The sequence below is a fragment of the Alishewanella jeotgali KCTC 22429 genome (genome assembly GCF_000245735.1).
GTDB classification, from domain to species: domain Bacteria; phylum Pseudomonadota; class Gammaproteobacteria; order Enterobacterales; family Alteromonadaceae; genus Alishewanella; species Alishewanella jeotgali.
The window spans coordinates 1-57,671 of sequence record NZ_AHTH01000022.1 but is presented as its reverse complement, the minus strand read 5'-3'; the positions used below and the strand labels follow the sequence as shown (position 1 = coordinate 57,671).

Below are 57,671 nucleotides of genomic sequence, written 5' to 3'. Positions count from 1 at the left end.
ATCGAGGGGACGGTGTCAGGTAAGGTCCTGCTGACCCGTTTTATCCATAACAATTTCCAGGCTTTTGGCGACAGCACCTGTTCACAACTTATCTCGTCTGGTTGTTCGCGCGCAAACTTCAGCTGCACTATTCTTACAGCAATAAAGGCGCTGATGGTCACAAGCCGCTCAATGTTATCTTTACTTTGTAAGCGGGCATTCTCAATATCTGTACCATCCGTTTTCCAGGCTTTGTGATATTCTTCTACTAACCAGCGATGCTCGTAATAACGGATGATGTTCAGTGCATCTGCTTTGCTCTGGACTGGTTCGGTAGTCAGCAAATGCCAATTTAACGCGTTTTTGTCATCGGCTCGCTCTTCGCACCCGACATAATAAAGCGATAGTGATTCGCCACGCTTATTTGCCGGCACTTGCAACGTGACTGGCGCAAAGACAATGTCTACTGTTGCTGTACGTGCTTTACGTCCACCTTTTTGCGCTATATGGATTTGCTTTTGTCCGGCGCTTTCAAGACCTGCAGCATAGTCGTAGAGCTTCTGTTCAGACTGCTCAATATGGCGACTCTGCATGGAACGAACCACGAAGCGATGTTGCTTTGAGAGCTTATACTGCAAGTACTCATAGATATCAGCTTCGCGGTCGCAGACGGATATCACATCGGCCATTTTAGCGCCTAATCGTGCCGATAGATTGACCGAAGCAGACTGCCACTTGAAGCTTTCTTTCTCTTCATAAGGTGTTTGTGTTCGCACATGTTTCTTTCCGCGCGTGCTGATATCCCGTGTCCAGCGGGATTGTTCAATTAATCCAACAAGCTCTTGTTGCTCAGGAGCGAATAACAAAACGCTGTGCGCAAGTATGCCCCGATAGTTATTTCCTTGATTGACATGACCAAGCTCATCTCGCACGGAACGATGGCTGTAAGTGATGGCAGTGGTATCCTCTAAAGCCAGGTAATAAATTATGTTTGGCGGCTTGCGCTGCTGTGACCAGATAGCCTGCTTTTGCTATCGCGTCAGCATTGACGTGCTCATTACGGATAAAACGATAAGCGCCTTCCATATCGGCGGGGGATTGTGTAATAGACACGAATGGCTTTCCTGGATCGTTTGCTAAGGTTTCCGCTAACTTTACCAGACGTGTGGTTCGGCGGGGATCCCCTAAGTCGGCCTGACCAAAAGTACTTTTTGCCCATTGTGCATTGTTCATCAGTATTCACCTTTAGATTAAGTGAAAGATCTGATCGGAAAGCGTGCGGAGAGTTCAAAAAATCCCCCAGTAAAAACCGGGGGATTTGTGTATAAGAGACAGGGTCAACTGCCGGGGTTTGCGTTGTTACGTGACCTTACCAGATCTTCACCCGCACATCTTCGCTGCGGTACATGCCATCACCCTCTTTAACATCAAAGGCTTCATAAAACTCTGGCATATTCGACAACACCCCCAGTACCCGGTACATGCCCGGTGAGTGCGGCCCGGTAATCACTTGCTGACGCAGAGCTTCATCACGGAACTTAATACGCCAAACCTGAGCCCAGCCGATAAAGAAACGCTGCTCCGGGGTAAAGCCGGCGATAGTCTGCCGCGGTTGATCTTTAATCGCGTTCTGATAGGCACGGAACGCCACTGTTAAACCACCCAGATCGGCAATATTTTCACCCAGACCCAAAGCGCCCTGCAGATGCAGGTTATCGATCGGATTAAAGGCATTGTATTGATCGATCATACGCTGTGCGCGCTCGCGGAACTGCCGCTCATCTTCCGGCGTCCACCAGTCGCGCAGGTTACCATCACCGTCAGAGCGCCGGCCCTGATCATCAAAGCCATGGGTAAATTCATGGCCAATGACGCCACCGATAGCGCCGTAGTTCACCGCATCATCGGCATCGACGTTAAAGAACGGCGGCTGCAGGATCGCGGCCGGGAACACAATTTCGTTCATCGTCGAGCTGTAGTAGGCATTCACCGTCTGCGGTGTCATCCCCCATTCATCACGGTTTACCGGCTGACCTAAACGGTTAACCATCCGCTGATACTCGCACTCGCTGCTGCGGCGCAGGTTACCGATTAAATCGTTGGCATCAATGGTTAAACAGTCGTAGTCACGCCAGACATCCGGGTAGCCGATTTTGGTATTAAACTTCGCCAGCTTGGCCTGAGCTTCGACCTTGGTCGCCTCGCTCATCCATTCCAGTTCGTTAATGGCTTCTTTAAAGGCGACACGCAGATTTTCAATCATTTCATCCATCCGTGCCTTGGCTTCGGGTTTGAAATGCCGGGCGACATATTCTTTGCCGACCATAAAACCGAGGTTGCTATCGACCAGACTGACGGCGCGTTTTTCCCGGCTGCGCTGCTCCTGCAAGCCGCTTAAGGTTTTGCCGTAGAAATCAAAACTGGCCTGGACAAAGGGCTCGCTCAGATTAGCGGCATTGGCACGCAGCAGGTGAAATTTCAGATACGTTTGCCACTGGCTTACCGGTAACTGCGCCTGCAGCTTGGCAAAATCCGTAAAGTATGATGGCTGACGGATCACCAGTTCCTGCACCTGACCGAGCTCGGCAGCTTGTAAAAACGCCGGCCAGTCAAAACCCGGCGCCAGTTTACCCAGCTCAGCAACACTGAGCTTGTTGTAGGTGGCGTTACGATCCCGGTTCTGGATCCGGCTCCACTGCACCTTGGCCAGTTGGGTTTCCAGCGCAATCACCTGTTCAGCCGCTTGCTCCGGCTGCTCCCAGCCGGCCAGTTGCCATAATTTGGCGATAAAGTCACGGTATTGACCAAGTAACTGCAGCGAACGTTCGTCATCTTTCAGGTAATAATCGCGATCCGGTAAACCCAAGCCGCCCTGGCTGGCTCCGGTAATATATTGGTCTGACTGCCGCTGATCCTGACCGACAAACACAGCAATCGGGGTGCCATAGCGGTAGCGCTGTAATTCGCCCCATAGCACAGCCAGCTGTTGATGGTTGCGAACCTGTTCGATGCGGGCGATATCGCCACGCAGTGGATTCAGGCCCAGTGTATTAATCAGCGGCTCGTTTAAAAATGACTTGTAGAGATCGGCCATTTTCTGGGCGTCAGAGTTTTTCGGATGCTCAGTGGCTGCCAGCTCCTGAATAATTTCCAGCACTTGCTTTTCGGCGTTTTCACGCAGCTCGTCAAAACTGCCCCAGCGCGCCTTATCAGCCGGGATCTCAGTGTTACCCAGCCAGTTACCGTTTACAAATCGAAAAAAGTCTTGCTGCGGCGCAACACTCTTATCAAAGTTGTTCAGCTCAAAGCCAGCACGCTGGCTGTCAGCCTGAGTGAGCTGAGTTTGTTCTGAGGCCGGCTGACTGCTGCAACCTGCAATGCCCAGAGCCAAAGCCACCCCAAGTGCTAACGCGGAAAGTTTTGTCATACAAAGTTCCTTATTATGTTTTATCGTGGCGAGTGTAGAAAATCTGCTCTGCTACCGCTGCCGAAACAGGATATGAGCCCCGCCAGATGCGATAAATGCCGGTCGTAACCTGTGCTGCCGCCAGTAGGTACGGTTTTTCTTGTAATTGGCAGCAATTTTTCGCAGGATCAACACAGTTCTTATTGCAGGAGTTTTATCATGCTTGATACCGCTTTAACTTCACTGGCGGGCTTACCGTCTTTTCTGGCTTACTTTGCCCTGGCTGTGGTGTCAGTGCTGGTCTTTGTCCGGCTGTACAGCTGGGTAACACCCCATGACGAATTTGGCCTGATCCGCGACAATAATCCGGCTGCAGCCGTCGCCTTTGCCGGAGCCCTGATTGGCTTTGCGCTGCCGTTGTCCAGTGCCATTACCCATTCCATGTCGTTACTCGATTGCGCTATCTGGGGTCTGGTTGCCCTGCTGGTGCAAGTGCTGACCTTTTTTGTCAGCCAATTGGCCCTGAGAAACCTGTCACAACGTATCACTCAGGGTGATATCGCCGCCGGTATTTTCTCCGCTGGCTGCTCAATCAGTGTTGGTATGCTCAATGCAGCCTGTATGACCTACTAACGCATTATTTAAGGAGCCTGAGATGCAGAAAAAAGTTTTTAAGCGCAGCCGCAAAGCGGCGCTGATCTTTATGGTGCCGGCCGCAACCCTGGTGTTGCAGGGCTGTGGCAGCGAACAAGCGGTCGAAGCCCAGGTATTTAATACCCCGGATGAATGTGCGGCCTTCTATAATCCGCCGGCTCAGTGCCAGGCAGCCTTTGCCGAAGCCCAGGCATTACACCCACAGGTAGCACCTAAGTATGCCAATAAGCAGGAATGTGAAGCGGACTTTGGCGTAGGTCGCTGTGAAACCGCGCCCGAGCAGCATGCCCAGGGCAGCTTTTTTATGCCGATGATGATGGGCTTTTTAGCCGGACAGATGCTAAACCGTGGCGGTATGGCACCACAGCAGCAACAAAGTGCAGCCGCAGCCGGTGGCCGTAATACGGTACCAAACCAACCTCTGTACAAAGCCCGGGATGATCAAAGTACTTTCCGCACTGCCGGCAATACACCGGTGGCCAGTCAGCCAGGCCCAACTCAGGTCAGGCCTTCGGCAGTACAACCCAAACCTGCCACCCTGGCCCGTCGTGGTGGCTTTGGTGCTCAGGCACAGCAACGCGCAGCAGCTGCGCCGCGGCAAACCACCTATGGCGGCTAAACAATGAAAAAGGTTCCGATCGCACCCCGCCCGGGCTGGCAGGCTTTTGCTGAAAGTGTTGGCTTTCAGTTTCATACCATTGATAACGAGCCTTACTGGGATGAGTCGGCTTATTATCAGTTTAGTCTGGCGCAGATTGAAGATGATCTGGAAGCGCCGACTGAACAGCTGCATCAGATGGCCTTGGATCTGATCCCGGATATCCTACGCAGTGAACAGCAGCTTAGCCAACTCGGGATCCCGGAGCAGTTCTGGGACGCGGTGAAAGAGAGCTGGCAGCGTGCCGAGCCGCACCTGTATGGCCGGATGGATTTTGCCTATGACGGCAAGGGCCCGGCGAAATTGCTGGAGCTGAACTACGATACGCCAACCTCATTATACGAAACCGGTTTTTTTCAGTGGGTATGGCTGGAAGATCAGCAAATGCGTGGTGTGTTGCCTGAGGGCGCCGATCAGTTTAACTCGCTGCAGGATAAGCTGGAGCAGGCCTTTGCCGAGCTGCCTTTGCCGCGTCCTTTCTATTTCAGTAGCGTCACCGAAAGTCAGGAAGACAAGGGCACTGTTGATTATCTGATGGATATTGCGCTGCAAAGTGGCCTGGACAGCCGCTATATCCAGCTGGAGCAGATTGGTGATATCGACGGCCAGTTGGTCGATCTGGAAGGCTATCCGATCCTGGGTCTGTTTAAACTCTATCCGTGGGAGTTTATGCTGCAGGAAGAATTCGCCAGCACCATTTTAAGCTCCGACACCCGCTTTTTAGAGCCGTTATGGAAGTTACTGCTCTCCAATAAAGGGATTCTGCCGTTATTGTGGCAAAAGTATCAGGGCCATCCGAATCTGCTACCCGCCTTTTTTGATGATGGCAAAACACCACTGAGTCCGGGCTGGGTTCGCAAACCCCTGTTCTCGCGGGAGGGCGCCAATGTTGAGTTGGTTACCCCACAAGGAGAACGGTTACAGCAGGGCGGCCCTTATACCGACAGCGGCTATATTCGGCAAGCCTTTGCGCCGCTGCCACGCTTTGGTGACAGCTATACACTGATTGGCAGCTGGGTGGTCGGTGATCTGGCGGCAGGTATCGGCATTCGCGAAGATAACAGCCTGATCACCAAAGACAGTTCACGTTTCTTACCGCATATTATTCTGGATTAAACAGGAATATTTATGCAGCAATATTGGATATAAAACCACTTTATTGCTAAAATTGCGCAACTTTTTGTGCTGGTCTGGCAGTTTTCCCGGAATGCTGCCAGACTTATCTTATCTGTATACCGTGCAAGGAAAATATTCGCCCGTGCGTACAACTGAACTCGTCAGCGGTTTCCGCCAGTCAGCCCCCTATGTCAACGCCCACCGTGGCAAAACCTTTGTGGTGATGCTGGGTGGCGAAGCCATTATGCAACCCGGCATTCGCAGCATTATTAACGATGTTGCCCTGCTAAATAGCTTGGGGATTAAAGTCGTGCTGGTATATGGCGCCCGGCCGCAAATCAACCAGGCGCTGCTTAACGCCGGGTTGGAGCCTCAATACCATAACCGGATCCGGGTCACTGACGATGACTCCTTCCGCTTGATTAAACAGGTTGCCGGTGCGTTACAGCTGGATATTACCGCCCGCTTATCGATGAGTTTAAGCAATACCCCGATGCAGGGCGCACAAATTAACGTAGTCAGCGGTAACTTTGTTATCGCCCAGCCGCTCGGTGTTGATGAAGGTATCGATTATTATCACAGCGGTAAGGTGCGCCGTATCGATACCGCCGGTATCCGCCGACAGCTTGATAATAACGGCATAGTGCTGATGGGGCCGATCGCTGCCTCCGTCACCGGTGAGAGTTTTAATTTAACCGCCGAAGAAATTGCCACCCAGGTCGCGATCCGGCTGAAAGCCGATAAGATGATTGGCTTTAACGAAGTGGGCGGCATCGTCGGCGAAAATGGGGATATCACCGCAGAATTAATGCCAAATATGGCAGAAACCATTCTGTATGAAATGGAGCAACAGGACGATCACTGTATTGGTACAGCGGCCTTCTTACGGGCTGCAGTAACGGCTTGTCGTTCCGGCGTGCCACGTTGTCACCTGGTGAGTTACAGTGAAGATGGCTCGCTGTTACAGGAGTTGTTCTCACGCGACGGTATCGGTACCCAAATTGTGACCGAGGCGGCAGAAAAATTGCGCCGTGCGGTGATCAGCGATATCGGCGGTATTTTGGATCTGATCCGGCCGCTGGAGCAGCAAGGCTTGTTGGTACGCCGCTCGCGCGAACAACTGGAAATGGAAATCGACTACTTTACGCTGATTGAACGCGATGGTCTGGTGATAGGTTGTGCCGCGCTCTATCCGTTTCCGGAAGAGAATGTTGGCGAATTTGCCTGTTTGGCGGTACACCCGGATTACCGCGATGCCGATCGTGGTACTACCCTGCTAAAAAGTGTGATCCAGCAGGCCCGGCAACGCAAATACAGCCGGCTGTTCGCCCTGACCACCCGCAGTATTCACTGGTTTCTGGAGCAAGGCTTTGAACTGGTGACCGTCGATGATCTGCCGGCTCAGAAAAAGCAGCTGTATAACTATCAGCGCCGCTCGAAAATCCTGGCGTTGGAGCTTTAAAAGTCGATGCCGGGCTCCGTGCCCGGCTGTAACTTCAGTTCTAGTTAAACAATAAAACGGGCACTCAGCTGATGTAAACTAGCCGATAACTGTTGTAGCGCATTGCTGAAACTGGCTAAATCGGAAGCGGCTACGGCACTCTGATCGATCAGCTGGTTGCTATCATGGACGCTCTGACTAATCTCTTGTACTACCGCAGCCTGTTCATCCGTTGCTCTGGCGACGTCCTGATTTAACTGATCAAGATGACGAATACCCTCCACCACTTGCTGCAACATCTGACTGGCCGTCGCCATGGCGGCTGCACTCTGGCGGGCTCGCTGTTGACCATCAGCAGAAGCCTGAACCGCCTGACGTGACCGACTAGCTAGTTGCTCGTTCATCTTCTGGATCTGATCCGTCGACATTGCAGCGCGCTGTGCTAATTGCCTGACTTCATCAGCAACTACAGCAAATCCTCTGCCTTGTTCACCTGCTCGCGCCGCCTCTATCGCAGCATTTAACGCCAATAAATTAGTTTGCTCAGAAATCGCCCGGATTACAGTTAACACCTCAGCGATCTGGTCACTATTTTGTGCCAGGGTACTTACTACTTGCGCAATATGCTCGACTTCCGCATTCAATTGGCTAACAGTTTGGTTAGTTTCAGTTAATACCTGTAATCCCTGATCGGCTTGTTTACGCGAGGTTTTCGCAGTATCAGCTGCCAGAGCTGCATGCTGTGCAACTTCACCGATGGTAGCGCCAAGCTGCTCAATAGCCGCCGCGATCCGGCTCAGTCGCTGTCGTTGTTCTGCTGCCAGTTCCTGATTGCTCTCAGCTGTCGTTGCGATAGTGCCAGCCGATTGTAATAAGGATTGATTTTGCTGCTGTAGTTCCGCAATCAGTTGACTAATCTTTGCGACAAAGCTGTTAAAACCATGGCTAATTTGCTGTAACTCACTGGCACCAGTAGTCGGTAACCGTTGCCGTAAATCACCTTCGCCCTGGCCAATATCCTGCAACGATTGCCCAACTTGCTGGAGCTGGCGGGTTAAACGTTTCGCCACCAACCAAGCGACAAAGGCAGCAAACAAAGTGAGAGCCAACCCGGTAGCTAGCACCTGATTGCGAATACTTACTACAGGCTGTAACACTTCGGTAATCGGCACCTGCGCCACCACCCGCCAGCCTGCGCTGCTGACCGGCGTGCTCACCAGCAACACCTCGTCAGTAACCACACTATTCGAGCCGGCAGCAAGTAGCTGAGCGCTAAGTTTCGGTGTTAATAATTGACTTAACGGTTGCTGTTGTTTGATCGACTCTGGATGCAAAATAATCTGTCCTGCCTGATCAATCAGGAACACCAGACCGGACTCCGCAATCCGCACAGCATTTAGATACTCCACCAACTGTTGTAGCGAGACGGCAATGCCCGATAATCCACGGCCCTGCGTTTGCTGAAAATTAACAAACATTCGTACCCGGCCGTCCGGCTCAGTATATAAACTCACATTAGTCGCCTGCCCGCTGTTGCGAAACGCAAAAAACCAGCCATCTTGTTCTGGGTTAAGTTGCCGCAGAAAACCGTCCTGATTCCAGTAACGCCCACTTTGCCGGTCAGCCCAGGACGCCGCATCTAACTGTAGTTGCTGCCGTACAGCCCGAATTTGCGCCAGCACCATAGTTTCACCTTCGGCCGGAAAACCTTCCGCTGCCCATGCCAAAAGATAGGGGTTTTCTGCCAGTTGCTGAGTCGCAGTGGTCATTTCCCGGATTTGCGCATCCAGCCGCTGTCCAACTTGTTCAACCAGCGCCGGCATTTCGTGGTGTAGCATCCTTGAAACCACCACCTGCCGTGCCTGTTGATAAGAGAGCGTGCCCATGATGGCCGTTGCCAGCAAGGTTGCCAGCACCAGACTTAAAATAAGCTGCTGTTTAACCGATAAGTTTCTTAGGAACTGCAAAATAGACTCCGGTAGGGTTTAACGATTAGATACACACTAAAATCATTTTAGCACTAGCGATCTGACAAGCCTATGACAGCTAATTTTACGCTGTCATCGTCTCCGATCATTTATGTCGGGTTCAGCGAACGACCGCTTTGCTCACCTGGCGTCCTAAGGCTCTGGCTGTGGTCCATTTGCCGCCACTGACGGTCAAAATCTTCCCCTGCCAGCTAAACTGATACTCCCGACTGGCGCGGCTGGCGTCTTCACTGCCGGTCAGCAAAGGCCTGACGCCGGCAAAACTCCCCAACAGCTGCTCTGGCGTGGCCGCTGGCGTAAAGTAATGTGCGTAAACATCGAGTAAATAGTCGCGTTCTGCCGGCGAGCACTGCACCGGCTCATCCAGTTGCTGCCTGACTTCGGTCGTACCCAGCAGACACTGCTGTTGATAAGGTAAAGCAAAGACGATACGCCGCTCGCCCGGTACTTCCAGCATATGACCATAACGGCTAATCGCAGGCAGTAACAAATGGCTGCCACGCACCAGATCCAGGGGTGCCGCAGGCAGGCCGGATTGTTGTAACAAGGTACTGCTCCAGGGGCCAGCGACATTAATAATGCTGGCGAATTTCAATTTGCCAGTGGCGAGCTGTAATTCACCATCTGGCTGAATTTTTAATACCGGGCTGTGCTCTACAATATTGACGCCGGCCTTGCGGCACTGCTCTGCCATCCAGAGGCCGAGTTTTTGATCATCCATCTGACCATCAAAAAACAGATAGGCACCCAATAAACCGTCGGCTTTTAGCTGCGGCGAGCAGCGTAACGTCTGCGCTGCTGTTAACCAGCGATGCCGGCCAATGCCTTTTTTACCGGCAAAGCTATCGTATAGCCAGAGTCCGATTTTCAGCTGCCAGCGGGCACGCTGTGAATCCAGATAGAGTGGATAAAGGATGGGTAAGCGGCGGGTCAACTGCGGCGCTTTCTTTAGCCACCAGCGTCGCTCCTGCAAGGCTTCGCGCACCAGTCGGAACTCACCTTGCTCCAGATAGCGTAAGCCGCCATGTAACAGTTTAGATGAGGCAGCACTGGTGGCCTGCATTAACTGATCGCGTTCAAACAAAGTAACCTGATGGCCAGCCAGCGCCAGCTGCCAGGCACTGCATAAACCATTAATCCCTCCACCCACTACCGCAATCTGCATCTTGTCTCCCTGAGTACTTTTTGCCTGTTTTTTACACTAACAGCTTACCACTCCCTCTTGCTACCAACTACACTATAACAGCCATAACTCTGTTGTGGGTCGCAACGCCGTGCACGCGACTTCGGGTTGATAGTCAACAACCAACCGGTCACCAGCCAAACTGTTGTCTGGTTACTAAACGGAGTCAAACAAATGAAATTTTTACTAACCTTTATCTTAATACCGATGCTGTGGCTTACAGCCTGCAGCGACGCACCGCAACTGGCTGCCGTCAAACAACAATTGCAAACAGAATTGCCCGAACACTGGCAAGTCACCAGCTTTAATGTAGAAGCCGAACAAGAAACTGGCACTAAGGTCAGCCCAGTCTGGCAGTATCGATTTAATGCAGAAATTGCACCAAAAGAAACAATGCACCGACGAATTGGTCGTTTACAGGATGTGGACATTCTGGAGGTAACGCAGAAGAAGAACGAGAAGTTTAAACTGAACGGTTTGGCAAATTCTGCGCTTTATAATGGCGAATGGCAGGTCGGTATGGATCTGAATTTGGTGCAATCCATCTCTTTTGGTATGCCACTGAGTCGCTTTACCGACAAGCATGTGATTTCTGGCAGTAGTGATTATAAAAAGTTACTGAAAACCGCCAAAGCAGCGCAGCAAAAGATTGAACAGCAGATTGCTACTGATGAGCAACAGTTCCAGCAACTGCTACTTGAGTACAACAAGTTGCAGCAGGAGCTGCAAACTAAAGCGCAACAATCCAACGAACAGTTAAATACCCTGCAGCAACAAAGCTATCAGCAACGAGATCAACTCGCCCAGCAACTGAGTAGCCAGAATGTCGAGTTGCGCAATCAGCTACAGCAGCAGCGGCAAGCCAAGGCTTCAGAATATAAGCAAATACATGATAATCAGGCTGCGGAAATTGAAAGTGCCTATCGCTTAAAATCGGCAGAGTTTAGAGCTGCCCGCGCCAAAGCTCAGGATCTTCGCAACGAACAACGTAACGCCGCCCGCAGCGCACATGCCACTGAGACTCAGAATGCCCGTAACTCGATGCAAAGGGCCGACTATACGCTCTTTAAAGCTCAAGCGGATGAAAAGCTTAGAGCGGACTATCAACGGATCGACCAGACACATAATGCCAAGGTACAGGAAATCGCCGCTGCTGAAAAAGTTGTAACGGATCAGCGTCGTACGGACCTTGCTGCTATCGCTGCAACCTATCGGCAGCAAGTGGATGCACTATCAGCTGAGCAAAATGAGCAGCTGACTGCAGCCCGCAACGAAGCCTCGCAACAGCAGCAACAGGCTGGCAGCGACCAACGAAACGAATTACAAAGCGCTCGTGATAAGCATCAGGCGCTGCTGGCCGATAATAATCGCCAGCTCAACGAATTACGCCAGCGTATCGACCAACTACAACGACGGATCCATGAGCAGCGCAGTATCCTTGGTCGCGAGAGTCAATTACTCGCACAACTTGACCCCTAGAGCGCCATATGGCCAGGACAAAATGACCGCGAAATGGCGGGACTAGTACAGGAGCTAGTCCCGAAACAGTACTAAGTCATCGCGGTGAATAGCCACTTCACTGGGGCAATATCCCAGAATGTTGGCGATTTGCTGACTATGAACACCACGAATTTTGTGCAGTTCTTGACTACTGTATTGGCTAATACCTTGGGCCAACGTTTGGCCACCAGTGCTCTGCACCAGTACTGCATCACCCTTATCAAAATCGCCATTAATAGCGGAGATCCCAGACGGTAATAGTGAAGCGCCGCGCGCCAGCAGCGCCTGTTCGGCGCCGCCATCAATCACTAACTGGCCGCGCGGTTTTAAACTGTGGCGTAACCAATGTTTCTTGGCGCTAACACGTTCCTGTTGCTTGTGGAACAAGGTGCCACATTGGCGGTTGGCCAGTAATTCATCAAAAGTTGCCGCTTTCTGGCCATTGATAATCAGGGTATCAATACCGGCACGGGTTGCTTTATCGGCGGCCTGAATTTTCGTCTGCATGCCGCCGGTACCAATAGCATGGTGGCTGCCACCGGCCATCGCATAAATCTGTGGTGTAATTTGCGTAACCTGTGGCACCAGCTCAGCGTCAGGTTCAGTACGTGGGTTGGCGGTATAGAGGCCGTCGATATCCGAGCAGATTAATAAGGCATCAGCATCAGCCAGAATCGCCACCATCGCCGCCAGATTATCGTTATCGCCGACCTTTAACTCGGCCGTGGCAACGGTATCATTCTCGTTAACAATGGGTAGCACCTGATTCGCCAGCAAAGTGCGCAGGGTATTATCGATATTCAGATAACGGCGGCGATCTTTTAAATCGTCATGGGTCAGCAGGATCTGTGCACAGTCAAAATCAAATAGCTGTGCCCAGCTTGCCATCATCCGACTCTGCCCCACTGCCGCCATTGCCTGTTTCACGTTAATTGGCAACGGCAACTGCTTATAGCTAATGGCATTGCGACCTGCGGCGACACTGCCTGACGACACCAGCACCACCTCAGTACCGGCCGCCCGGCACTCGGCAATAAAGCGGGCGATAGATAACAAATACCGGGTAGAGCAGCCGGCTGCATTAGGCGCAATCAGCGCACTGCCTACTTTTAAAACGATCCGTTTCCAGCCACACACCGCCATCTTCGCTACCTGCTTACCAACATCTGCTTTGGGTTATTCTGCTGGTCCAAAGCTTAATCTTTGGCAGTCTATATGTCTAACGCTATTTCTATCAGCGAATCCGCAAATTCAGCAATCATTCATACCCTTAAACTAAACTGCTATATACTTAGCGCCAATTGCGTAATGGAGAAACAAGATGAAAGCAAAAGTTGCACTAGTAGCCGTGATGTCTGGCAGCCTGGTCTTAGCCGGCTGTGCCACTACCGATAACCAAAATACCACCCGCGGTGCAGCCATCGGTGCGGTAGCCGGTGCTATTGCAGGTAAAGCGACTGGCAACCATAAAAACAAAAGGGTGGTTATTGGTGCCGCGGTCGGTGCTTTAGCCGGTGCGGCCGTTGGCAGCTATATGGATAACCAGGAGAAGGCGCTGCGCGAAGAGCTAAAAGGTTCAGGTGTGGGCGTACAACGTGACGGTGACCGTTTAGTGTTGGATATTCCGGCGCAACTGACTTTTGATATTAACCGCTCTGATATTCGCCCCAGCCTGTATCCGGCATTAAACGATATCGCCAAGGTCTTACGTGACTATCCGAAAACCATGGTGGTAGTCGCCGGTCATACTGATGATACCGGTCCGTATCAGTTTAATATGAACCTGTCACGCGCCAGGGCTGAGTCAGTACAAAGCTATCTGGTGGCGCAAGGTGTGCAACCAATCCGTATTGAAACCATCGGTTATGGCCCGGATCGGCCGGCGTTTCAGAATAACTCAGAAGCCAACCGCGCGCGCAACCGCCGGGTAGAAGTGCATATCGAACCGATCGTCGAGTAATTTCTTGTGCTAAAGACACAACGCCCGGCTAAGCCGGGCGTTGTGTTTTACAGCTGTCTATTTTACAGCTGACTATTCAGCAAAGGCTTTTTTTACAAAATTTGGCAGGGCGCCGGCCGCCTTATGTACCTCAACATTGTAGTACTCGGTACTAAAGGGTGCAGCCGCCGCATCGGCTTCGCGGAAACCGTTAAATTCACCGCTTTTCTTCGCCAGCGTACAGGTCCACCAACCTGATGGATACACCATTTGCGGGAAGTTTAGTGTTTGCAGGCTGGCAAAGCCGGCGTCGCTCATGGCCTGACGCATTGCTTTTAATAATGGCATATGGATCAGTGGCGATTCGCTTTGTTGCACCAGAATACCGTCAGTCGCTAAGGCCGCCACACAGCTGGCATAGAAGGCGCGGTTAAACAGGCCTTCACCCGGACCAATAGGATCAGTCGAGTCGACAATAATCACATCAATAGAGCCCGGCGCAGCTTCGCGCATAAATTTAATACCATCTTCAAACTTCAGCGTTGCGCGCGAGTCATTGTTTGATGCGCACAGTTCCGGGAAGTACTTTTCTGCCATCCGGGTCACCTGCTCATCGATATCGATTTGTGTTACCCGCTCTACGCCAGGATGCTTTAACACCTCGCGCAGGGTACCGCAATCACCGCCGCCGATAATCACCACATTCTTCGGATTCGGATGGGTAAACAGCACCGGATGACTGAGCATTTCGTGATACAGGAAGTTATCCCGGCTGCTAAGCATAATCACATCATCAATCACCATTAAATTGCCAAAATGAGTGGTTTCATACATGGCAATTTTCTGAAAGGGTGACTGCACTTCATCCAGTTTCCTGGTAATGGCTAAGCCAAACACACTACCGCTGTCGGCAAACACCTCGGTTAGCCACTTTTTGTCATCAAATACTGACATTATTACCCCCTGCAACGTATAAGGCGCGTATTTTGCCTTCGATAGCGCTGACATACAAATTTTTCGGCTTTTTTGCTGCACCTTGCGGCTAATGGCTTTAAACTATAGCAGTTAATTTTTTTGAGGAAAGACAATGGCAGACTGGGGTTTTGAGAAGGCACGTTCCATCTATAACGTAGCCGTGTGGAGTGAAGGCTATTTTGATGTGAACAAGGCTGGTGATCTGATTGCCTACCCGGATCAGGATCACAGTAAGCCAGGTATTAGCTTTCCGGAGTTGACGCAACGCTTTAAGGAAGAAGGCCTGACGCTGCCGGTATTGGTACGCTTTACCGATATTCTGCAGCATCGGGTAGATACCTTAATTAAGTCTTTCCAACGCGCCAAAGCCGAAAAAGAATATCAGGGCCAATACACTGCAGTATATCCAATCAAGGTAAACCAGCAATTCTCAGTAGTTAAGCGCCTGATTAGCCATGATAGCGGCAAAGTCGGCCTGGAAGCCGGTAGTAAGCCAGAGTTGATGGCGATCCTTGGCGTAACCGAGCAGCCGCTGCAAATCGTCTGTAACGGCTATAAAGATAGCGAGTTCTTGCGCCTGGCGACCATTGGTCAGATGATGGGCCATACTGTCTATGTGGTTGTTGAAAAGCTGTCAGAGCTAAAAACCCTGCTACGCGAAATCGATAATCTGGGTGCGGCGCCACGGATCGGGATCCGTATTCGCTTAAACTCGGTCGGCAAAGGCAAATGGCAAAATACCGGTGGTGAAAAAGGTAAATTTGGCCTCACCGCCACTCAGGTATTGCAAGCCATCGATATTCTGCGTGATGCCGGCAAGTTAGACCTGCTGCAGCTGGTGCACTTCCATATCGGCTCGCAAATTGCCAATATCCGCGATATTCACAATGCGATCCGCGAATGTGCCCGTCACTACGCTGAACTGCGTACCCTCGGCGTGCCTATTACCACAGTAGACGTCGGCGGCGGTTTAGGTGTCGATTACGAAGGTTCGAAATCTCGCTCTGCCTGTTCGATGAACTACACCATGTACGAATATGCCCGCAACGTGGTTAATGGTTTAAAAGAAGTTTGTGACGAGTACGACTTACCACATCCGAATATTATCACCGAGTCTGGCCGGGCGATGACCGCACACCATGCAGTGCTGGTAACCGATGCCATCGATATCGAACGGGCGCCTGGTTTAGTGAACCTGCCGGAGCCAAGCGAAGACGCGCCGACAGTCATTTTAGGGATGTGGGATGCCTACAACAATGTTACGCCACGTAGTGCCGTCGAGTCTTACCATGATGCTGTCCACTACTTTACCGATGCCCATGCCCAGTATGTGCATGGCCTGCTGACGTTACAAGATTGGTCGCTGTTAGAGCAGCTGTACTTTGCCACCATTAATAAGGTACGGGCGAATCTGGATCTGAATGCCCGCTCGCACCGCGCGATTCACGATGAGTTAAATGAAAAACTGGCTGATAAGCTGTTCGTTAACTTCTCGCTGTTCCAGTCCATGCCGGATGCCTGGGGTATTGATCAGCTGTTCCCGGTAATGCCGCTGGAGCGGATGACGGAGCCACTGAATCACCGCGCCATTATTCAGGATATTACCTGTGACTCTGACGGCATGCTGAAGAGCTATGCGGATGGCAATGGTATCGAATCCAGCCTGCCGCTGCCGGAATACAAGGACGATCAGCAATATCTGCTTGGTATGTTTATGGTTGGCGCCTATCAGGAAATTCTGGGTGATCTGCACAACCTGTTTGGTGATACCGATTCAGTGCATGTCGAACTGACCGAAGATGGCAGTTACAAGCTGACCAATATTATCAAGGGTGATACGGTAGCCGATGTGCTGCGCTATGTGCAGTTTGATGCCAAGAAGCTGATTGCCTCTTACACCAAACAACTGGCTAAACTGGATCTGCAGGATGAGCGTAAAGATGAACTGCTGGATGAGCTGAAAGCCGGCGTTTATGGTTACACCTACTTCGAAGATTAAGCTAGAATAGGCACTGATCGGAGGTGTAACCACTTACACCTCCCCATTTAGCCGGTGGTATTGCCACCTGAAAATGAGATAAGTGCCTTATGTTAAATTGGTTACCGCACCCGATAAAGGGGTCGCTTTCCTTTCTGCTGTATGTCGTCAATACCTTATTTTGGTTTGTACCCATTATGTTATTGGCGATTCTGAAACTCCTGCCGATCCAACGCTGGCAAGCCTGGATGACCTATCTGCTGGATGCGATGGCGGTAGCCTGGATCAGCGTCAATAACCTGACGACCCGTATTTTTACCTCGATCAAGTGGCGGGTTGAAGGACTGGAAAAACTGTCGCGTAAAGACTGGTATTTGATTATCGCCAACCATCAATCCTGGGCCGATATTTTAATTCTGCAGAATATTTTTAACCGCAAGATCCCCTTTATTAAATTCTTCCTGAAAAAAGAACTGCTGTATGTGCCCTTTATGGGCCTGGCCTGGTGGGCGCTGGATTTCCCCTTTATGAAGCGCTATAGCAAACAATTGCTGCAAAAACGTCCGGAACTACAGGGCAAAGATATCGAAACGACACGTAAAGCCTGCGCCAAATTCCGCTTTAAGCCGGTATCTGTGATGAATTTTGTCGAAGGCACCCGCTTTACCCGTGATAAGCATGACCGCCAGCAGTCGCCTTTCCGGCATCTGTTAAAACCCAAGGCTGGTGGCACCGCCTTTGTGCTGGGGGCAATGGGCGAACAATTACACAAACTGCTGGATGTGACCATTCACTATCCCGGTGGCATTCCGACATTTTGGGATTATATTTCCGGCAAGGTTCATGCTATAACAGTCAATATTAAGGTACTGCCTATTGCCAAAGAGTTAATAGGTGACTACCACGATCAGGCGTATCGTGAGCGCTTTCAGCAGTGGCTTAACCAGTTATGGTTGGAGAAAGACCAGCAACTGGCCAGGCTAGAGACAGGCGCAGGCAAATAACGGAGTGTGTCAGCGATGCTAAGCTTTTTACCCGGATTTTTACTGTTACCGATCAGCTTTAGTTTGTTTGCTTTGAATCTGGCATTCTGGGGCATAGTGGTCACCCCGCTTGGCATCCTGAAACTACTGTTACCCTTTAAAGCTGCGCACCGGCTGATAGCCGCTCTTGGCCGGCGCTGCTACCGGGGCTGGACGGCGGTGAACACCTTTTTAATTAACCTGTTTAATGATGTCGACTGGCAAATCAGCGGTCAGCAGCAGTTGGATAAAGACAGCTGGTATTTGCTGATCGCCAACCATAAGAGCTGGGTTGATATTCCGGTGGTCAGTACCTTTGCTTATCACCTGATCCCAGAGCCAAAATTCTTTTTAAAAGATGAATTAAAATGGGTACCCTTCCTTGGCACTGGCTGTTGGGCACTGGATATGCCCTATATGAAACGCTATAGCGCCGCGACTTTGGCCAAACATCCTGAGCTTAAAGGCAAGGATATCGAAACCACCCGAAAAAGCTGTGCTAAGTTTGTGCATACGCCAACCACCATCATCAACTTTGTTGAAGGCAGCCGCTGCACCCCGGAAAAACAGCGCGCCAAAAACAGTCCCTTTACCCATTTGCTGCCCCCCAAAGCCGGCGGTATTGCCTTTACACTGGCCAGTATGGGCGAGCAGTTTAATGCCATCCTGGACGTCACGCTGATTTACCCGGATAACACCCAGCATATTGCGCTGGATATGCTAATGGGACGGTTAAAGCGGGTGGTGATCCAGGCCGAGATCCTGCCGGTTGATACCGCAGTCATTGGTGATTATTTTAATGATCCGGTATTTCGCGATAACTTCCAGCAATGGCTGAACCAGCGCTGGCAGCGTAAAGATCAGCAAATTGAGTGCTATCTGAAGCAGAGCCAACGCAGCTTACAGGCTACACCGGTCAGCCAAAGCTGACGTATCACGCCAGGCCCGGATTAAAAAGTTTCGCGGCGTGATCTGATAAGCACAAAACACCGACAGCTGTACCTGATAACCCTGTTGTTGCAGGTACAACGCCCGATCCAGTACCAGATATAGCTCCAGCGGCCGGCGAAACAGATGCCGCACCGCATCAATACGTTGCAGCTGCAGATACGCCTCGTCAGCCCTCGCCAACAAAGCGTGATCATCGATAACCGCCGGTAACGGCAGTTGTTGCAGCTGCGCCGCATAGGCCAAAAAGGCGCTAAAGTCACCGCTAAACCAGTGCTTAGGTAAAGATGGCAGCGGCTGATAGCTGGCATCAGCCGTCAGTTCAGTGCGCAATAACTGATACGCCAGCCGCCAGCTGACTTCAGTTTGCCGCAGCCGCGCGACCCGTTCACCACCGGTAACCTGCGCCTGTACCGCCAGTTTCAGATCCTGGCGGCTTAGCTGCAGATTATGCTGCTGTGCCAGCGCCGATAACGGCTGATAATGTGCAGCGGCAATCAGATGATAACAACAAGGCGCCAGCTGCAGGGCTTGCGCGCCCACGGCAACGGCATCTGTTATTAACTGCAGATGTAAGTCACCACAGGCATGTAAAGCGACCAGCTGTTGCTGCGGCGACAGCACTGCCCGTCCCGCTGGCGTCAGCACATCGGCACAAACAAAGCGCTGCGGCAATTGAAATTGCGCTGCCAGTGCCTCGCCCTGCCGGCACAATTCGGCCTGCCATTCAATACTGGTCACCTGCCGGCCCTGCGCCGCCAGTAGCCGCCCCAGATGGCCTTTGCCGGCACACCATTCCAACAGCGGCAGCTCCGACGGGGCGAGCTGCTGACAAAAATGCTGAATTTGCGAGAGTTTACGCCCGCCGATACTATTGGTCAGCCAAAATGGCCACTCGGGTAAGGCCTCTGTCGGCTCAACCTGCTTGGTCGCCGGTAGCGCAAAGAGTTCTGGGAAAAAGGCGCCAAACAGCTGCTGTTGCTGCTCTGGGTTATCTTCCAGTGCGGCCAACTCGGTAAACGATAAGCTCTGTAGCAGGCTGTTCAGTTCATCATCAAAGGGTAAAGCAGCGAGCGCCATCGGCTGTAACTGCCAATAGCGCTGATAGCGGTGCAGCACAGCGGCAACCTGAGTAAACAGCTTACCCAGCTCAGCATCACTGCAGCTAAAGGCACTCAACAAGCGGCCTTAGTACAGCAGCGCATAGAGTTTACGCCGGTACTGGCTGGCCAGCGGATCGCCCTTGGGCAAGGCCGCCAGGATATCTAAAAACAGCTTTTTGCTTTGTCCAAAGTTCAGGTCCTGCTGCAGAATTTGCAGCAGCAACGCCAATGCCTCTTCTGAGCGTAAGACGGCCTGGTACTGCACGGCTAATTGCTCTTTTAAACTGTTATCCGCCGGTGCTGCTGCCAGCCGGGCTTCCAACGCCTGGATCTCCGGTGTATTGCTGGCCTGCTGCGCCAACTCCAGCTTGGCCAGTACGGTTTTATATAAGGCGTCCTGATCGGCCAGCCGCACTTCAGCCAGCAATTTTTCCGCCTGGGTTAACTGGCCAAGGCCAATAGCGGTATCGGCTAACCAGAGTTTAACTTCTACCCGCTCTGGCGCCAGCGTCAGCGCTTCGGCCAGCAGCGGATAAGCTTCAGCGAGTTGCTGCTGTGCCAAATATTGCTGCGCTTTGGCAATCAACTCATCTTCCGGTTTTGGCAGATAAGCCGCCAGCCGGGTCAGAATTTGCTGTTCGGTCTCAGCACCGGCAAAACCATCGACCGGCCGGCCATCTTTAATCAGCATGACGGTAGGCAGTGATTGCACACCAAACTGCATCGCCAGATCCTGCTCCTGATCGCAATTTACTTTGGCCAGACACAATTGCTGTGGGTACTGACGGACAATTTTTTCCAATACCGGACTTAACTGCTGACAAAGCGCACTGCGCGCCGACCAGAACTGGAAGATCACCAGCTGCTGTAACGAACGGTCCAGCACTTCGCGGGCATTCATCAGGCTGACATCAACGATAGGGTTTTGCATACATCACTTCCTTAGCTTTAACTCCCTGTACTATGGTGGCGACTTGCCGCTTTTCAAAGCAGTAAAGAAGTCTAAAAGCATGAAAAAGGCATCGACTTTCCGCTGCCATTACCGTAAATTAATCAGGCGCACCATAAAAGCCTCAGAGCTAACCACTAAAGCGCCGGTAAGGTTCGCCAATACCGTTCAGCCAACCACGTAGCACAAGGTAGCATTTAGGCTGCCAACAGCGTTCTGTACCCGAAAAACAGGCGCTTTGACCTCTGTAAAATGATGAGACCTGACTATGACAAGCCAATCCAAACATGCCGAGATGTTATCGGGCGCAGCAATGGTGATCCGTGCGCTGGCCGATGAAGGGGTAGAATACGTCTATGGCTATCCCGGTGGCGCTGTATTGCATATCTACGATGCGTTATTTCAGCAAAATAAAGTAAAACACGTGCTGGTGCGCCACGAACAGGCCGCGACCCATATGGCCGATGCCTATGCCCGTGCCACCGGTAAAGCCGGCGTGGTACTGGTTACCTCCGGCCCGGGTGCCACTAATGCAGTAACCGGTATCGCCACCGCCTATATGGACTCAATCCCGATGGTGGTGCTGACCGGCCAGGTGATGAGCCATCTGATTGGTGAAGATGCGTTCCAGGAAACCGATATGCTGGGCATTTCCCGCCCTATTGTGAAACACAATATGTCGGTGCGTCGCCCCGAGGATATTCCGTACCTGATTAAGAAGGCGTTTTACATTGCGCAAAGCGGCCGGCCGGGCCCGGTGGTGCTGGATATCCCGAAAGATATGACGATTCCGAGCAATAAGTTTCCGTATCATTACCCGGACGAAATTAAGCTGCGCTCTTATCAGCCAAAACTAAAAGGCCATAGCGGCCAGATTAAAAAAGCGGTTAGCGCGCTGTTGGCAGCGAAAAAGCCGGTGCTGTACTCCGGCGGCGGTGTGATTATGGGTGGCGCTGCCGCCGAGCTGACTGAACTGGCGCAATACCTGAACCTGCCGGTGACCAATACCCTAATGGGGCTGGGTGCCTATCCGGGTGAGGATAAGCAGTTTATCGGTATGCTGGGGATGCATGGCAGCTATGAGGCAAATCAGGCCATGCACCATGCCGATCTGATCCTGGCGGTCGGCGCCCGCTTTGACGACAGGGTCACTAACAACACCAAAAAATTCTGTCCAAATGCCACCATTATCCATATCGATATTGACCCGGCTAGTATCTCAAAAACCATTAATGCCCATATCCCTATTGTTGGCCTGGTACAGCCAGTGCTGGAAGAAATGCTGGCAACTGTGAAGCAGAAAAAGAAAAAGCTGGATAGCAGTGCACTGGAGCAATGGTGGCAGCAGATTAATGACTGGCGTGCTGTACATGGTGGCCGCTATGACACCACCTCTGCACTGCTAAAACCCCAACACGTGATAGAGCAGGTCAGCAAGATCACCAAGGGCGAGGCCTTTGTCTGCAGTGATGTCGGCCAGCATCAGATGTTTGCCGCCCAGTACTACAAATTTAATAAACCAAACCGCTGGATCAACTCCGGCGGCCTTGGCACCATGGGTTTTGGCTTGCCGGCAGCGATGGGCGTCAAGCTGAATTTCCCGCAGGCGGATGTGGTCTGTGTCACCGGCGAAGGCTCAATTCAGATGAACATTCAGGAGCTGTCGACCTGCAAGCAATATGGTTTGGGGGTGAAGATTATCAACCTGAATAACGGCTATCTGGGCATGGTTAAGCAGTGGCAGGATATGAACTATGAGTCGCGCTACGCCAGTTCCTATATGGACTCGTTACCTGACTTTATCAAACTGGCTGAAGCCTATGGCCATGTTGGCATCCGGGTCACCAAACCGGAAGAGCTGCAACCGGCGCTGCAGCGCGCCTTTGTCGAGCTCAAAGATCAGCTGGTGTTTCTGGATATCCATATCGATCCGAAAGAGCATGTTTACCCGATGCAAATTCCGGGCGGTGCGGTCAATGAGATGTTTTTAAGTAAGACAGAGAGGACTTAAGCATGCGGCATATTATTTCTGTATTACTGGAAAACGAATCCGGCGCCCTGGCACGTTTGGTCGGCCTGTTTGCACAGCGAGGCTATAATATCGACTCGCTGACCGTGGCGCCGACAGAAGATCCGACGCTGTCGCGTTTAACGCTGGTGACCCATGGCAATGATCAGGTGATCGAGCAAATTACCAAGCAACTGCATAAACTGATTGAAGTGGTAAAACTGACGGATTTGAGCGAGGCTGCCCATATCGAGCGCGAGCTGATGCTGGTCAAGGTGAAAGCCGTCGGCGAGCAGCGGGATGAAGTGAAACGCAGTGCCGATATCTTCCGCGGCCAGATCGTCGATGTCTCTGCCACTACCTACACTGTGCAACTGGTCGGCACCAGTGACAAACTGGATGCCTTTATTCAGGCATTAAGCGGTACCCAGATCCTGGAAGTAGTGCGCAGCGGCGTCTCTGGCATCTCCCGCGGCGAAAAGACACTGGCGCTTTAAAAGAATTCAAGGCCGCATTTAATATTGCATTATGCGGCCTTCAACATACTACACGGCGTGAGCAGACTATCGTTTAAATAACTCAATATTATGCCTGTCGCGAACTTGTTTAAAGATTTCTTCTGCCAAATGCTCATGTGCTGCTGCGCGGAATTGTTTATCGGTCATCACACGGGAGAAAATTTCATCATTGTTTTCCATCCGATCAATAAACAGTTCGTCCAACATACGTTCTAAATAAGCTGCGAAATTTGGTAAGTTATTTGCCTTGGCGGCTTCAACAATTTTATCATTCAGCTGCGCACTGGCAGTTATCTGGTCGAAGAATAGCTGATCAGCCTCAGTAAAATCAGTACCAAAGCGTTCGTTAAGCTTATTTACTAATGATGATAGCGTTACCGGCTCTTCCTTAACCCTGCTGGTACCAACGTCAGTTGGCCCTTTCAGTGGATAAGCCTCACCCTTGCTTAAATCAATAGAACCATCGGTCAATTGCTGTAAGCGAAAATAACGCAGCGCCACTTCGTCATCCAGCACAAAAGCTAAACCATTTCCTGGTGGTGGTAGCTTGGTAATCAAACTCCGCACAAAGGCGTACAGCTTCTCAAGCTCGCTGTCCTGATACGGAATAATTTGCGACAAAAAAGCGTAAAGATTGCGATATGCCGTTAACTGCCCGCGAAATTCTTCGCGCTCATCCTCCTCCAGGCCGTTAAAGCGCGCCACGACAGTATCCAACAGGGCATTCATAACCTGATGATCAGTTGCTGAGTGCTCTCGTTTACCTTTGTACCAAACTTCAGCAAAAGCATTCACATCATCCGGCGTGAAAATCGCCCGAGTCACCAATTTGTGCTGCAACGCCGATAGCTGATGCACATCAGCATTCTCACCGACCGGGGTCGTTTCGTAATAAGGCTTAAATGCCTGATAAATATCATCCTCATTGTTAGCAAAATCCAACACAAAAGTGCGAGCCTTGCCGGGTGCCATACGATTAAGGCGTGATAATGTTTGCACTGCCTGTACGCCAGCCAGGCGTTTTACCACATACATGGTCTGTAGCAACGGCTGGTCGAACCCTGTTTGATACTTTTCAGCTACCAGCAGAACGCGATAATCATCCCGCTCAAAGGTTTCCGGTAGTTCGCTCTCGGCTAAGCCATCATTCATTGCAACTTCGGTATAGGATGCACCGGGATCGTCCGGGTCTTCTACACTCCCTGAAAAGGCCACTAAGGACCGAATCCCACTGTAACCGTTATCTTTTATATAGCGATCAAACGCGAGTTTATACTTTACTGCCGCCAAGCGGGAACCAGTAACAACCATGGCTTTGGCGCGGCCGCCAAGCTCATGCATCACGAAAAGGCGGAAGTGCTCTACTATCACTGACACCACTTGATCAATATTCACCGGATGCAATTCCATATAGCGGCTTAATGCCTTAGCCGCTTTTTTGCGCGGTACTTCAGGGTCATTCTCTATCTGCTTAATCAAACCGAAGAACCGTTTGTAAGTCGTGTAGTTTTGCAACACATCCATAATAAAGCCTTCTTCGATGGCCTGACGCATTGAATACTCATGAAACGGCGAAGTACCCGATGGTCCTGGCTCATCAAACAATGCTTTAGTTTTAAATTTTGGTGTGGCGGTAAAAGCAAAAAAGCTTAGGTTAGGTTGCCGGACACGGCTAAGGGACTCACGCAATATTGCGGCCCGGGCAGCGTCTGACAACGTATCGTCTTCCTCTTCTGATAACTGCGCGGCAATCGCAGCTTCAATACCATCTTTATTTAACATGCCACGCAGCGCGGTAGCGGTTTCACCGCTTTGAGACGAATGCGCTTCATCTACTATCACCGCAAAGCGTTTACCTGCGGTGTCAATCTTAATACTGTTACCTTTACTCTCCAGAGTAGAAAGCGCCTGCGAAATAAACGGAAACTTCTGCAGCGTAGTGATAATAATTGGCGTGCCTTTGGACAGCGCAGCAACCAACTGCTGAGTATTCTCGTCAATCTTTTCCACCACACCGGTTTTGTGTTCAAACTGATAAATCGTATTTTGTAATTGCTGATCCAACACACGTCTATCTGTTACCACTATGACAGAATGAAACACCTTTTCATCATCGTCACTGTGCAAGCTCGCCAACCGATGAGCCAGCCAGGCAATAGAATTCGATTTTCCTGAACCGGCAGAGTGTTGGATCAGATAGTTCCGGCCAGAGCCGTAAGTACGCGCATGCGTTACCAATTTACGCACTACATCCAATTGATGATAACGCGGAAAAATCATGGTTTCTTTGCGGATGGTGCGCACACCCTTATCTGTTTTTACCTGCCGCTCTTTTACTTCCAAATGCATAAAACGCTGCAAAATGTCCATCAGGCTGTCACGTTGCAAAACGTCATCCCACAAATAATGTGTTTTCCAGTTATTCTCCACTGGTGGATTACCAGCGCCATAAGCATGGCCTCGGTTAAAAGGCAAAAATACGGTATCTTTACCTTTCAGCCGGGTGGTCATCCAAACCTCATCCGGATCGGCTGCAAAATGCACCAAGGCACGTTTTTTAAAGGCAAACAGTAAGTCACGCTCATCCCTGTCTTGCTTATATTGGCTAACCGCATCGGCAGCACGTTGGCCCGTTAGTGGGTTTTTCAACTCGACGGTAGCGATTGGTAAGCCGTTCAAACTAAGGGTTAAGTCGATAATGCAGCGACGGTTCTTGCCGCCAGCCATTTTCAGAACTGACGTAAACGCTAGCTGCCGTGTTACGGTTAAGCGGTTCTTAGCGTAATCTGCGGCGGCTTGTAAATTCATGCCCGAGTTAGGCCGGAAATTAGCCAAGCGGAAAGTTTTGCCATAGCATTTGAAACCATAACGCAGCACATGCAAAGTGCCCTTGATATCCAATTCTTTAACCAGACTATCAAGCACTGTAGCTGCTGTTCTATCGCCTAATAACGCCTGCAATTGGCCCCACTTTGCCGGCTGGCTGTCTTGCAGAAACCCCGTGACATCATCAGGAAACATTGCCAGCGCTTCGTCATAAGCCTGTGCACTGCGCTGCTGATAACCTCCAGCGGCGAGTAGGCCGGTTTCAATCGCAGTTTCAAACGCAGCCTCGTTATATGCCGGCATTAAGTTAGTTCCTTATAATCATATTCCACACTCAACGCCCGCAGCATTGAAAATACATTTTGATAGGTAACACCAAACTGAATACATACGTCTGGTAGTTTTATCTGATTACGCGCTTCAGGGCGCGATTCTTCCAGCGTCACCACAATATGGCCATATACTCTGGCATAGGCGACTAACCAACCATCTGCACCGGTCGCAAACTTAGCTTTGGCACCATCGTGAAACTGCGGATTACGCTGCACCCAAAGCATTACCTCGGTATAAGCCGCCACGACGTCTGCATTACTACAACTTAAAAAGAAGTTGGCAGGTACATCGTTATGTACCCATGCCACTAATTTGTCGTCCTCGCGGCCCTGCAGCAACTCTTGCCGGTTCCGATCCAGGCTGTACACATGGCCACGGTGATGCTGTGCTAGTAAACTTCGCCAAAAACCAGGGCATAAATCGAAGGCATAGTAACTGTTCTTGGCAGTGATCAGGACATCCGAATCGAGGATATAGCTCATCGTGGTAACTCCATTCCCAGACGTTGGGCATATTCCTGAAAAGCTCCGCCGTTTAATCCGGTTAGCTCGTAAGCTTCTTTAAAGCCAATTCTGCCTTCCCTTGCTGCCCGAATAACCTGAGTGGCAAACATACCGCCTACGCGTGTATTTTGGTTGTTATAAAAGTCGCCACCACCCGCTGATGCTTGCTTTTTGCGGCGTTCTTGCTGGGTGTAAGCTTCATAGAAATCAAAGAAAAATTGCCGCTCTGTCAGGCGTAAATCCATGGCTCGGCGACCAACCACGATAGGGCTTACTTTAAACCGGCGCGCTAACAACTCAAACGGCGCCGCTTCGCGTTGTACGCCAGGCCAGCATGCGCGAATCTCGGCCTCCGGCACCAAAAACTCAGCAGCAGCTTTGTCACAAAATAGTTCTACCTCACCACCAGTAGGGAAGATACCTTGAAAGCCTGACACGCCAGAGCCTGCAGCACCCAACCATAAATGGGCTAACTCGTGTGCCAGAGTAAACATTTGCGCAGATTTCGCATCGGCACCATTAACAAAAATAAGTGGTGCATAATCATCACTCAAAGCAAAACCGCGAAACTCTTCCACATTTAGCGCCCGGTGCGTGTTGTTGGCGACTACTCCATTAATTACCGCCATTACCCCCAGTGCTTCAACGGCGCTACGCAGCACGCTCAGCGCTTCTGTCCAGGTACGGGCACTGGCGGCCCAACCGTGTTCTAACCCCAATAAACGGCGCATTTCACGGCCGATTGCTGCGGGGTTATCACTCAGCCTGGCACTGCCAACAAAAGCCAGGGGCTCTGCTTCGCTTTCCAGCCGGGTTTCACGCAGCCAGGCCTGACGGCGCTGCATCGCATAAATGGTATCAAGCAGTTCGGGGCTGGCAGAGCCTACATAACGATTGTCCAGGGTACGAAAATCAGAAATAGGCATAGGAATATGCGGCGGCTCTGGCAAAAACAAATAGCCAAACGGCACGTGTGTCGCTTTAGCAAAGTCTTCTAACTGCTTAAACGTAGGCAATACTGCACCGCGCTCCCAGTCTGCCAGCTTAGGGAACTTAGCTACTAAATCTTCTATAGCTAAATGCGCGCGCTGCCGCGCCCACTGCATTAATTCAGGATTTACCGCCACACGGTTCATAACATCACCTCCGGCCTCATTATAGCCAGCTGTGCTCCACCCGTCAGTATGGCGTTTCTAGTGCTATAACAAGTTGGCAGCACAGTAACAGACATTAATCGAGCGCCAACTTACCAGTAATAGCTGAAGTGATTAAAGCAGCTCGGTATTCATTCAACTGTGATATGGAGCGCAATATTGATTCGGTCACAACTCCATGATTTTGATCTGACTCCAAGCATAGTTGTTGAATTCTAGCTGCTTCGTCTAATGGTGGCATTGGGACTGAAACGTCCTTTAGCTGTTGACTGTCTATTCCACTTATCGTCACCTGCTTAGTAATTGATAGAAAAAACGCTCGACAAACAGATGATTGAAAATAATACGATAAAAAGTCTGAAAGCTTATCAGCAGAAATTGGTCTGATTCTTATCATTGAACTCTCGAATAAGTGATTTTCTTCCAACTTATTGATCTTTACTGCTTTTCCAGAACCTTCAAATACTAATGATCTTCGCGCAATCAAGAAATCACCTTCTTTTAGACCCCATTTTTTCACTTCTGAATCACTTGCCAACACTCGATCCTTAGTTCCACCATCGAATGTTACCGCTCTAAACGCTTCTCCCATTTGTACAAAAGCAAATCCATCGGGTGAGAATTGTTCTTTCGGCTTGTAAAGACCGTTGATCGTTCCTCCATCCAATAAAAAACGTAAGCGTTTTACCTCCCAATGCGCCGGAATATCTCCCAACCAGTCAATACCGGAGGGTTTCATAGGTGCATTAGGATTGAGCCCCTTGGTTACAGCTTGGGTAATTAACGCTTGGCGCTTTTCGGCTAACCGCTCCAGCAAAGCACGTTTTTTTTCTATCAAGCCATCTATTTGCGCAGTTTTTTGATCCAGAAATTGCGCTATTCGTTGCTGGGCTTTTAACGGCGGCAAAACCAAAGGAGCAGCTTTAACCTTCTCTGCTGTAAAGTGAGCGATGGTAGCAACATTACACACCATTTCTACATACCCTGACACCTTGAGAAAGGTGAACCAGTAGTAGATAAACTCAGGAAGAATTTTACTATAGCTTTGGGGGCGAAGACGGTTTATGGCGTTCTGAAAATAGTAGTCATCGTTACTACTAAAAATCGCCGTACGGCCTGCATCACCACCTTCACTTACCAAAATATCGCCCGCACAAAGTCTAAATCGCTCGCGCTCACTGGGCCTAATCCACATACGAAATTCATGGGACAAGTCGACGCCCGTTTTTGAAATATTTATTGCTCGTAAATACGGTTTAAGCTCATCCTGTTCAGAAACAGGATCATTCTGCAACATCTTGCCAAGCTGAACGTCGCAGTACTTTCCAACGGTAGCCTTAATCCAGTCTTCGGGGACCGATTCAAGTAAATTCACATGCAACCTCTTTATCTATTCTTCTTGATCGGCATTATTTACTATTACGATTTTCGATAACCAACCGCAATGGTGCTGGAGAGCCATTTATCATGTCACCAACCCTTTTAACATCTGGGCAATTTCATCTTCCAGCGCGGTGATTTCCTGCTCAATTTGGTCCAGCGGCCGTGGTGCCTTATACACATAGAAATGACGATTTATGGGTATTTCATACCCCACTTTGGTTTTACTATAATCCACCCAGGCATCGGGTACGTGCGGCAGTACTTCTTGTGCCATGTAAGCTTCAATGTGTGCTTTAAATGCAGCGACCAGCTCATCGTTGGGTTTATCCGGGCCAAACTTCATTGGCAATGGCAGTACAGTACCTGTCGGTAGCGGGATATTTTCGGTATCGCGCAGTTCGCTGTCAGCTTCTGGGTAACCTTTACTGTCTCGGCAAATCGCCGCCGCTGGATCTCGCTCCCCCAAGGCATTAAAAATGGCTTTTTTAACCGTTGCAGGTATTTTCAGTCCGGCTTTTTTGCTGGCGGCAGTTAAGTCGGCATCAAACCTGGCGCGGTCGTTATATTGGCCTTTGTTGCTAAGCGTGGTTAACAGTGTCCGAATGGCCTGTTGCAGTTCAAGCCCTTGGGCGATTTCTTCTGCAGCGGCCGCTTCGTTCTTACGCTTTTTCGAACTGGCCAGATTAACAAAGGCCGTTTGTTCGTCCAGCCGGGCAATACGTTCCGGGCTTGCCAAAAAATTCATCCGTAATGGCCGCTCTACTGTCACTTTAAGAAAGCCAAATTCACGATTTTCAAAAATGCGCGACACGACGCGGGTTTCACGCTCACCGGTTTTATGATCGGTTATTACCTCGGCGGTGGCACCGTCCTGATAGCTGCCGTACAACTTTGTCAGCTCACGGATCTGCTCTTCGGTGATTTCATTGCGCTTGTTGTTCAGGCTCTTTTTCATCCGCTGGCAAAACCGTGTGCCATCAATCAACTGCACTTTGCCACGCCGCTCCGGCGCTTTGCGGTTAGTCACCAGCCAAACATAGGTGAATATGCCGGTGTTATAGAACAATTGGTCCGGCAGGGCGACAATGGCATCAAGCCAATCGTTTTCGATAATCCAGCGCCGAATATTAGACGGGCCCGAGCCGGCATCACCGGAAAACAGCGGCGAGCCATTAAACACCACAGCAATTTTAGAGCCTATGGCATCTTCACTGCCTTCAGCATAAGGGTGCATTTTATCAATCATATGCTGCAAAAAGAGCAATGAGCCGTCATTAATAGCTGGCACCCCGGCACCGAAACGCCCGGCAAAACCCAGTTGCTCGTACTCTTTTTCAACTACGTTTTTCTGGTCTTTCCATTCAACACCAAAGGGCGGGTTCGCCAGCATATAGTGGAATTTTTTGCCCTGAAAACCATCGCTGGTTTTGCCGTCCCCCAAGGTGTCGCCCAGCACAATACTGCTGGTGTCCTCGTCTTTGATTAGCATATCAGCGCAGCAGATTGCCCAGGATTCATCGTTATATTCCTGCCCGTACAGCGCCAGGTTGGCCTGGTCGTTTTGATCAAGAATAAACTTTTCCGATTCTGACAACATTCCGCCGGTGCCACAGGCTGGGTCATAGATGGTGCGAAAAATACCGGGTTTATAGACGTCTTGCTCTCCGGTATACACCAGATTGGCCATTAAGCGGATAACTTCACGTGGTGTAAAGTGGTCCCCCGCTTCCTCGTTAGCTTGCTCGTTGAAGCGCATGACCAGATGCTCAAACAAGTAACCCATTTGCAGATTGTCAATGCGCTCCGGGTGTAAGTTTACCTCTGCCATTGCTTGCACAATGGTAAATAGCCGGTTACTGGCATCCAGCTTTTCAATTTGATCGGTGAACTTAAAACGCTCAAAAATGGCGCGTGCTGTTGGCGAAAAGCCATTGATATAGTCCACTAAGTTTGGCGCTATATTTTCAGAATCACCGAGCAATTTTGCGAAGGTAAAACGGCTGGTGTTGTAAAGCGGGTGAATGCGGGTAGGATCTGCTGCTTTACCCAGCAATTTATCCATAGCGCTTGCTGCTGTGCCTTTTGCCATAAGCTTGTCATATTGCTGCAAAACAGCGTCTTTTGTCGGCTCCAGCACGCAATCCAAGCGGCGCAGTACCACCATTGGTAACATAACTAAACGATACTGAGGTGGACGGTATGGGCCACGTAAACGATTAGCAATTTCCCAGATGTTACCCTTGAGTTGCTCATGCAGCTGCAAATTCATGTGTTTAGCTATCCTGTACTGCTGTTTAATTTGTTGTAATGATTAGACACTGCTGTAAGTTCTGTGGCAAGAATGATTCTGGTTTTAGCAGCATTAACTTAATCTATTACAATAAATTTGAGCTACATCCATGATAAAACCAACGCAATTCTATGCGCGCTTTTCTTGTTGGTGGCGTCCATAGACCAACTGAAATAGCGGCGCGGCCATCAGCGTTGTGACAATCGCCATAACCACTAACATCGAAAACAAGCCTTGCTCTATCACGCCATAGCTTAGTGCAATATTGATAATAATCAGCTCCATCAGGCCCCGGGCATTCATCAGTGCGCCGATCGCCAGCGCCGTTGGATTATCGGCGCCTTTTAGCCGGGCTGCCGCCCAGCAGGCAACAAATTTGGCCAGAATGGAACACACCAGCACGGCCAAGGTCACCAACCAAAGACCACTGGCGCCCAGCACATCCAGCCGGGTATTTAGCCCAGAATAGGTAAAAAACATCGGTAACAGCAGCAGTAACACCGGCTTTTCCAGCCGCCGCTGCAGCACGCTCACCAGGGTACCGCGAGGCATCGCCACGCCCAGCAAAAAGCCACCAAAGACCGCATGTAAGCCAACAAAATCCATACTCCAGGCCGACAATGCGAACAACAAAAGGATCAGCACAAATTGCCAGACCGCCAATTGCTCCGTTAGCGCCACCCGGTCCGCCAGCGGCTGTAACCAGAGCCGCATTTTGGTCAGCATCAACCAGGCATAGAGGCTACCACCCAGCAGCGCTTTAATCAGCAGCCCACTACCGCCACCGAAGCTGGCCAATACCAGCGCCAGTATCAGCCAGGCTGCCGCATCGTCGATAGCGCCGGCCGCCAGCGCCAGAGTGCCCAGTTTAGTACCGGCGAGGCCTCGTTCATAAATAATCCGCGCCAGCATCGGGAAGGCCGTAATGGCGATGGCGGCACCGAGAAACAGTGCCGCATTGGCATAGCTGATGCCGGGCGCAAACAAACCAGGCATAGGTAATAACCACAGCGCCAACAAAGCCGCGACACCAAAGGGCACTAACATGCCCGCCAGCGATACGGTTAACGCACTCTGCGCCTGTTGCCGGAACAGTCGGGTATTAAATTCCAGACCAACTAAAAACATATAGAGCCCAACACCAAGCTGGGCGCCGAAATACAGCCAGCTGCGGGTTTCTGGAATAAAGATCGCCTGTTGTAACTCCGGCAAGTACCAACCCAATAAAGACGGCCCCAGCGCGATTCCGGCTATCATTTCACCCACGACTCTGGGCTGACCAATATAACGGGCAAGGCGGCCAAAAACTTGGGCAGCCAACAGGATACACCCCAGCTGTAGCAAAAACAGACCCACTAACTGCCACCAATGCAGCTCAGCCATATCAAGCATTTAATAACCCCAGATACCAGGCCAGATATAACAGGGCAAAACCAAACAGATAGACCAAACCCAGCCAGCTTAGGGTATTAAGCCAGAATGGCAGTGGCTGGTTAGGCTGACCTCGCAACAAACTAAAATTTAACCAGGCAAAGACCGGAGTGGTTAAAAACGCCAGCGTCATGGCGAAAGTGAGCATCGGCGATAACGCAGAGCGGAAAAACAAGATCAACGCCATACCTGCCAGCGCTTGCAATAACAACCATAACGCCGCTATCCGGCGGTTATCAGCCTGATACCAGCCCAGTAAACGTCCTGACTCATGTAAGGTGCGGGCATAACCGTCTAACACCGTAATGGTGGTACCGAACATACATAAAAACGCAATCAGTGATACCAATGGCTTGGCCCAACTACCGATAGTTTGACCATACATTTCCACCAGTTGCTGAGCGAAGGCTGCACCCGCCAGCGCTATTGGCTGATCGCTACCGTATTGCACCAGCGCACCCAACGTCACAAACACCAGTGCTAAAAAAGTGGTCAGCCAGTAGCCGAGGTTAAAGTCGAATAGTCCCTGCCGCTGACTCACCGGCTGCTGACGCTGCTTGGCTTTTAGCCAGAGGGAACTGATGGCCGAAATTTCAATCGGTGCCGGCATCCAGCCCATCAGTGCCACCAAAAATCCCAACATCGCCAATTGCCAGGGTGAGGGGCCCTGAAAACCTGCCGGCGCGGTAGGCCCATTATTAAAGGCTATTGTTGCTGCCACTAAGGTGGTGAGTGTCAGCAACAGCATAATCACTTTCGACACCCGGTCCAGCGCCCGATAATGCCCCAGCAGTAAAATCAGCAAACAACTGGCCAGAATCAGCCAACACAGCAGGGTAAGTGATAACTGCCAGGGCAGGGCATATTGCAGTAGTGCCGCGGTCAGAATCAGTACCCCTGCCGTGTTCACCACCGCCGCCAATACATTTAGCAGCACAAAACTATAAAAATATCCCCGCCCCTTACGCCAGTAGCCTTCTACCAGACTCTCGTTCTGCTGCAGGGTGTACTGTACACCGAAACGAAAAAACGGATATTTCAGAATATTTACCAGTAAGATCAACCAAAGTAACTGCCAACCAAAGAGCGCACCGGCCTGGGTTGAGGCCACCAGATGCGAGCCACCAATCGCTGCCGTCGCCATCAGAATGCCCGGCCCTAAACTTTGCGCCCAGTAGCGCCACCCCATTCCCGATTGCTGCATAGTACTTATTATTGATTGTTATTTAGTGAGCGCTAGCTTAGCCTAAGCAACAGGCGAAAGCAGCAGCCTGCGATAGGGCTGTGCTGCTATTTTTTTTGTTTCATACGCATGGTGCTCAGAATGCAAGATGACGATTTGATAGACCAAAACACACTCTTTGAGGTACTGGAAAACCAGTTAGCCGATAACTACCCAAAAGAAGTGACAGCGACCTTAATGCGACTGCGGATGACCGGTCACAGCCGTGACGAAGCTTTAGAGCTGATGGCATGTGCCTTAGCACCGGAAATGTATGCAGTGATTGAGCGTCAGGAGAGCTTTAATCTAGAGCGGTATGCCGAACATCTTGCTTTGTTACCGGAGACGCCCTGGTTGGAGGAGGAATAATGAGTGAGTTAAACATCCAACATGACAGCGCAGGCCAGCGTTTTATTCTGAGCGAGGGTAATGCCAGCGCCTTACTCGACTACCAGTTAAACGGCGAACACATCGATTTTTGCCATACCTATGTGCCACCGGAGTTTCGCGGCAAGGGCCTGGCCGAAAAGCTGGTGCGCCATGCCCTAAGCTGGGCACAAAGCAGTGGGCTGCAAATTCACGCCAGTTGCTCTTATGTACGGCGTTTTTTATAACGGTTACGACCAAAGCCGCATAGAACCAAATGATCCTTTGCACTAGCCTCTATCCAACCCTAAAGGAGACTTGCAATGTTCAATGCGTTAGTGATCGATAAAACACCTGACTATCGCGCAGCGTTACAACAGCTCGATAATAGCCAATTACCCAGTGCAGAAGTCATCGTTGATGTTGCTTATTCCACATTAAATTATAAAGACGCGCTGGCGATTACCGGCAAAGCGCCGGTGGTGCGGGACTTTCCGATGGTGCCAGGCATCGACTTGGCCGGTACTGTGGTGAGTAGCCAGAATCCGGCGTTTAAAACCGGTGATCAGGTGCTGTTAAACGGCTGGGGCGTGGGTGAGAAACACTGGGGTGGCCTGGCGCAGCGCGCTGCTGTGCCTGCTGCCTGGTTACAACCGATCCCGGCACCACTGACTGCCAGGCAAGCGATGATTATCGGAACTGCCGGCTATACCGCCATGCTGTGCATACAGGCTTTGTTAAAACATCAGTTAACCCCTTCTGCCGGCCCGGTACTGGTCACCGGCGCCACCGGCGGCGTCGGTAGCTTTGCAGTATTGCTGTTAGCGCGGCTGGGCTTTCAGGTTACGGCTGCGACGGGCAAAGCCAGTGCCGCTGACTATCTGCGCCAACTTGGCGCTACTGAAGTCATCAGTCGTGATAGCCTGTCCGCTCCGGGCAAACCTCTTGCTAAAGAACTATGGGCAGGTGTTGTAGACTCAGTCGGCAGTCATACGCTGGCCAATGCCTGTGCCCAAAGCCGTTACGGCGGTGTGGTGGCTGCCTGTGGTCTGGCACAGGGGATGGATTTCCCGGCCTCGGTAGCACCCTTTATTCTGCGCGGCATTACACTTTGTGGTATCGACAGCGTGATGCAACCGATGGCACCGCGACTGGCGGCCTGGGCACAACTGGCCAGGTTATTAACCGCAGACGACTTTACCTTACTCAGTCGGGAAATCAGCCTGGCAGACGCCATACCTCAAGCCCAAGCGTTGCTGGCCGGAGACATTCAGGGCCGCTTACTGGTTAATGTGAACAGCTAAAGCCCTAACGACAAGCCTCCAGTTGCTGCAGCTGTTGCAGCAACTGCTGCGCCTGCTCACGTAGCGCCAGCAGCTGGCTTTCCGGTAGTGCCACCTGGCAACGCAAAGCCGGCATCACAGTTGCGACCTCAGTTTCTAAAGCCCGACCTGCCGCGGTTAACAGCACCTTTTTCACCCGCTCGTCACTGGCATCACTCACCCGATTAAGCCAGCCTTTTTGTTCCAGCTTCTTTACCAAAGGCGTTAGGGTACCCGAGTCAAACAACGTCGCCGCACCAAGCTGCCCCAGGCTGATATTATCCTGCTGCCACAATGCCAACAGCACCACATATTGCGGATAGGTCAGATCAAAAGGCTGCAATAACGGCCGGTACAGCCGCATCATCGCGTTATTGGCGCTATAGAGTGCAAAGCATACTTGCTGTGGTAGCGGGAGTGTTTTGGCTGTCATCAACCAAGCCTCGGGCGAGTAAAGTAATGAGTGCACTGATTATAACTGAAGCCCGGCGCTATCGCGCAAAAAATATTTCACACAATTATATTGCGCGCAAGATTAATTATGATTAGTATGCATCGGTCACTAACAGTAGGCTGAATGAGGAAAACACATGGATATTCTGTATAAAGCAGTCGTCACCGCTACCGGTGGTCGTGATGGTCAGGCGCAGTCAAACGATGGCTTACTGCACACCAAACTCTCTGCACCCAAAGCGCTGGGCGGTAAAGGCGATGCCACTAACCCGGAACAACTGTTTGCCGCCGGCTATGCCGCCTGTTTTATCGGCGCATTAAAATTTGTTGCTGGCCAGAGTAAGCAAAACCTGCCGGCCGATACAGCGATTCGCGCTGAAGTCGGTATTGGTAAAATTGATGGTGGCTTCGGACTGGATGTGGATCTGTTCGTCAGCCTGCCCGGTTTGGCTCAGGATGCGGCTGAACAGCTGGTTGCCGCAGCGCATCAGGTCTGCCCATACTCAAATGCAACCCGCGGCAATATTGAGGTGCGGTTACATACCAGCGTCTGATTCAGGCTTGACCGGATGCCGTTTTAATCTGCTAACGGCATCCGGTCTAATCACTGTCAGCCTAAAACCAGTCCGGGTTTAAAAACGGGATTAATGCTAGCGTTAACGCCTGCTGGTACACGCCGCTGCGACTTAACCGGTTCTGGGTTAATAAACCTATAGCGCCACCAGCCTGTTTAATATTCTGGGTGCCAAATAGCTCGTCCATCACATCGCCCAGCTCCTGGCCCTGCTCCAACGCCTGCAGCGCCGCCTTAGGTAACATTAAACTGGCCGAACGCGCCTTACCGAGCTTGCCCTGATGTTCAATTAGCATCCAGGCAAAGGTCATCTCACCATCCAAACCGGCCTCTATGGCCACATAAAAATCGGCTGCGCCCTGCTGCTTTAACGCCATTAGGCGGTTTTTCGCTCCGGCATAAGTTTCTTCGCTACTCAGCGGCTGCTCAGCAACACCGGACGGCACGCTAATACCGCGCACCGCAATAGCTTGTTCAGGGAAATTCACCTGAAAACACTGCTCAACCGCCCGGATTTTGGCCGGATTGGCTGAAGCGACTAATATTTGCCAAACCATTTTCAAACCGTCAGACTAAAATTCAATAACACATTCTAACACAATGCCCTTAGCGGAGCAGGACATGCCAATCGCTGTCTACCACGAGCAAAAAAGTACTTATGCCAATCGGAGTTTTCCTGCTTTGAAGTCACTTCACTTAGCGCTTATCACTCTGCTGTTGCTGCTATTTATGCCGGTATCGCAAGCTTGCCAGCTCACCATGCAGGCACAACATTTTCCGCCACGCTTTATTAAAGCGGCTGATGGCAGCTGGACCGGCTACAATATTGAGCTTTTTCAAGCACTGGCAAAAGAATTGGGCTGCAGTAGTCAGTTTTTAGAAACCCCTTGGGGGCGCTCGATGCAGTTGCTTGCCAGTGGTGAACTAGACGCAATGAGCAATGTGTCTTATAACGAGCAACGGGCAGAATTTGCCTATTTTATTGGCCCACACCAGCAAGAACAGGTAAAGCTGGTCACTAACCTGGTTCCGGCACCGGATAAAACCTCGCTAACTGATTTAGTTAATGGCAAAGATTTGATTGCCGCTATGCAGGGCATTTACTACGGTGCGGCTTTTGAGCAAGCGTTGGAGACTGCGCCCGCTTTTCGCCAACGCTTAGTCTTTGTTACCCTTAATCAGCAAAAACTGGAGCTGTTTTTAAGCGGCCGGGTGCAATATATGTTGGAAGATCAGCTTAATCTGCAACAGCTCTATCTGCATAACACTCTCAATCCATCGCAACACAAGGCGCTGTTTACCTTATATGAAAATCCGGTTTACTTTGCTTTTAGTAAAAAAAGATGGTCAGACAGCCAACAGCAAACGCTAAGCAACGCCTGGCAAAAACTGGTTGCGGAGGGCAAGGTACAACAATTACAGCAGCAGTATTTTGCAGAGCAGATAACTGACAAGCAACCCTAAACCCGGTCGTTGTTGCGACGCAGCAATGAGGCTAGGTTTAGTTTTTAATGTAGGCTGGCAGAAACAACAAGGGCGTAATCTTTCGAGTTACGCCCTTTTCTGTTGTAGGAACCTTTGCCCTTTTTCGCTTTTACCACCCGGGGTTGAAACAGCTTACTGGTCACTAAGGCTTTTAATGCATTGTCGCGAATTTCTCCGCGGCCATGCTCGGTTGCCGCTTGCTTACTCATTATTGCTCTCCTGTCTAAAAACGCGCGCAGTCTAACTGCACGCTTTGGTTAACACAATAGTGATAAGTTCAATTTATATACAGCGCTCTGCAGTGCTAAAGGGATCTAGGGCTGAGCAGCGGTTAAAAACGCCTGATAGCTACTATTATCTGTTACCAGCCGGTATTCATAACCGAGATTATCCAGATAGCCGGCGATGGCACTGTGCTCTGCCACTTCAAAACCGGCCAGCACGTCGCCGGTAGCGGCACCATGGTTGCGGTAGTGAAACAGCGTAATATTCCAGTGTTCACCCAGCGTATTCAGAAAGTTCATCAACGCTCCCGGGTATTCCGGGAAGTTAAACTGATACACCTGCTCTTGTAGCTTACGCGGTGGCATGCCACCAACCATATGCCGCACATGCAGCTTAGCCAGCTCATCGTCCGACAGATCCAGATACTGATAACCGGCGTCGGTCAGCGCCTTTTTCACCGTATTCAGTTCAGTCTCACCATGGCGCAATTTAATGCCGACAAAGATCTGCGCTTTGTGCTCGCTGGCATAACGGTAGTTAAATTCGGTAATGGCACGGCCACCCAGAGTTTGGCAAAAACGGCGGAAACTGCCTTTTTCCTCCGGGATGGTTACGGCAAACACCGCTTCTTTTTTCTCGCCCAGCTCACAGCGCTCGGACACATAGCGCAGGGTATCGAAGTTAAGATTAGCGCCACTAAGCACAGCGGCATAATGCTGCGGCCGTGGTAAGGTGCTGTTTTTTAACAGCTGGCTGTATTTCTTCAGCCCGGCCAGTGCCAAAGCACCAGCCGGCTCGGCCACGGCCCGTAAATCATCAAAGATATCTTTGATCGCAGCACAGATTTCATCACTGCTTACCGTGACCACCTCATCGCAAAACCGTCTGGCCAGATTAAAGTTTTCGCTGCCAATCCGCTTTACTGCCACCCCATCGGCAAAAAGCCCCACCCGCGGCAAGGTCACCGGCTCACCGGCTGCCAGGGCGGCCTTTAAGCAGGCGGCATCTTCCGGCTCTACACCAATAACTTTGACATGGGGCTGAATGGCTTTGATATAGACCGCCATCCCCGCCATCAGACCACCACCACCCACCGGAATAAAGACGGCATCCAGACGGTTATGCTGGCTTAGCAGCTCCTTGGCCACGGTACCCTGACCAGCAATCACATCAGCATCGTCAAAGGGCGGAATATAGATGGCGCCTTCGGTGTGCGCTTTTTGCATCGCAAAGCTGTTGGCTTCATCAAAGGCGGTACCATGTAGCACCACCTTGCCACCTAAGGCCCGAACTGCGGCTACTTTAATTTCCGGCGTAGTGATCGGCATCACTATGGTTGCGTCCAGACCTAATTTCGCGGCGGACAGCGCCACACCCTGGGCATGGTTACCGGCCGACGCGCAAATCACTTTGGCATCAGGCTGCTGTTGCTGCACTTTATGCAGTTTATGAAAGGCGCCGCGCAGTTTAAAGGAGTATACCGGCTGCTTATCTTCCCGCTTTAACAGCACCTGCTGCCCAAGGCGGGCGCTTAACTTATGCATTTCATCCAGCGGCGTTTCTACCGCCGCCTGATACACCGGCGACAACAGAATTTCCCGCAGATAGTACTGCATCACCTCAGCATCGCTGCTGTCGGTTGCTGCCCGTGCCAGATTATCCATTACTGCTCCAGTTTTGACAGATCGCGTACCGCACCCTGGTCGGCACTGCTTGCTAGCAAGGCATAAGCCTTTAACGCGGCGCTGACCACGCGCTGACGGTTTTCCGGTTTCCAGGCTTTACTGCCCTTGGCTTGCATCGCAGCGCGGCGACTGGCTAATACTTCGTCACTGACAGCAATGGCAATTTTGCGGTTGGGAATATCAATCTCTATCCGATCACCCTCTTCGACCAGCGCGATAGCGCCGCCACTGGCGGCTTCCGGTGACACATGACCAATTGATAAGCCTGAGGTACCACCCGAGAAACGACCGTCAGTGATCAGCGCACAGGCCTTGCCCAGCCCCATTGATTTTAAATAACTGGTTGGATACAACATTTCCTGCATGCCTGGGCCACCTTTGGGCCCCTCGTAGCGGATAATGACGGCATCACCGGCCACGACCTTGCCGCCCAGAATGGCGGCAACAGCGTCATCCTGACTTTCAAATACCCGCGCCCGGCCATTAAAAACCAAACACTCTTCGTCAACACCTGCCGTTTTAACAATACAGCCATTCGGAGCCAAATTACCAAACAGTACGGCTAAGCCCCCATCCTGTGAATAAGCATGCGCCTTATCACGGATACAGCCTCCGGCCCGATCATCATCTAATGACGGGTAACGGCAATTTTGCGAAAACGCCTGAGTAGTGCGGATCCCGGCCGGACCGGCCAGGTAAAACTGTTTTACCTGCTGATCAGTAGTGGTTTTAATATCCCACTTCGCCAACACCTCAGCCAGTGAGCTACCGGCAACATGCGGCGTATTGGGGTTTAGCAAACCGGCACGGTTCAGCTCCGCCAGGATCGCAATCACGCCACCGGCACGATGCACATCTTCCATATGATATTTCTGCGTAGAGGGCGCCACCTTACTCAGGTGCGGCACAATACGCGATAAGCGATCGATATCGGCCATGGTAAAGTCCACTTCGGCTTCAATAGCGGCAGCCAGTAAATGCAACACCGTATTGGTTGAACCGCCCATCGCGATATCCAGCATCATGGCGTTTTCAAAGGCAACCTTATTGGCAATACTACGCGGTAAGGCGCTGGCATCATCGTCCTGATACCAACGCTTACACAGCTCCATAACCCGGAAACCGGCTTGCACAAATAATTCTTTGCGATCGGCATGGGTTGCCAGTAAAGATCCATTGCCCGGCTGCGCCAGGCCCAATGCTTCCACCAGACAGTTCATCGAGTTGGCGGTAAACATCCCCGAGCAGCTGCCGCAGGTTGGGCAGGCACTTTTTTCAATTTGCTCGCTTTGGGCATCGCTGACCTTGGGATCGGCCGCCGATACCATGGCATCAACCAGATCCAGCTTGATAATTTGATCCGAGAGTTTGGTTTTACCGGCTTCCATTGGCCCGCCGGAAACAAAGATCACCGGAATATTTAACCGCAGCGCGGCCATCAGCATACCCGGGGTGATCTTGTCACAGTTCGAGATACAGACCATGGCATCGGCACAGTGGGCATTCACCATATATTCTACCGAGTCAGCGATCAGCTCCCGCGACGGCAGGCTGTACAGCATACCGCCATGCCCCATGGCAATGCCATCATCAACCGCGATGGTATTAAATTCTTTAGCGATACCGCCGGCTTCAACAATGCTGGCGGCTACCAGCTTACCGAGATCGCGCAAATGCACATGGCCGGGTACAAATTCGACAAAGGAGTTAACCACCGCCACTATCGGCTTGCCGAAGTCGGTATCTTTTACACCGGTGGCCCGCCATAAGGCACGGGCGCCCGCCATATTACGGCCTTCGGTGACGGTAGCGGATCTGAGTTTTGGCATCTTGTTATCCTGTAAAAAACGTAAGTCAATTAAGCACGATTAGGCACGCAGCACAGCAACATCAGCCGAAGCCAATTCCAGTTGCTGTACGTCATATAACTTCACCAGCTGACTGGTCAGTAGCGTAATGGGTTTCTCACTTTGCACTGTCAGGGTAATTTGTAAACCGGCCCGGTCAGTTAGCGGGGTCATCGCCAAACCTGCCAGCTGATAACCACGATAACGGGTTACCTGCAGTAAACGCTCGACCACGCTGGCTTCATTGCGGGTAGTGATATTCAGGGTATGTTGCATCAGTTCGTCTCCGTCAGCATATCTTCGTTCGCGGCACCTGGCGGTACTAAAGGCCAGACGTTGTCTTTTTCATCGATCCGTACATGTAATAAATAGGGCCCCGGCCAGCTAAACATCGCTTCCAGCGCACTTGCCACTTCATCTTTGCGGGTAATGGTATGGCCAGGAATAGCGAAGGCCGCTGCCAACGCCACAAAATCCGGGTTATCCGATAAATCGGTTTCGCTATAGCGTTCATTAAAGAACAGTTGCTGCCACTGCTTCACCATGCCCAGCCGTTGGTTATCGATAATGACGATCTTCACAGGCAGCCGGAAGCGCTTGATAGTACCCAGCTCCTGCACGTTCATCATAAAGGAGCCATCGCCACTGACGGCGATAACCGTGTCCTGTGGCCGTGCCAGCTTGGCACCAATTGCCGCCGGTAAACCAAAGCCCATGGTGCCTAAGCCGCCGCTGGATAAATGATTGCGCGGGCTATTAAAACGCATATGCTGCGCCACCCACATCTGATGCTGGCCTACATCGCAGCACACCACGCTGTTATCCGGCATCCGTTCACTCAGTTGTTTCAGCATAAGAGGAGCAAAAATTCGTTCACCCGGATGATCATAGCGCCAGCCATATTGCTGCTTTAATTGCTGACAATGCGTCAGCCAGTCAGCGCATTGGGTGGCGGTACTGATCGCCGGCAGAATTTGCTTCATATCGCCCAGCAAGGCACAGTCGGCAAAGCGCACCTTATTAATTTCTGCCGGATCGATATCCACATGAATCACTTTGGCGTGCGGCGCAAACTTATCCAGTTTACCGGTTACCCGATCATCAAAACGCGCACCCAGACAGATCAGTAAATCACACTGTTGCACTGCCAAATTAGCAGCCTGGGTGCCATGCATCCCCAGCATGCCCAGATAGTGCGGGTTAGCGCGGGCCACCGAGCCCATGCCTTTTAACGTGGTGACTGATGGCATCTCACTTTCGGCCAGAAAAGCCTGTAACTGTGGCAGCGCATCCGCCATCTGCACACCGCCGCCGATGTAGGCAATCGGCTTCTTCGCCTGTGCGATCAACTGCCGCGCTTTGGCCGCGTTAGCCAGTGAGGTCGCTAAGCGGGCAGCAGGTAGCGTTGGCCACTCGGGTTCACTGACCTCAGCCAGTTGAATATCCTTCGGAATATCAACTAATACCGGGCCCGGGCGGCCACTTTGTGCCAGCCGGAAGGCTTCCTGTAACGTATGCGCCAGCTCATTGACATCGCGGACCATAAAGCTGTGCTTGGTTACGCCCAACGATAAGCCTAAAACATCGACCTCCTGAAAGGCATCGGTGCCCATCACCGCTTGTGATACCTGACCGGTAATGGCGACCAGCGGTACCGAGTCCAGCAGGGCATCAGCCAGCGAGGTAATCAGGTTAGTCGCACCGGGGCCAGATGTTGCTAAACAGACACCAACCTTGCCAGAGGCGCGGGCATAGCCAATAGCCGAGAAGGCGCCGCCCTGTTCATGCCGGCACAGATAGTGTTTAACGGTGCTGTGATAAATCGCATCATAAATTGGCATAATAGCGCCGCCCGGGTAACCAAAGATGGTGTCTACCCCCTGCTGCTGTAATACCTTTAATACCAATTCTGCGCCTTTCATTTGCTGTTGCCCTTTTTACTTGTTGCCCGAATCAATTTTCACCAGCCCTGAAACGACAAAACCCCCGGTCCTTGCGGAGCGGGGGTTTTGCTGGAAGTCGACTTAGTGTGCGCTATCGTTCCAATACACCGCCCCCGCGGAGATTAATAATCACCACGATTACGAGGACAATGATGTTCAGAACGGCTGCTAAACGCATCTAATACTCACTAACTCTTACGGTTAATTGTTGTTGCTTTATTTAAAAAGCAGATTGGTTATATTAATAGACGTCTATCTATCCGGAGTCAACCGCTTTTTGCTGAAAAAATGACTTTTCCTGAAAATAATTAAAATTTGTATCGCCGGCAGTGAGCCGCTAGAGTATCTGTACAGGTGTAAAACAGCAGGTCGCCACGGCCGTGGACCAACTTGAGTTATTTGAGCTACCGAACCCCTGCATTGGGGTATGTGAGAGCAATCAACGCGGTTATTGCAAGGGCTGCCTGCGCTCGCGCGAAGAGCGCTTTAACTGGCATCTGAAGTCGGCAACAGAGCGGGCGCGTATTTTAAAACTGCTGGCGCAGCGCCGGGCGCGCTTACAGCAGAAGGCTAATGCCGGGTCACAACCTGAGCCGCAACCTGGTTCACTGGATTTGTTCTAAAACACCATATAGTTTAAAAAATCGACACCAGCGAGAGCCATAAAGCGCGCAGGCAAGGCTAGTTCTTTGGGCGCTCTACGCTTTTTTCACCAGACTAATCAGATATAGCAACACCACAGCTCCCACTGTTGCGGTAATCAGCGAACCAATCAAACCAAAAGCTTTTAACCCCAGGGCACCAAATAGCATACCGCCGAGGAAGGAGCCGACGATCCCGACTACGATATTACCCAGCACACCAAAGCCACGGCCTTTCATAATATTGCCAGCTAACCAGCCAGCGACCGCACCGATAATCAGAAACAGAATAAAATTCATAAAATCCCTCTTTGTTTATTGTTTTTAGTCAGCAGCTTAACTGTATAAAACACAACACAGAAACTGCTATACGCAACAGCGTAAATTACTTTTAGACTAAAAGACTAATTTCTTCCACTGTTAAATGACGATACTCCCCCTCTGCCAAGTCTGCCGGCAGCTGCAAAGCACCGATCCGCTCGCGGTGTAGTCGTTCGACTTTATTACCGATAGCGGCAAACATTCGTTTTACCTGATGGTAGCGGCCTTCGTGAATGGTGAGCAGGGCTTCATGCGTTGCCACTAGCTCTAATTGTGCTGGCTTGGTCGGCTCTTTTTCGCCACGAAGCATCACGCCAGCAGCAAATTGGGCAATGGCGTCAGCTGGGATCGGGTCTGCAGTCCAGACCCGGTAGGTTTTGGCGACATGGTGTTTTGGTGAGCTTAAGCGATGTGACCACTGACCATCGTCAGTCAATAGCAGCAAACCTGTAGTATCCAAATCCAGCCGGCCAACGGTATGTAAACGTTCAACCAGCGGTTCATCCAGCAAGGTAAAAACAATCGGGTGTTCGGGGTCATCATTGGCGCAGACGTAGCCGGCAGGCTTATGCAGCATAATATAGCGCGGGCCGATCAGTTGCAGCAGCTCGCCGTCAAGCTCCACCTGATCCGTTACACTGACCTGACGGGCAGCTTGCTTAACCGGCTCGCCATTAATACTGACTAAGCCCTGACGGATACTTTTGCCGGCCTGCGAACGGGTCAGACCGGTGCAATCACAAATAAACTTATCTAAACGCATAATTCACCTTAGTTGATGAAGACAGTTTAGCTTTGTCTTAGCGCCGAGACCATAAAATTCGGATTAAGTAGCTGTTCACGCTGATAAACCCGGCCGTTAATGCCATCAAATTGTACGCTGGCGCCCGCTTCCAGCGCAATGATATGTCCGGCGGCAGTATCCCACTGCATGGTCGGGCCAAAGCGCGGATAGACATCGGCCGCCCCTTCAGCGACTAAACAAAATTTTAGCGAGCTACCTACTTCAACCAGTTGATACTGTGGCAGCTGGGCTAAATAACCGGCGAGATCCGGGCTGGGGTGGCTGCGACTGCCAACCACCCGAACCCGATCGGAAGTTTGACTAACCTGAATTGACTGGCTACCGGCTGCGGTTTTTAGCCAGGCGCCCTGACCTCTGGCCGCATAATAGGTTTTTGCCAGCACTGGCGCATGCACCACACCCAGTACCGGCTCACCTTGCTCGATCAGCGCAATATTGACGGTAAATTCACCATTGCGTTTGATAAATTCCTTAGTGCCATCCAACGGGTCGACCAGCCAGTAACGTTGCCAGTGCTGCCGGATATCCCAACTGATATTGGCGGCTTCTTCCGATAAAATGGGAAGGTCCGGTGTCAACTCCGTCAGGGCATTAACAATCAGCTGGTGCGCTGCCAGATCGGCTGCCGTCAGCGGTGTGGCATCGGCTTTATCGGTAATATTAAACTCTCGCGGATCCCGCTGATAAATTTCTAAGATCGCCTGACCGGCCTGTTCAGCAATCTCGATAATAGCGTTTAAAAATAGCATAGTAATTTCCAGTAGTAGCTATTTCGCAAACAAACTCTGTCTTCAGTACCATAAATTAGCAGTACACAGCTAGCTGTCAGATCCTAAAGTGATTTTTAAAACAGCAGCATCAGGTGTTGTGCGTCCGGCGGCTAAGCACTCCGTACAACTTTGCCAGAACACGCCGTAAACCCATCCATGGGGGCTCCCGTTTTTCATCCATGAAAAACACGGTTCTGGACAAAGTGTACTATGCGCTTGCCACCTCGTTTGGTATTAGTTAAACCGATAATTTAAATGGTTATTCAAAATAATCTTTAGCCTTGATGGAATTGCGCACTAAACAATAACCCCTTTACTGGCTAATAACGCCAGCAATTTATCGACACTTTGTTCCAGCGAGCTTTGCGCTGTATTCAGCACCAAGTCGGCGGCCAGTGGCGCCTCATAGGGATCGGAAATTCCGGTAAAGTGTGCAATTTCCCCGGCGCGTGCCTTTTTATATAAACCTTTTACATCGCGCTGCTCACACACTTCTAGCGGTGTGGCGATATAAATCTCCAGAAACTTTCCCGGCGGCAGCATACTTTTCACCAACTCGCGTTGCTCGCGCAGTGGCGAAATAAAGGCACTCAGTACCAGCAGGCCGGCATCGACCATCAGGCCAGCAACAGCACCGACCCGGCGTAAATTTTCGCGCCGATCCGCTTCGCTAAACCCCAGATCAGCGCACAGGCCATGCCGCACATTATCACCATCCAGCAAATAGGTGTGTACACCGCGCGCCAGCAATTCCTGCTCCAACGCATTGGCCACCGTCGATTTACCCGAGCCGCTCAGGCCGGTAAACCAGAGCACGGTACTCTGATGCCCCTTTAACCGGGCGCGCGCGGCCGCATCAATCTGGTATTGCTGCCACTGAATATGCGTCGCTTTGCTAAGTTCTGTCATACCGCTCACTACTCTCCTTGGCGTTACGGCAAGGCGCTAGGCAAGCCGGGTTAGCGGCTGCTGAAACACCGCGGCGCCAGGACGCTGCCCAAACCAGTGCAACTGCGATTGCAGCGCTACCACTTCACCGATCACCAATAACGCTGGCGAAACAACCTGTTGCTGCTCGACCAATTGCGCTAATTCAGACAAGGTGCCGGTGATCACCCGCTGTTCACGACGGGTTCCATTCTCAATAATCGCCAGTGGCGTTGCCGGATCGCGGCCGTAAGTCAGCAGCTGCTGTTGGATATCCGCTGCTTTTAGAATACCCATATAAATCGCCAGCGTCTGATGCGGCCGGCTCATACTGTGCCAGTCTGGCTCATCGCCGGCTTTACGGCAATGGCCGGTCACAAACTGCACACTTTGGGCATAATCACGATGGGTTAACGGAATACCGGCATAGGCGGCGCAACCGGCCGCGGCGGTAATACCCGGCACCACCTGAAACGGGATCTGCTCTGGCAACAGGGCTTCTATTTCCTCGCCGCCGCGGCCAAAAATAAAGGGGTCGCCACCTTTTAGGCGACAGACTTTTTTACCTTGTTTCGCCAATTGTACCAGCAGCGCATTGGTATCCTGCTGTGGCACTGAGTGCGCACCGGCTTTTTTGCCAACACAAATCCGTTCCGCATCGCGGCGTACCAGCTCCATAATCTGTGGCGACACCAGATAATCGTATACCACCACATCGGCTTGCTGCATCAGTTGTAAGGCTTTCAACGTTAATAACTCCGGATCGCCCGGGCCAGCCCCGACAATCCATACTTCGCCCTGACGTGGTTGTTCACTCTGCAGCATCTCTGCTAACTGTTGCTCCGCTTGCTGTGGCCGGTTCGCTGCCAGTTGCCGTACCACATCAGAGTCAAATACCCGCTCCCAGAACTGACGTCGCGCCGCAAAGCCCTGAAACTTCGCTTTGACCTGATCACGAAAACGCCCGACCAATTCAGCCAGTGGCCCCAGATGTTGCGGTAACAGCGTTTCTAACTTTTCCCTTAGCCGACGGGCTAGTACCGGGGCAGTACCAAAGCTGGAAATGGCAATTAAGATCGGGCTGCGATCAATAATCGATGGAAAAATAAAGCCACACTTTGGCTGATCATCAACGGTGTTAACCAGCATATTGCGCTCTGTAGCGGCTTGATAAACCGCCGCGTTAACCTCGTCATTATCGGTGGCGGCAATCACCAGCAACTTGCCATCCAATAGCTGTGGCACAAAGACACCTTGCAGTAACTCAGCCTGCCCTTGCTGCTGCCAGAACAGAAATTCCGGCGCAAAATCCGGTGCCACTACGGTTAAGCGGGCGCCGGCACTCAATAAGGTACCGGCTTTGCGCAGCGCCACACTGCCGCCGCCGACAATCAGCACCGGTTTATCGGTTAGTTTTACAAAAAGTGGCAGATACTGCACAGTCGCCTCGGGTTGCAGCCTTTATCATCAGGCTAACAGCTTACCCAGCAGCGCGGCAAAGCGGAAATAGCAATTTGCGCTCAGTTATAACCAAAGGCTATCAAAAACAAATGCTCTTATACTCAACTTTCTTAAAAATTACGCAGACATAAAAAAGGCGGCAACCAAAGGTACCCCCGAACGGGATGAGACAAAGCTGCAGAAAAATAAACACAATAACCACAAAAAGCATAAATATTGATCAAACCCTATTGATGAACTAGCATTGGTCATTAATAAGACACATTTAAACCGTCTGAACCAGTAAAAGAGCCGTAATGAACAATACCAATTTACGTCCATCCATAGCCTACGGAATATGGAGGTTCTTATACCCAGTATTTTTTCTTAGTTTATCTATCTCATCAGTAGCTGCGCAGACATCTTTGGTTGCATGTAATGACTGCTCTTCAGCTTATATGAAGGCTGCTGCAGAACAAGTGGCAATGAGAATGCCTACTGGAAATCACCAAATAAAAGTACTTAATATCAGTAATGCAGAGTATCATTTATATCAAGCGGAGGTAATTCGTCACTCTGCTGGACCTCGAAACACCGACGATAAAATACAGTTGAACCTGAATCGCGTAACGCTAGCCAATGAGGAACAAACTCAGCAACAGCTTTTAGCTTACCGTAGGACCATTGAAGATTTAAAAACTGTTCTAACCGGCAGTAAAATTTTACTACCAGATACATTCCCTTATCGTAGTGCTGCAGAAGCATTGCAGTATCCTGATGCTTTCTCTAGCAGCTTTAGTCATTTTTTGAACAACCAACATGCTGGGTTACAGCGCGCAATTTTTGATACGAGAGCGATTGCGGAAACACTGGCAGCCAACTTGCAGCTAGGCGTCAATTCTATATTTTCTGTCACTACCTCTTTAAGCACTGGAACAAGCTCTACAGTTGTGTTTTCGGATGGTAGCCAGCTCAAATTTAACTTCAATTTTACCAATGATCTGACCGATGGACTGCTGCTAAATGTTACATTAGCGAACGTACCAGTCGCGACAGATGCAAATGGCAAGCGAATTCCACATAACCCTGTAGAAGCTCGCAATTACGTTGTTGATAAAAATGCAATTGATTTGCATGCTTTAGCTGACTATTTGGCTAAAATTGGAATTAAGATTATTGATGATAAAGGAGGCAACATTTGCTTACCTGACTCGTTTTCTTGTAGCAATGATGGCAAACAATGCACTGTGAACTACCGATGCTGAATAGCACTCTCTAGAGTGCAAAATTAGTTAATTCCAGCGATATTACCTGGTTCAAATCAGTTCTACTTTTTGAATGTATTAGCACCAATATTGGTTACATTACACGATAGGCATCATAAAAAAGGCGGCACCAAAGGTGCCGCCAAAAGGGATGAGAGAGTATCCCAGGCTATGTAAAACGGTTGCTTAGTGACGGATCAGGTAGTCGAATGCGCCCAAAGACGCATTAGCACCGGCACCCATGGCAATGATAATTTGCTTATAGGGCGCTGTAGTAGCATCACCGGCGGCAAAGACGCCAGGGATCGAGGTTTGACCACGCTTATCCACGATAATCTCGCCACGCGGCGATAATTCCACTGCTCCACGTAACCACTCAGTATTAGGTACCAGACCGATCTGCACAAAAATACCTGCCAGTTCAATCCGTTTCGCTTCTCCGGTTTTCCGATCGGTATAGTTAATACCGTCCACCCGGGTGCCGTCACCTGTCACTTCAGTGGTCTGGGCTTCGGTAATAATGGTGATATTGCCCATGGAGTTGGCTTTTTTCACCAGTACCGCATCGGCCCGCAGCTCAGCGGCGAATTCCAGTACTGTCACGTGCTCAACGATACCTGCCAGGTCAATGGCCGCCTCAATACCGGAGTTACCACCACCGATCACAGCGACTTTCTTGCCCTTAAACAGCGGGCCGTCACAGTGCGGACAATAAGCGACACCTTTACCACGGTATTCCTGTTCACCCGGCACATTCATTTCGCGCCAGCGGGCGCCCGGGCTTAAAATCAGGGTTTTACTTTTCAGTACCGCACCATTGGCCAGCTCCAGTTCAACCTTATCGGTTTTGCGCAGTTTCACCGCACGCTGGTTATTCATGATATCCACGTCGTATTCACGCACATGGGCTTCTAAACCGGCTACCAGCTTTGGACCCTCGGTGTACTTCACCGAAATAAAGTTTTCAATGCCGACGGTATCTGCGACCTGGCCACCAAAGCGCTCGGCCACGATCCCGGTATTTAAGCCTTTACGGGCAGCATAAATTGACGCTGCTGCGCCAGCAGGGCCACCGCCGACCACTAACACATCAAATTCCGCTTTGTTTTTCAGTGCTTCGGCCTGACGTTTTTCGGCGTTAACGTCAATTTTCTGGATAATTTTCTCCAGCGTAATGGCCCCCTGAGAGAACAACTCACCATTCAGGTATACCGAGGGCACCGCCATAATATTTTTGGCTGCAACTTCATCCTGGAACATGGCACCGTCAATCATCACGTTAGTGATGTTCGGGTTAATCGCCGACATAATATTCAGCGCCTGCACCACTTCCGGACAGGTCTGGCAGCTTAAGGACACATAGGTCTCAAACTTAAAGTTGCCGCTGATATTTTTAATTTGCTCAATCAGATCGGCTTCGATCTTGATCGGGTGACCACCGGAATGCAGTAACGCCAAAACTAAAGAGGTAAATTCATGGCCAAGCGGAACACCGGCAAAGGTAATTTGCGTATTTTTCGCCACAGAGCGCACTAACATCGCCGGTTTGCGCTGTGCCAGACTATCGTCACGACGATAGGTGACTAAATTCGATAATTCGGCAATCTCAGTTGCCAGTTCACTTACCTCGGCTGCTTTGGCGCTATCATCTAAAGATACCACCAGCTCAACCTCGGTTTTCAGGTTTTGCAGATAGGTTTGTAATTGTTGCTTCAGGTTAGTATCTAACATAGAGAATAAGTCCTTAAAAACTGAAAGTCGCGGCGCAGCAAGGCAAGGGAGGATCGGGCCAGTGTTTCCACCGGCCAGACACCAAAGTTTCCTTTGGCAGTGTGAAGCTGGATTACAGCTTCACCGAGGGGCTGTAATCAGCTTACAACACTGCAGTTGCCTGCAAGTTGCATCAAACTTAGATCTTACCAACCAGATCCAGAGAAGGCGCTAACGTCTTCTCACCTGGAGTCCACTTAGCTGGGCACACTTCACCATCGTGATTAGCAACGTACTGAGCAGCTTGTACTTTACGGAACAGCTCAGCAGCTGAACGGCCAATACCCAGGTCATGGATTTCACATACCTTGATCACACCCTCTGGGTTGATGACGAAGGTACCACGCAGTGCCAGACCTTCTTCTTCGATCATCACGCCGAAGTTGCGGGTGATAGTACCAGTTGGGTCAGCCAGCATTGGGTAGTTGATTTTCTTGATCGTTTCTGACGCATCGTGCCAGGCTTTGTGCGTGAAGTGGGTGTCAGTTGATACTGAGTACACTTCAACACCGATTTCCTGGAACTTAGCATAGAAGTCAGCCAAGTCGCCTAATTCTGTTGGACAAACGAAAGTGAAGTCAGCCGGGTAGAAGCAAACAACAGTCCACTTACCTAATAAATCCTGGTCAGTTACTGGTACAAATTTACCCTGATGGTAAGCAGTCGCTTTAAACGGCTTGATTTTGGTATTGATTAATGAAGACATGTGTTGCTCCTTACAGTTAATAAAACAGTTAATGTTTCAACGCTGGCTAGTGTAGCCAAGCATGATTAGCATTTAAAACGAATAAAACAAATCATGCTAATCGCTTTAATTGATAACGCTCAGCTTTGATTGATACGTCGTAGCGTCAAAACAGACCACCGGCGCGTCGCAAAGTTCGCCTTAGTCAGCCAGCACAAAGGTTTGGGCTAGCGCTGACAATTTCAATGTCCAGACAGTGCAGAAAATCTTAACTTAGCGCCAGCACATGACAAAACCGTGACACCAATGCCATGCTACGTTTTACGGATGAGCGGGGATCAGGGATGGCTTGGGTTGTAAAAAGTGCTGCATCAGTTGCTGATATTCACTACTGGCTTTTAGCTGATCCAGCGCTTGCTGTAACCGCTGCACTTGCTCCAACGGCAGTTGTGGGTGTAATGCCAGATAATTATGCCCAACGGCCGATAAATCGATTACCGCTTCCACTGCACTGAGTTGCTGCTGATGCTGGCCCAACCATACCGGCAGAATCAGTTCCGAGGCAATCAGCAAGTCGACCTTACCATGCAAAAACGGCAGTACCGCATCGGATTTACTATTAAACCGCAATAAATTGACATCGACTTCAAAGCCCATACTTTGCAGGTACAGCTCATAAACATCGCCACGGGCAACAGCAACGATATACTGCTTTGCCTGCTCCAGGGTACGGGGCGGTGCATCAGGGCGGGATTTTAACCAGTACATATTGGCACTGGCATGGGCCAGCGGCCCAACCCATTGAAAAGCGTCTTCCCGCAATGGATTGCGTGAGGTGGAGTACAAACCGGCTTTGGGATCATTTTGCGCCGCTTCGTAAGCACGTAGCCAGGGCAATAAGCGGAACTCACACTGGATCTTGGCAATCTGACAACTACGCCGCACCAGCTCAGTGTTAAGGCCAGTAATTTGCTGATTCTGCTCAAAACTATAAGGAGGAAAATGCTCGGTGTACATGATCAGGCTTTCCGCCCTCAGTACAAGACTCGCGCTTAGCAGCAAAGCCCCCAACAACCATTTCATAGCGATTACGTGTATGACAGTAGATAAGGCTTACTATGGCTGATCTTCTGCAGAAACGATAGCCTTAGCGGTCAATTTATGTACTTATTTGAGTAATAACACGTTTTGCCAATGATCAGCAAAATATAATCTCTATGGCAGATAGGTAGACTCCTGAATCAGAACCCGATATTACTAGCAGACGTTTTTAACAGAAGGCCCTGTTTACCGGGGCCTTTACTATGACAAACGTTAAACTTTGTATTTTCGTAATAAAGCGAGTAATAAAATTGGTAGGGCGAAGAACACACCCGTTGAACCACCAGATTTACCGCTATCAGGCTGGCTTGGCGTCGTAGGCGGCACCACAGCCACATCGCTGATGTTAATTGTTGCACTGGACGCAGAGCCGATAGATACGCCAGCGGTAGAACTGCTCAGGTTAAGCTGGAACGAACGTATACCCTGAGTACCCTCGCGGTTAATTAAGCTCACTACAATCGTTGCTGTTGTCTGATTAGCAGCAAAGTTAACCGTTTGGTTTACTGTCTGATAATCAACCCCCGCTGTTGCCGTACCATTCACCGAGCTAACATTTACGCTTACCGCTTGGGTTAAATCGTTGCTTCTGCGGATTTCAACCGTAGCGGTGTTACCCTCGGTAGCATTGATTTGTGTTTGTGCGAATACCACATCTGTCACATCAGCAATGGTCACTGTCGCTTCGGCCTGACCAAGTGCTGCACCATTAACCTGGCTGATTTTCAGCTTTAAAGAACGCGCCCCCTGGGCGGTATCGCGTTTAATAGTCTCCAGCATTGCAGTGCCCGAATCCTGGCCATCTTTAATGGTCACAGTTGCACTGACAGGCTTAAAATCAACCCCTTCAACAGCGGTGCCTGCTTCAGCCGTAACAGTGAAAGTGGCATCACCATCAGTGCCATTGGTGCGTTTAAATACCACCTCTAAAATATCACCCTCAAAGGTCGATAGGGTAGAGCGCTCAAAGCCCACTTCACCATTTAACGCTTTATTGTCGCTGGCAATGGTTACGCTCACAGTTGTATCGGTGAACGAAGCGCCAATAGCCTGGCGCACAATAATATCAAAGCGCGTATCTGGGTGACGCTCTGAGCGTGGTAAAATATCGAACTCAATGGTTTTTTCACTTTCACCTGCAGCAAAAGCCACTTCTTTTAAACCAAATTTAAAATCGCGCAGCTCCCAGGCTGTATCATCTTTTGCCAGCAAGTTTACATGGCTAGGTGCAGATAAATCACCAGTACGGCGCAGCACAACCTGGCCTTTTTCTTCGCTACGGTTTAATACCAGCTCGTTAATGACAAAGCTGACGCTGGCGCTTGGTGCCGCTTTGGTCGAAGCAAATGGGATGGTCGTTGCATTGTCGCGTACATAAGCAATATTGTTAGCTGCACTATATACGCCACATGGATCGCCACTTACTGAGATTTCAGGATCTGAGAAGAAGTAGTGATTTGGATCTTCCCATGAGCCTACATTTGACCAGTCAATTGTCGCTTTTTTATTCCGAAACTCTTCGTTACGGCTTGGGTAACTGAAAAGGGTTGGTCCACAAGCGTAAGCTCGGTTGGCTTCTGTGGTAATTGGCTCGTTATCACTAACTTCATGCATCGCGCCAAACGCGTGGCCGACTTCGTGAACAAAAACTCCATTTAGTGTATGGCCATACCGAACTTGACGCATTCCCTCTTCAGCTTCACTAACGGGGATTAAACCTGATTGTTTTAAAAGCTCAAAATATTTGGCTTCCCGCATATATATATCGTAAACAGAGAAGCCGAAACGATGGATGCCATGGCCGCCTGCAGTATCTGTGACGCGATATGGGGCTCCTCCTACAACATACTCAATGTCCTCGTATTTTTGCTCGCGAACATAATACAGAAGGTCTACCTTACCACGGGCTATATCTTTAACACGGTCAAAGCCATTAGCAATACAGTTAGCAGTGAGGTTATAGAAGTCTAAGATTTCATCGGAGCTAAATACACACGCAACAGCATCTGCTAAATCTTTGCCATCAACAGCAGTGGCATTATCTACCACAGCAAAATATGCTGGGACAAGTCGAGTGCTTACTTTTTGGAACTCAAAAACTTCATTAAGCTTGTCGAATTGTTTTTGAATACGCTCTACAGCAAGCTGTGCGCCACTCTCAAAATACTTTCCATTTCCGTCCTTGGTGTATTGCTCGCTAAATTTATCAAGCCAGTTTTTGTTCATTACGACGACAACATTGGTAACATTAACACCGCTACCAAAAACAGCGCCACCTGATGAACCATTGCTACGTACCTGGCTAAATGCCGCAGCATTTTGCTTGTTTAATGCGACCTGCTTGGCCTGCTCTGCAAACAGCAAGTCAGATAAAGGGGAGTGAACGGCACCATCACATTGAGTATGATCATGGCCAGGCAGCCAGCTATTTGCTGACGCGGCTGACGTGATTAACATTGTAATTGTTGCTGCAAGTAATTGTTTTTTCATTAACATAACCTTTAAATCCGAAAGCTGGCGTTATGTTAGGGTATCAATTCAGCTTGAACAACAACCTGAAAGCAGCGATATTGGTTTTTACGCATGCAACTTTCTAAAAAAGCAGTGAACCTAGCAGCTACGGCTTAAAAGATAAGGCGGATACCCATGAGAACGCATTAGACGAGTTAAAATTCTGATGCTAGCTTAACAGATACCTTACTTAAAGACTAACCCATTTGGGCTATACTACCAGCGATAGAATCGAGGTGTTTACTATGTCCGTTTACTTACTAATGGCCGACAAAATTTTGGGTACCAATGCCAGCGGTTTGAATAACCGAGGCTATGTGCAAATTACAGAGCAGGACCTTAATCGCGCTAACGCGGCAATCCATAATGAAGCTAACCTCTTAAATGAAGTTGAAAGGCTGCGCAACGAACTAAATGTTGCACTTAATAAATACCAACACAGCGATGGTAAAGTGCAAACTTTGTCAGAGATGGCCGAACAATTAATTCTTGAAGAACGAGATGCAAGTGTAAAGGCTTCTGTTTACAGAGATATTTACATCAATGATGTTGGCTCTGAAAGTAACTTCATTTCAGAATCAAAAAGAGCTGATGCATTTGTCAAGTCTCAATTTTATAAGCTTGTCAAGAAAATGGGGTTTAATGAAGACCTAAACGTGGAAGAGCTTAGCAGACAGATGAGCTTGAATCAGCGTTATTCGTTCAACATCTACATCACTGCAGCTGCAGACTATATGATGCTACAGAAATATCTTTCTACGGTATGCTGCGCACTCAGTGATTTTATCAAAACTGCGCAGAACGATCCTAACTCAGTGCTGTATGGCAATAACGAAGCAATAGATAGACTAACAGCAGTTAAACACGCACTCGTTCAAGATGTATTAAATTACAGCCGTGTTGATTGCAGTTTATACAAAGATTTCCACAAAACCCGTGTCAATGAAATTGCCGAGAGTGTGAAACTCATCCCTGGAACGTCAAAGTTCATAGAGTCTAGCATTCCACCCGTTTCGTTAGCTGCGGCT

49 protein-coding genes and 1 pseudogene (1 of these 50 running past the window's edge) are annotated in these 57,671 nt (G+C 50.4%); 19 read left to right on the top strand and 31 right to left on the bottom strand.

Annotation, left to right across the window (positions count from 1 at the left end; translation table 11 throughout):
* Positions 1-1,212 (bottom strand): annotated as a pseudogene (locus AJE_RS08660) (IS4 family transposase) (it extends 157 nt beyond the left edge of the window).
* Between the two features lie 136 nt (positions 1,213-1,348).
* The gene (locus tag AJE_RS08655; RefSeq protein ID WP_008950536.1) at positions 1,349-3,406 is read right to left on the bottom strand and encodes a M13 family metallopeptidase; all 2,058 of its coding nucleotides are present in this window, start codon (positions 3,404-3,406) and stop codon (positions 1,349-1,351) included.
* Positions 3,407-3,604: 198 nt separating this feature from the next.
* Between AJE_RS08655 and AJE_RS08650 the strand changes: the two genes are divergently transcribed.
* The 4 genes from AJE_RS08650 (at position 3,605) to argA (ending at position 7,275) form a co-directional block, all read left to right on the top strand.
* Positions 3,605-4,018 (top strand): DUF350 domain-containing protein, encoded by a 414-nt coding sequence (locus AJE_RS08650; protein ID WP_008950535.1) that lies wholly within the window; start codon positions 3,605-3,607, stop codon positions 4,016-4,018.
* 22 nt (positions 4,019-4,040) lie between these two features.
* Positions 4,041-4,658 carry a DUF1190 domain-containing protein gene (locus AJE_RS08645; RefSeq protein WP_008606439.1) on the top strand — a complete coding sequence of 206 codons (618 nt, stop codon included), beginning with the start codon at positions 4,041-4,043 and terminating at the stop codon, positions 4,656-4,658.
* A 3-nt stretch (positions 4,659-4,661) separates the two neighbouring features.
* Positions 4,662-5,813, top strand: coding sequence for a glutathionylspermidine synthase family protein (locus tag AJE_RS08640; protein WP_008950534.1), 1,152 nt, complete (start codon positions 4,662-4,664; stop codon positions 5,811-5,813).
* 142 nt (positions 5,814-5,955) lie between these two features.
* Complete coding sequence (gene argA, locus AJE_RS08635) at positions 5,956-7,275, top strand: amino-acid N-acetyltransferase (protein WP_008950533.1); 1,320 nt, start codon at positions 5,956-5,958, stop codon at positions 7,273-7,275.
* Between the two features lie 44 nt (positions 7,276-7,319).
* Here argA and AJE_RS08630 read toward each other — a convergent pair whose 3' ends face one another.
* Together AJE_RS08630 and AJE_RS08625 are read right to left on the bottom strand one after the other, a co-directional pair.
* The gene (locus AJE_RS08630) at positions 7,320-9,221 is read right to left on the bottom strand and encodes a methyl-accepting chemotaxis protein (protein ID WP_008950532.1); all 1,902 of its coding nucleotides are present in this window, start codon (positions 9,219-9,221) and stop codon (positions 7,320-7,322) included.
* A 121-nt stretch (positions 9,222-9,342) separates the two neighbouring features.
* Positions 9,343-10,407, bottom strand: coding sequence for a glycerol-3-phosphate dehydrogenase/oxidase (locus AJE_RS08625; protein ID WP_008950531.1), 1,065 nt, complete (start codon positions 10,405-10,407; stop codon positions 9,343-9,345).
* Between the two features lie 192 nt (positions 10,408-10,599).
* Between AJE_RS08625 and AJE_RS08620 the strand changes: the two genes are divergently transcribed.
* Positions 10,600-11,904, top strand: coding sequence for a coiled-coil domain-containing protein (locus AJE_RS08620; RefSeq protein WP_008950530.1), 1,305 nt, complete (start codon positions 10,600-10,602; stop codon positions 11,902-11,904).
* Between the two features lie 54 nt (positions 11,905-11,958).
* Here the strand turns inward: AJE_RS08620 and proB are convergent, their stop codons facing one another.
* A complete protein-coding gene (gene proB, locus AJE_RS08615; protein ID WP_008950529.1) occupies positions 11,959-13,068 on the bottom strand; it encodes a glutamate 5-kinase in 1,110 nt (369 codons plus the stop codon).
* A gap of 178 nt (positions 13,069-13,246) precedes the next feature.
* Here proB and AJE_RS08610 point away from each other — a divergent pair, with 178 nt between their 5' ends.
* Positions 13,247-13,885: a YiaD family glycine zipper/OmpA-like lipoprotein gene (locus AJE_RS08610; protein WP_008950528.1), complete on the top strand. Its 639-nt coding sequence runs from the start codon at positions 13,247-13,249 to the stop codon at positions 13,883-13,885.
* A 72-nt stretch (positions 13,886-13,957) separates the two neighbouring features.
* On the opposite strand, the gene speE is transcribed toward AJE_RS08610, so the two are convergent.
* Positions 13,958-14,818, bottom strand: coding sequence for a polyamine aminopropyltransferase (speE, locus tag AJE_RS08605; protein ID WP_008950527.1), 861 nt, complete (start codon positions 14,816-14,818; stop codon positions 13,958-13,960).
* Positions 14,819-14,951: 133 nt separating this feature from the next.
* Here speE and speA point away from each other — a divergent pair, with 133 nt between their 5' ends.
* The 3 genes from speA to AJE_RS08590 all read left to right on the top strand — a co-directional run bounded on the left by speA (position 14,952) and on the right by AJE_RS08590 (position 18,769).
* Positions 14,952-16,838, top strand: a complete 1,887-nt coding sequence (gene speA, locus AJE_RS08600; RefSeq protein WP_008950526.1) for a biosynthetic arginine decarboxylase — start codon at positions 14,952-14,954, stop codon at positions 16,836-16,838.
* An 89-nt stretch (positions 16,839-16,927) separates the two neighbouring features.
* A complete protein-coding gene (locus tag AJE_RS08595) occupies positions 16,928-17,821 on the top strand; it encodes an acyltransferase (protein ID WP_008950525.1) in 894 nt (297 codons plus the stop codon).
* A 15-nt stretch (positions 17,822-17,836) separates the two neighbouring features.
* The gene (locus tag AJE_RS08590) at positions 17,837-18,769 is read left to right on the top strand and encodes an acyltransferase (RefSeq protein ID WP_008950524.1); all 933 of its coding nucleotides are present in this window, start codon (positions 17,837-17,839) and stop codon (positions 18,767-18,769) included.
* Here AJE_RS08590 and AJE_RS08585 read toward each other — a convergent pair.
* A complete protein-coding gene (locus tag AJE_RS08585) occupies positions 18,740-19,966 on the bottom strand; it encodes a class I SAM-dependent methyltransferase (protein ID WP_008950523.1) in 1,227 nt (408 codons plus the stop codon). The genes AJE_RS08590 and AJE_RS08585 overlap by 30 nt on opposite strands.
* Positions 19,967-19,975: 9 nt before the next feature.
* Complete coding sequence (locus AJE_RS08580; RefSeq protein ID WP_008950522.1) at positions 19,976-20,821, bottom strand: co-chaperone YbbN; 846 nt, start codon at positions 20,819-20,821, stop codon at positions 19,976-19,978.
* 286 nt (positions 20,822-21,107) lie between these two features.
* Here AJE_RS08580 and AJE_RS08575 point away from each other — a divergent pair, with 286 nt between their 5' ends.
* Positions 21,108-22,850 carry an acetolactate synthase 3 large subunit gene (locus tag AJE_RS08575; RefSeq protein ID WP_008950521.1) on the top strand — a complete coding sequence of 581 codons (1,743 nt, stop codon included), beginning with the start codon at positions 21,108-21,110 and terminating at the stop codon, positions 22,848-22,850.
* 2 nt (positions 22,851-22,852) lie between these two features.
* The gene (gene ilvN, locus AJE_RS08570; RefSeq protein WP_008606421.1) at positions 22,853-23,344 is read left to right on the top strand and encodes an acetolactate synthase small subunit; all 492 of its coding nucleotides are present in this window, start codon (positions 22,853-22,855) and stop codon (positions 23,342-23,344) included.
* A gap of 66 nt (positions 23,345-23,410) precedes the next feature.
* Here the strand turns inward: ilvN and AJE_RS08565 are convergent, their stop codons facing one another.
* The 7 genes from AJE_RS08565 to AJE_RS08535 all read right to left on the bottom strand — a co-directional run bounded on the left by AJE_RS08565 (position 23,411) and on the right by AJE_RS08535 (position 34,489).
* A complete protein-coding gene (locus AJE_RS08565; protein WP_008950520.1) occupies positions 23,411-26,494 on the bottom strand; it encodes a type I restriction endonuclease subunit R in 3,084 nt (1,027 codons plus the stop codon).
* Positions 26,494-27,006, bottom strand: a complete 513-nt coding sequence (locus tag AJE_RS08560; RefSeq protein WP_008950519.1) for a DUF4411 family protein — start codon at positions 27,004-27,006, stop codon at positions 26,494-26,496. Before AJE_RS08560 ends, AJE_RS08565 begins: the two co-directional genes overlap by 1 nt.
* Positions 27,003-28,163, bottom strand: coding sequence for an ImmA/IrrE family metallo-endopeptidase (locus AJE_RS08555; RefSeq protein WP_008950518.1), 1,161 nt, complete (start codon positions 28,161-28,163; stop codon positions 27,003-27,005). Before AJE_RS08555 ends, AJE_RS08560 begins: the two co-directional genes overlap by 4 nt.
* A 94-nt stretch (positions 28,164-28,257) precedes the next feature.
* On the bottom strand, positions 28,258-29,556 hold the full coding sequence (locus tag AJE_RS08550; RefSeq protein WP_008950517.1) for a restriction endonuclease subunit S: 1,299 nt from the start codon (positions 29,554-29,556) through the stop codon (positions 28,258-28,260).
* A 90-nt stretch (positions 29,557-29,646) separates the two neighbouring features.
* Positions 29,647-31,833, bottom strand: coding sequence for a type I restriction-modification system subunit M (locus AJE_RS08545; protein WP_008950516.1), 2,187 nt, complete (start codon positions 31,831-31,833; stop codon positions 29,647-29,649).
* A gap of 150 nt (positions 31,834-31,983) precedes the next feature.
* Positions 31,984-33,246, bottom strand: coding sequence for a cation:proton antiporter (locus AJE_RS08540; RefSeq protein ID WP_008950515.1), 1,263 nt, complete (start codon positions 33,244-33,246; stop codon positions 31,984-31,986).
* Entirely contained in the window at positions 33,239-34,489 is a 1,251-nt protein-coding gene (locus AJE_RS08535; protein WP_420167172.1) for an NRAMP family divalent metal transporter, read from the bottom strand. The genes AJE_RS08540 and AJE_RS08535 overlap by 8 nt, the downstream gene beginning before the upstream one ends.
* A 120-nt stretch (positions 34,490-34,609) precedes the next feature.
* Here AJE_RS08535 and AJE_RS08530 point away from each other — a divergent pair, with 120 nt between their 5' ends.
* The 3 genes from AJE_RS08530 (at position 34,610) to acuI (ending at position 36,177) form a co-directional block, all read left to right on the top strand.
* A complete protein-coding gene (locus AJE_RS08530; RefSeq protein WP_008950513.1) occupies positions 34,610-34,876 on the top strand; it encodes a hypothetical protein in 267 nt (88 codons plus the stop codon).
* Entirely contained in the window at positions 34,876-35,121 is a 246-nt protein-coding gene (locus tag AJE_RS08525) for a GNAT family N-acetyltransferase (RefSeq protein ID WP_008606414.1), read from the top strand. The genes AJE_RS08530 and AJE_RS08525 overlap by 1 nt, the downstream gene beginning before the upstream one ends.
* Before the next feature lie 75 nt (positions 35,122-35,196).
* Positions 35,197-36,177, top strand: coding sequence for an acrylyl-CoA reductase (NADPH) (gene acuI, locus AJE_RS08520; protein WP_008950512.1), 981 nt, complete (start codon positions 35,197-35,199; stop codon positions 36,175-36,177).
* 4 nt (positions 36,178-36,181) lie between these two features.
* Here the strand turns inward: acuI and AJE_RS08515 are convergent, their stop codons facing one another.
* Positions 36,182-36,628 (bottom strand): MarR family winged helix-turn-helix transcriptional regulator, encoded by a 447-nt coding sequence (locus tag AJE_RS08515; RefSeq protein ID WP_008950511.1) that lies wholly within the window; start codon positions 36,626-36,628, stop codon positions 36,182-36,184.
* Positions 36,629-36,785: 157 nt separating this feature from the next.
* Here AJE_RS08515 and AJE_RS08510 point away from each other — a divergent pair, with 157 nt between their 5' ends.
* Complete coding sequence (locus tag AJE_RS08510; protein WP_008950510.1) at positions 36,786-37,202, top strand: organic hydroperoxide resistance protein; 417 nt, start codon at positions 36,786-36,788, stop codon at positions 37,200-37,202.
* A 61-nt stretch (positions 37,203-37,263) separates the two neighbouring features.
* Here the strand turns inward: AJE_RS08510 and yjjX are convergent, their stop codons facing one another.
* Positions 37,264-37,779: an inosine/xanthosine triphosphatase gene (gene yjjX, locus AJE_RS08505; RefSeq protein ID WP_008950509.1), complete on the bottom strand. Its 516-nt coding sequence runs from the start codon at positions 37,777-37,779 to the stop codon at positions 37,264-37,266.
* A 64-nt stretch (positions 37,780-37,843) separates the two neighbouring features.
* Between yjjX and AJE_RS08500 the strand changes: the two genes are divergently transcribed.
* Positions 37,844-38,686 carry a substrate-binding periplasmic protein gene (locus AJE_RS08500; protein ID WP_008950508.1) on the top strand — a complete coding sequence of 281 codons (843 nt, stop codon included), beginning with the start codon at positions 37,844-37,846 and terminating at the stop codon, positions 38,684-38,686.
* 44 nt (positions 38,687-38,730) lie between these two features.
* Here AJE_RS08500 and AJE_RS08495 read toward each other — a convergent pair whose 3' ends face one another.
* The 5 genes from AJE_RS08495 to ilvG form a co-directional block, all read right to left on the bottom strand.
* A complete protein-coding gene (locus tag AJE_RS08495; protein ID WP_008950507.1) occupies positions 38,731-38,916 on the bottom strand; it encodes a ribosome alternative rescue factor ArfA in 186 nt (61 codons plus the stop codon).
* 105 nt (positions 38,917-39,021) lie between these two features.
* Positions 39,022-40,596 carry a threonine ammonia-lyase, biosynthetic gene (gene ilvA / locus AJE_RS08490; protein ID WP_008950506.1) on the bottom strand — a complete coding sequence of 525 codons (1,575 nt, stop codon included), beginning with the start codon at positions 40,594-40,596 and terminating at the stop codon, positions 39,022-39,024.
* A complete protein-coding gene (gene ilvD, locus AJE_RS08485) occupies positions 40,596-42,446 on the bottom strand; it encodes a dihydroxy-acid dehydratase (RefSeq protein WP_008950505.1) in 1,851 nt (616 codons plus the stop codon). The genes ilvA and ilvD overlap by 1 nt, the downstream gene beginning before the upstream one ends.
* A gap of 39 nt (positions 42,447-42,485) precedes the next feature.
* Positions 42,486-42,740, bottom strand: a complete 255-nt coding sequence (gene ilvM, locus AJE_RS08480) for an acetolactate synthase 2 small subunit (protein ID WP_008606405.1) — start codon at positions 42,738-42,740, stop codon at positions 42,486-42,488.
* Positions 42,740-44,386: an acetolactate synthase 2 catalytic subunit gene (gene ilvG / locus AJE_RS08475; RefSeq protein WP_008950504.1), complete on the bottom strand. Its 1,647-nt coding sequence runs from the start codon at positions 44,384-44,386 to the stop codon at positions 42,740-42,742. Before ilvG ends, ilvM begins: the two co-directional genes overlap by 1 nt.
* Positions 44,387-44,787: 401 nt before the next feature.
* On the opposite strand from ilvG, the gene AJE_RS08470 reads away from it, so the two are divergent.
* Positions 44,788-45,030 carry a DUF1289 domain-containing protein gene (locus tag AJE_RS08470; protein WP_008950503.1) on the top strand — a complete coding sequence of 81 codons (243 nt, stop codon included), beginning with the start codon at positions 44,788-44,790 and terminating at the stop codon, positions 45,028-45,030.
* Positions 45,031-45,105: 75 nt separating this feature from the next.
* Here the strand turns inward: AJE_RS08470 and AJE_RS08465 are convergent, their stop codons facing one another.
* The 5 genes from AJE_RS08465 to cysG form a co-directional block, all read right to left on the bottom strand.
* On the bottom strand, positions 45,106-45,348 hold the full coding sequence (locus AJE_RS08465; RefSeq protein WP_008606402.1) for a GlsB/YeaQ/YmgE family stress response membrane protein: 243 nt from the start codon (positions 45,346-45,348) through the stop codon (positions 45,106-45,108).
* A gap of 91 nt (positions 45,349-45,439) precedes the next feature.
* On the bottom strand, positions 45,440-46,132 hold the full coding sequence (gene rsuA / locus AJE_RS08460) for a 16S rRNA pseudouridine(516) synthase RsuA (protein ID WP_008950502.1): 693 nt from the start codon (positions 46,130-46,132) through the stop codon (positions 45,440-45,442).
* A gap of 26 nt (positions 46,133-46,158) precedes the next feature.
* Entirely contained in the window at positions 46,159-46,923 is a 765-nt protein-coding gene (gene cysQ, locus AJE_RS08455; protein ID WP_008950501.1) for a 3'(2'),5'-bisphosphate nucleotidase CysQ, read from the bottom strand.
* 318 nt (positions 46,924-47,241) lie between these two features.
* Positions 47,242-47,853 carry an adenylyl-sulfate kinase gene (gene cysC / locus AJE_RS08450; RefSeq protein WP_008950500.1) on the bottom strand — a complete coding sequence of 204 codons (612 nt, stop codon included), beginning with the start codon at positions 47,851-47,853 and terminating at the stop codon, positions 47,242-47,244.
* A gap of 36 nt (positions 47,854-47,889) precedes the next feature.
* Positions 47,890-49,311 carry a siroheme synthase CysG gene (gene cysG, locus AJE_RS08445; protein WP_008950499.1) on the bottom strand — a complete coding sequence of 474 codons (1,422 nt, stop codon included), beginning with the start codon at positions 49,309-49,311 and terminating at the stop codon, positions 47,890-47,892.
* 317 nt (positions 49,312-49,628) lie between these two features.
* Between cysG and AJE_RS08440 the strand changes: the two genes are divergently transcribed.
* A complete protein-coding gene (locus AJE_RS08440; protein WP_039928369.1) occupies positions 49,629-50,576 on the top strand; it encodes a hypothetical protein in 948 nt (315 codons plus the stop codon).
* 186 nt (positions 50,577-50,762) lie between these two features.
* Here AJE_RS08440 and ahpF read toward each other — a convergent pair whose 3' ends face one another.
* The 4 genes from ahpF to AJE_RS08420 form a co-directional block, all read right to left on the bottom strand.
* Positions 50,763-52,307: an alkyl hydroperoxide reductase subunit F gene (gene ahpF / locus AJE_RS08435; protein ID WP_008950497.1), complete on the bottom strand. Its 1,545-nt coding sequence runs from the start codon at positions 52,305-52,307 to the stop codon at positions 50,763-50,765.
* Positions 52,308-52,485: 178 nt separating this feature from the next.
* Positions 52,486-53,052, bottom strand: coding sequence for an alkyl hydroperoxide reductase subunit C (gene ahpC / locus AJE_RS08430; RefSeq protein ID WP_008950496.1), 567 nt, complete (start codon positions 53,050-53,052; stop codon positions 52,486-52,488).
* A gap of 300 nt (positions 53,053-53,352) precedes the next feature.
* A complete protein-coding gene (locus AJE_RS08425) occupies positions 53,353-54,048 on the bottom strand; it encodes a substrate-binding periplasmic protein (protein ID WP_008950495.1) in 696 nt (231 codons plus the stop codon).
* A 297-nt stretch (positions 54,049-54,345) separates the two neighbouring features.
* A complete protein-coding gene (locus AJE_RS08420) occupies positions 54,346-56,622 on the bottom strand; it encodes a Calx-beta domain-containing protein (RefSeq protein WP_008950494.1) in 2,277 nt (758 codons plus the stop codon).
* 266 nt (positions 56,623-56,888) lie between these two features.
* Between AJE_RS08420 and AJE_RS08415 the strand changes: the two genes are divergently transcribed.
* Positions 56,889-57,671: hypothetical protein (locus AJE_RS08415; RefSeq protein WP_008950493.1), on the top strand; the 783-nt coding region annotated here is incomplete at its 3' end.

Coding starts and splice junctions, on each gene's coding strand:
- AJE_RS08510 (WP_008950510.1), top strand. CDS start 36,786: ATGGATATTCTGTATAAAGCAGTCGTCACCGCTACCGGTGGTCGTGAT.
- AJE_RS08530 (WP_008950513.1), top strand. CDS start 34,610: ATGCAAGATGACGATTTGATAGACCAAAACACACTCTTTGAGGTACTG.
- AJE_RS08555 (WP_008950518.1), bottom strand. CDS start 28,163: ATGAACCGTGTGGCGGTAAATCCTGAATTAATGCAGTGGGCGCGGCAG.
- AJE_RS08650 (WP_008950535.1), top strand. CDS start 3,605: ATGCTTGATACCGCTTTAACTTCACTGGCGGGCTTACCGTCTTTTCTG.
- ilvA (WP_008950506.1), bottom strand. CDS start 40,596: ATGGATAATCTGGCACGGGCAGCAACCGACAGCAGCGATGCTGAGGTG.
- ahpF (WP_008950497.1), bottom strand. CDS start 52,307: ATGTTAGATACTAACCTGAAGCAACAATTACAAACCTATCTGCAAAAC.
- AJE_RS08575 (WP_008950521.1), top strand. CDS start 21,108: ATGACAAGCCAATCCAAACATGCCGAGATGTTATCGGGCGCAGCAATG.
- rsuA (WP_008950502.1), bottom strand. CDS start 46,132: ATGCGTTTAGATAAGTTTATTTGTGATTGCACCGGTCTGACCCGTTCG.
- yjjX (WP_008950509.1), bottom strand. CDS start 37,779: ATGGTTTGGCAAATATTAGTCGCTTCAGCCAATCCGGCCAAAATCCGG.
- AJE_RS08500 (WP_008950508.1), top strand. CDS start 37,844: ATGCCAATCGCTGTCTACCACGAGCAAAAAAGTACTTATGCCAATCGG.
- AJE_RS08655 (WP_008950536.1), bottom strand. CDS start 3,406: ATGACAAAACTTTCCGCGTTAGCACTTGGGGTGGCTTTGGCTCTGGGC.
- ahpC (WP_008950496.1), bottom strand. CDS start 53,052: ATGTCTTCATTAATCAATACCAAAATCAAGCCGTTTAAAGCGACTGCT.
- AJE_RS08645 (WP_008606439.1), top strand. CDS start 4,041: ATGCAGAAAAAAGTTTTTAAGCGCAGCCGCAAAGCGGCGCTGATCTTT.
- speA (WP_008950526.1), top strand. CDS start 14,952: ATGGCAGACTGGGGTTTTGAGAAGGCACGTTCCATCTATAACGTAGCC.
- proB (WP_008950529.1), bottom strand. CDS start 13,068: ATGGCGGTGTGTGGCTGGAAACGGATCGTTTTAAAAGTAGGCAGTGCG.
- AJE_RS08440 (WP_039928369.1), top strand. CDS start 49,629: ATGAACAATACCAATTTACGTCCATCCATAGCCTACGGAATATGGAGG.
- cysC (WP_008950500.1), bottom strand. CDS start 47,853: ATGACAGAACTTAGCAAAGCGACGCATATTCAGTGGCAGCAATACCAG.
- AJE_RS08540 (WP_008950515.1), bottom strand. CDS start 33,246: ATGCTTGATATGGCTGAGCTGCATTGGTGGCAGTTAGTGGGTCTGTTT.
- AJE_RS08565 (WP_008950520.1), bottom strand. CDS start 26,494: ATGCCGGCATATAACGAGGCTGCGTTTGAAACTGCGATTGAAACCGGC.
- AJE_RS08515 (WP_008950511.1), bottom strand. CDS start 36,628: ATGACAGCCAAAACACTCCCGCTACCACAGCAAGTATGCTTTGCACTC.
- acuI (WP_008950512.1), top strand. CDS start 35,197: ATGTTCAATGCGTTAGTGATCGATAAAACACCTGACTATCGCGCAGCG.
- AJE_RS08545 (WP_008950516.1), bottom strand. CDS start 31,833: ATGAATTTGCAGCTGCATGAGCAACTCAAGGGTAACATCTGGGAAATT.
- ilvN (WP_008606421.1), top strand. CDS start 22,853: ATGCGGCATATTATTTCTGTATTACTGGAAAACGAATCCGGCGCCCTG.
- AJE_RS08590 (WP_008950524.1), top strand. CDS start 17,837: ATGCTAAGCTTTTTACCCGGATTTTTACTGTTACCGATCAGCTTTAGT.
- AJE_RS08610 (WP_008950528.1), top strand. CDS start 13,247: ATGAAAGCAAAAGTTGCACTAGTAGCCGTGATGTCTGGCAGCCTGGTC.
- AJE_RS08580 (WP_008950522.1), bottom strand. CDS start 20,821: ATGCAAAACCCTATCGTTGATGTCAGCCTGATGAATGCCCGCGAAGTG.
- AJE_RS08560 (WP_008950519.1), bottom strand. CDS start 27,006: ATGAGCTATATCCTCGATTCGGATGTCCTGATCACTGCCAAGAACAGT.
- AJE_RS08625 (WP_008950531.1), bottom strand. CDS start 10,407: ATGCAGATTGCGGTAGTGGGTGGAGGGATTAATGGTTTATGCAGTGCC.
- cysQ (WP_008950501.1), bottom strand. CDS start 46,923: ATGCTATTTTTAAACGCTATTATCGAGATTGCTGAACAGGCCGGTCAG.
- AJE_RS08425 (WP_008950495.1), bottom strand. CDS start 54,048: ATGTACACCGAGCATTTTCCTCCTTATAGTTTTGAGCAGAATCAGCAA.
- AJE_RS08525 (WP_008606414.1), top strand. CDS start 34,876: ATGAGTGAGTTAAACATCCAACATGACAGCGCAGGCCAGCGTTTTATT.
- AJE_RS08420 (WP_008950494.1), bottom strand. CDS start 56,622: ATGAAAAAACAATTACTTGCAGCAACAATTACAATGTTAATCACGTCA.
- speE (WP_008950527.1), bottom strand. CDS start 14,818: ATGTCAGTATTTGATGACAAAAAGTGGCTAACCGAGGTGTTTGCCGAC.
- AJE_RS08535 (WP_420167172.1), bottom strand. CDS start 34,489: ATGCAGCAATCGGGAATGGGGTGGCGCTACTGGGCGCAAAGTTTAGGG.
- AJE_RS08465 (WP_008606402.1), bottom strand. CDS start 45,348: ATGAATTTTATTCTGTTTCTGATTATCGGTGCGGTCGCTGGCTGGTTA.
- ilvM (WP_008606405.1), bottom strand. CDS start 42,740: ATGCAACATACCCTGAATATCACTACCCGCAATGAAGCCAGCGTGGTC.
- ilvG (WP_008950504.1), bottom strand. CDS start 44,386: ATGAAAGGCGCAGAATTGGTATTAAAGGTATTACAGCAGCAGGGGGTA.
- AJE_RS08495 (WP_008950507.1), bottom strand. CDS start 38,916: ATGAGTAAGCAAGCGGCAACCGAGCATGGCCGCGGAGAAATTCGCGAC.
- AJE_RS08620 (WP_008950530.1), top strand. CDS start 10,600: ATGAAATTTTTACTAACCTTTATCTTAATACCGATGCTGTGGCTTACA.
- AJE_RS08595 (WP_008950525.1), top strand. CDS start 16,928: ATGTTAAATTGGTTACCGCACCCGATAAAGGGGTCGCTTTCCTTTCTG.
- ilvD (WP_008950505.1), bottom strand. CDS start 42,446: ATGCCAAAACTCAGATCCGCTACCGTCACCGAAGGCCGTAATATGGCG.
- AJE_RS08640 (WP_008950534.1), top strand. CDS start 4,662: ATGAAAAAGGTTCCGATCGCACCCCGCCCGGGCTGGCAGGCTTTTGCT.